The organism is Streptomyces sp. NPDC050121 (genome assembly GCF_044460385.1).
Classification (GTDB): domain Bacteria; phylum Actinomycetota; class Actinomycetes; order Streptomycetales; family Streptomycetaceae; genus Streptomyces; species Streptomyces soliscabiei.
Window position 1 is genome coordinate 57,672 of record NZ_JBITJV010000033.1, and the last position, 55,161, is coordinate 112,832.

Here is a 55,161-nt window from a genome sequence, read left to right on the forward strand (position 1 = left end):
TGCCGTTCTCGGCCTGGTAGGTGACCACGTTGCCGGTGGTGACGGGGTCAGTGGCGCTGAACGGGGTGACGGCCAGGTCGTCCAGGGCGAGGGTGCCGCTGGAGCCGGTCACCTTGACCTTGTTGATGCCGCCGTTCAGGTAGACCCGGTTGGTCGAGGTGGACCAGGCGCCGGTCGTCGCGCCGGAGAGGGTCTGGTCGTTGACGGTCCTGCCGTTGACGGTGAGGGCGGCCTGGCCGGTGTTGCGGTAGCGGGCCGTCAGGTCCGCGTACCCGTCCCGCGCCGAGTAGACCCAGAACGTCGCGGACTTGCCGGAGGTGAGGTTCACCGCGCCCGCGCCGGACTGGCCCTGGGAGGTGTAGGCGGCAGTGGCGCTGTCGGAGAGGGCGGCCTGCTCGGCCTCGTAGAGCCTGGTGCCCTGGACGGAGGCGTCCTTGTACTGGAGGTCGATCTTGTCGATGATCGCGTCGCCGACGGTCGTCGCGCCGTTGTCGCCCGTGGTGGCCAGGGTGATGGTGTGGCTGCCCGCGGTGAGGTGCACGGTGGCGTCGTCGTGTCCCCACACCACCCACTGGAAGCCGACGGGTATGTCGATCCTGGTGGAGGCACCGCCGTCGACCCGCGCGTAGATGTTCGTCGGGCCCTGGACGTCGGGGTCCTTGGCGTAGCTGTTGCCGAACACGGACAGGTTGTAGTCGCCGGTGGTGGGGACGTTGACGGGGAAGGAGATCACCGCGGTCGAGCCGGTGCGCAGGCCGCCGACGTCCTTGGTGCCGGAGGTGGCGAACTTGCTGACGTTGCCGGTGGTGCCCTCGGTGTTGATGTTGTAGCTGCTGCCGCTGAGCGTGGCGTTCTCGGCCTCGTACGTGCCCGTCCAGGTGCTGTCGGAGGCGGTGGCACTGCCGGTGCCGCCCGGGGAGACGATCACCTGGTACGCGGACATACGGTCAAGGGCGATGGGGACGGTGATGGAGCCGTCGGCGCCCACGGCGACGTCGGCGTCGGAGAGCCGGGTCGGGGTGGACGCCGCGCCGATGTAGCCGCTGTAGCGGTCCTGGAACACGCTGACGTGCACGGTGCTGCCGAAGACGGCCGGGTCGATGTTCTTGATGACCGTGTCGGAGGCGCCGCTGGTGCCGCCCCCGGCGAGGATGACCCGGGCCTGCTTCTTGGCCGTGTCCAGGATCGCCAGGCCCTGCAGGGTGTACGCGGCGTTGGCCCCGGTGCTGGTGACCTTGACGGTGTTGCCGCCCTTCATGGAGCTGTACCAGTTGTACAGCCACCACTGGGCGTTGGGCGTGTTCTGAGCGGCGGCGGAGTCGCCGAGGTTGCCGTTGATGTTCCAGTACGGCAGGTTGCCGTCGACCTTCTCGTCCTCGATGCCCGCGATCCACTGGACCATCTGGCCGGGGTCGGTCAGGTGGTAGCGGTGGGCGTACTCGTTGAGGTTGACGGTGATCGGGCTGACCCCCGCGGAGGCCTCCGCGGCCCGGTAGGCGTCGACGGTGCTGCGGACGTCCGCCGGACTGCCCAAGGTGTGCCAGGTCACGACGTCCGGCAGGCAGTTGTTGGCCTTGCAGTAGGAGACGAAGGTGCCGAGGGTGGAGGCGCTGAAGCCGGCGAGGTTGGGCCCTGCCAGCCGTGCCGCGGGCCAGATGCCCTTGATGAAGTCGTAGGTCTGCTTCCACTCGGCGTTGAACGCGGCCAGCGTCGACGAATTGCTGCGCATGCCGTTGAACCAGCCTATGTCGGGCTCGTTGTAGGGCACGAAGACGATGTGGCTCGCGTAGGGGCTGGACATCGCCTGCTCGACCTGGGTTCTCATGTACCCCTGGTACTGCGCGTAGCTGGTCCGTTCGTAGACCGCGCGGTACACGTCCGTCATGTAGATCATGACGTCCCTGCCGCCACTGTCCACGAACGGCTTCGCGATCTCCAGGGCGTCCGAGCCGGGGTGCTGCTGTCCGTCCTGGTACTTGGTGTTGGTGGTCGTCAGCCCCATCCCCTCGATGAGGTTGTTCGTCGGCACGTCCGGTCCGTACAGGCCGTACAGGGCGCCGGAGGCGCCGCCGCGGAAAGCTCCGGTGGTGTTGCCGAGGTCGACGGTGAGGGTGGGGTTGGCGGCGGAGGCCGGCGTCGCCGTCACGGCGGTGACGCCGGCGACGAGGGTCAGCGGAAGCAGCGTCGTCGCGACGCCGCGCAGAAGGCGTCTCGCGGCCGAGCGTCTTTGCCCGATTGCTGGCATGTGCTTACGTCCCTTCAGGGATAGAGCTGTTGGTGCTGTGCCGGCCCCCGTGCCGGACGTGTGGGTGGGCTGTCGCCGGCGGATCAGGCGACGGTGGCGTCGGTCCCGGTGTGCTCGCGGCGGTGTGCTCGCGGCCGAGCAGCAGGTAGCTGCTGGCGGTCCAGGTGTAGGAGCGGTCGTGCAGGCCCGTTCCGGTGCCGCCCGGCCCAGGGCGGCCCCCAGCACCGAGCCAGAGTCCGCCCGGCGCGTCAGTCCGGCCGGCCCGAGTGGGGGCTCCCTGCGGCGCTGGGAACCCCCGCCGGGGGACAGGTCAGCCCATGCCCTGGAGGCGCCAGATCTGGTTCTTCTTCCAGGTCATGTCGCTCGCCGGGTCGCAGGTCCACTGGTGGATCACCGCGCCGGGTGCGGTCGAGATCCCGCTGACGTCCACGCACTTGCCGCTGTGCACGGCGACCAGCTGGTAGTCCTTGCTGTTGCCGAGCGCGGTGACCGGGTTGAGGGTGAACATCTGGTTGGTGGTGCCGCTGCAGGTCCACTGGATGACGGCGGCACCGTCGGCCGTGGAAGCGCCCGAGACGTCCAGGCACTTACCGCTGTGCTCGTTCACGATGGTGTAGGTGTTCGCCCGGCCGGCCACCGGCTTGAAGTCCAGCATCTGCTGGTAGCCGCCCTCGCAGTGGTATTGCTGGTACTGCGTGCCGTCCGCGGTGCTGAGGTTGGTGTCGTCCAGGCACTGACCGCTGTGCTGTACCACCGCGACCGTGGAGACGGTCGTGTTCGACGGCGGCAGCAGCGTGACCGTGTAGCCGTCGGTGGCGTCCGTCCACGGCACGTTCACCGAAGCCGAGTTCCCGCTCACGGTCAGGGTCTGGTCGGAGACCGTCACCGGACCCGTCACGGCGCCGCCGCTGTTGTTCGGTACGCGCTGGACTATCGCGCGTACCCGGCCGTTCTCCACCACCGATGTGGTGTCGAGGCGGTTGAGGTTGACGGTGACGTTGCCGGTGTTGCCGTTGTTGCCCAGCAGGATCTTCGCGTTGCGTGCGGTGTTGTCCTTGGTCGCCAGCCCGTCGGTGTTGGTACCGGGCGTGAGGTTCACGATGTTCCCGGTCTGGGAGCCGTAGTACCGGTAGAGGAACCACTCACCGAGCGGCAGGTACTGGCCGGAGCTGTTCTTGGTGAGCAGGCTGGCCGCGTAGTCGTGCAGGCTGGGGCCCCCTCCCCAGTTGGAGCGCAGGCCGTCGGCGCCGGCCCGCTCCAGACGGCTGATGAACCAGCCGCCGCCACCGGGGTTCTGCTGCTCGCGCCCGGCGTACTCGTTGATCTGGTACGGCCGGGTGTTGGTCAGGCCCGCAGCGGCGAGGGTCGAGTTGGCGTTGCCGACGGCCGTGACGGGGTCGTGCGGGATGGCATGCCAGCTGTAGATGTCGGGTGCGACGTTGTTGGCCTTGACGTGGTTCAGGAAGGTGGTCCACCAGGAGTTGGAGGAGCTGGGCGGGTTGGCGGTGCTGGGGCCGACGATGAGCTGCCCGGGGAGGTTGGCCCGCACGGCGGCATGGAAGCGGGACCACATCTGCAGGTACTGGCTCTGGGACCGGCCCCAGAAGCCGCTGAGGTCCGGCTCGTTCCACAGGTCCCACTCCACCGTCATGTTGTTGGCCTTGACGTCAGAGATGAGCTGGTTGACGAAGTTGTCGAACTGCGTCCAGTTGCCGTTGTCGCCGGGAAAGCCCGTGCTGGTGGTGCCGTCGGCGCCCCACAGGTCGTGCGGAAGGATGACGAACGTGCCGCCGAGCGCCTTGGTGCGCTTGTACTGGGCAAGGGTGGCGTTCCAGCGGGTCTGGTATTCGGCGAAACTGGTGGCGTAGCCGCCGCCGTTGAGCTGGGCGCCGCCGGCCCGCTCGAAGTGCCACTTGATGTCCTTGAAGAAGTGGTCCGGCGGCAGCGACCCGTCGGGAGTCAGCCCGTAGATCATGCCCGAGGCGCGGTAGGTGGGGGCGCCCCCGGCCGTGGCGAAGTCGACGGCGACGGTGGTGTCCGCTGCCTGTGACGAGGCGGCGGGTATCAGGGTCGCGGCCAGGGTGGCCAGGAGGACGGCTGCGGACGTGACGGCTCGGCGTCTGGTGCGGGGTGCGGGTCCGGGTGGTGCGGAGAGCGCCTTCATTGTGCGGCTCCTAACACAGGCTGAGGGGGGGGAAGGACCGGGGACTGAACGGCCCCGGGGCTTGGGAGAGACGGCCGGTCAGCGGCTGCCCCGGTGTGCGTGTGCCTCGGCGAGGAGCAGGTAGCTGCTCGCGGTCCACGTGTAGGCGCGGTCGCGCAGGCCGGTGCCGGTGCGGGCGTCGAAGTTCTCGGCGAACCCGTGGGTCTCGCACAGGGCTCGGAAGCGGGCGCTGATGTCGTCCGCGAGCCGCTGGTGGCCGGCGCGGCGCAGGCCGTCCTCGACGAGGACAGTGGCGGGCGCCCAGATGGGGCCGCGCCAGTAGCCGTCGGCCAGGTAGTGCGGGGAGGTGGGCAGTTCGGTGGCGAGGCCGTACGGGGTGAGGTGGGCCTTGATGTGGTCGGCGAGCGCGCTGCCGACCTCGGCGGGCAGGTGCTCGCCCAGCGCGATGGGCATCAGGTCGAGGAGGCTGTCGCTGCTCCAGGTCTCCCCGGTGGCGGCCGAGCTGGCTATGAACCTGTCTCCGGTCCAGAGCTGGTCGAGCAGCGCCGCCTGGGTCTCCTCGGCCGTCCGTGTCCACCGGGTGGCCTCGTCGGGCTTTCCCAGCTCCTCCGCCAACTCGGCGAGTTGGTGGAGCTGGAGGACGAGGAAGGCGGCGAGGTCGGCGGTGACGACCACCCGCTCGGGGTCGAAGGTGGTGGCGTTGTCCCAGCCGCTGTCGTTGCCGTGCTGGTAGTGGGCGAGGTCGGCGTCGGGAGCCCGTCTGGCGGTGAGCCAGAAGTTCGTCCAGCGTTCCAGCCGCTCGTACGCCTCGGCCAGTTCGGCCCGAGGGGGAGGTGTCGGCAGTCTGCGGCGCAGGTGGCCGAGGGCCCAGCCGTGGATGGGCGGTTTGACGAAGTTGTAGAGGACCTCGGAGTGGGTGACCGAGTCGGGCAGGGCGCCGCTCTCGTCCTGGTGGTCGAACGGCAGCTGGTACTGGTCCCAGGCCAGTTCGGGAGCGCCGGGTGCCAGGGCGAGAGCGTTGAAGCAGTGGTCCCAGCTCCAGACCTTGTCCATCCAGTGCTTGGACATCAGCACGCCAGGCCGCGTGACCAGCCCCTTCGCCCCCACGGTCGCCGACCAGACCACATAGGCGGCGAGTTCGGCGGCGGGGGTGGCTGCGGAACGCCAGGGCGCCACGGCGTCCACGAAATCCGCGAAGGCACCCTGTGCGGCCGTCACGACGTCGTCGAAGGCCACCGGGGACGCGTACGGCGGGCGGGCGGTGTCGAGTTCCTCGATCGCGATCTCCCAGACGCCGTCCGCCTGCGCGGTGATGACAACACCACGGTCGCTGCGGCCCAGGGCCTGGGCTCCGGCCACCTCGGCGACCGTGCCGGAGAGCACGGTCACACGGTAACGGCGTCCGGTCTCGTACGACGTGAACACGTACCCGTCGGCAGCGGGGTCGTGGAAGAAGTACGTGCCGCTGAACGGGGTCAGGGTCTGCGCGGCGGCGAAGACGCCGAAGTCCAGGCCGCTGCCCCGCAGGCGTACGGTGTCCGGCGACGCGTAGGCGAGCTCGACGCGGCCGCTCTCGCCGAGCCAGGCGAGCAGGCCCGGGGTCGCCTCGACGCGGGTTCCGGCCCGCTCGCCCGTCGCCGGGTCCAGGGGGGCCAGGCGCAGGACACCGTGCATGCCGTTCTGGTGCGAGACGAGGTGGAGGTCCTCGGCGTACGTGTTCTCCGCCACCACGGGCGAGATGTCGAACCAGGATCCGTACGTGCTGAACGGGATGTCGTGGACGGAGAAGGCCGGGCCGGATCGGGCGGCGGTCATGTGGCGTGACTCGTTTCTGGAGCAGGGGGGCCGGCCGGCCGGCGCGGGAGAGTGCCGGTCGTCGTGGCGGGTTGGGGGGCTCAGTCCTTGACGGCGCCGGTGGTGACACCGGCCGCCACATAGCGCTGAGCGAGGACGAGGATGACCGCGGCGGGCAGTGACGCCACGACGGCGGTGGCCATGATGGCGTTCCACTCCTGGTTGTTGTTGCCGATGTAGTGGTAGATGCCGAGAGTGATCGGCTCGTGGGTGCCGCCGTTGACCAGGGTGTTGGCGAAGACGAAGTCGGACCAGGACCACAGGAAGGCGAACAACGAGACCGTGACGACGGCGTTGCGGCTCATCGGCAGGACGATCGACCAGAAGGTCCGCAGGGCCCTCGCTCCGTCCATCTGCGCGGCCTGGAGCAGTTCGCCGGGGATGCCGGACATGAACGCGGTGAAGATCAGCACCGCGAAGGGCACGGCCAGCGTGGAGTCCGCGACGATCAGGCCGGGGACGGACTGGAGCAGGCCCAGCTGGAGGTAGATGGCGTAGAAGCCCATCGCCATGATGATGCCGGGGATCATCTGGGCGGCCAGCAGGACGAAGCTCAGCAGGCCGCCGCCCCGAGGGCGCAGCTTGGCCAGGGCGTAGCCGGCGGGCGCGGCCAGGGCCACGGTCAGCACGACGGTGCCGAGGGCGACCACGAGGCTGGTGCCGAGGTAGGGCAGCTGCTGGTCGAGGACGGTGCGGTAGCCGGCCAGGGTGCCGTGGGTCGGGAACAGGTCCGGTGGGCTCTTGCGCATGTCCTGGTCGCGGGTCAAGGAGACGTTGACCATCCAGTAGACCGGGAAGAGCATGCCCCCGGTCAGCAGCACGCCGACGGCCGTCTTCCACCACGTACGGCTGGTGCTTCGGTTCATGACAGCGCCTGCTTTCGCTGGACTCGGACGTAGATCAGGCCGAACACCAGGGCGGCGACCACGAGCAGGTTGCCGACGGCGGCGCCCGGGCCGAAGGCGGGCAGGAGGTTGCCGAAACCGAGCTGGTAGGACCAGGTGGCGAAGGTGGTGGAGGAGTCCGCCGGGCCACCCTTGGTCATGATCCAGATGATGTCGAAGACCTTGAGGGTGTAGACGAGGCCCAGCAGCAGCGTGATGGCGGAGACCGGGCGCAGCAGGGGGAAAGTGATGCGCCAGAAGCGCTGCCAGGCGTTCGCGCCGTCGAGAGCCGCGGCCTCGTACAGCGACCCGGGGATGGACTGCAGACCGCTGTAGAGCACGACCAGGTTGAAGGGGACGCCGATCCAGATGTTCGCGATGATCACCGAGGCCAGCGACCAGGACGGCGAGGTCAGCCAGTCCACGGGCCCGATGCCGACGGCGTGCAGGACGGCGTTGACGACACCGGAGTCGCTGTTGAGCATCCACGACCAGGTGGAGGCGGACACGATCAGCGGCAGCAGCCACGGGACCAGGAACAGGGCACGGAGCGTGGCCGAGAGCCGGAAGTTCTGGTTGAAGAAGACCGCGAGGGCGAGCCCGATGGCGTACTGGAAGACCAGGCACACGGCGGTGAAGACCGCGGTGTGCAGCAGGGCCGGCGCGAAGGTCGGATCGTCGAGGACCTTGCGGTAGTTCGCCAGGCCCGTGAACGGCGCGTCGCCCTGAACGAAGGAGCGGACGGTGTAGTCGCGCAGGCTCAGGTCGAGGTTGCGGTAGAGCGGGTAGGCGTAGAAGAGGGCGAGGTAGAGGGTGACCGGGGCGAGGAAGGCCCAGGCGGACCACTGCCGAGAGGTCGGACGGCGCCGTTCTCGCACGGGGGCCCGGGTCGGGGCGGCGGTGGCCGCCCCGCTCCGGTCGTACGCGGACCGGCGGTCCGAGAACTGTTTCGTGTCGTTCATCTGCGGACCGCGACTCCCTGGTTACTTGACGGCCGACTGGGCCTTGGTCAGCGCGTCCTTCGGTGACTCGGCGCCACTGAGCGCGGACTGGACGGCCTTCCACATCTGCTCGGAGATCTTCGGGTACTTGGTGCCCAGATCGTCGCTGGTACGGCCCTTGGCCGCATTGACCGCGACGACCCACGGCTTCAGCTCGGCGTTCGCGGCCACCTGCTTGCTCTGGACCTCGCCGGTGGGAGCGACGTAGGACAGCGTGGTGTCGGTGTTGTAGAGGTTGTCGCCGCTGGTCAGGCAGGTGACCAGCTTCTGCGAGGTGGCGTAGCGGCCGGCGTCCTTCTGGACCGGGATCGTCACGAACTCACCACCGGTCGGGGCCGCCGCGCTGCCGCCCGTGGCGGCCGGGACGGGGATAACCCCGTAGTCGAAGCCGGCCTTCTTGGCGTTGGCGAGCTGCCAGGTGCCGTTCTCGGCGAAGGCGTAGTCGCCGCTGGCGAACTCCTGCCAGCTGGTGGTCTGGGTGTTGTTGATCACCGAGTTGGGCGCGTAGCCCTGCTTCAGCCAGTCCTTCCACAGGGACAGCGCGGAGACGCCCTGCTCGGAGTCGAGTGCGGTGAGCTGCGCGCCCGAGCCCCAGAACCATGGCAGGAACTGGAAGCTGCCCTCCTCCGTGCCGATCGCCGAGAAGGTGATGCCCTTCTTGCCGGCCTTCTTGACCTTCTCCAGCGCCGCCGTCAGCGACGTCCAGTCGTTGACCGAGGCGATGTCCACGCCGGCCTTCTTGAGCACCTCCTTGTTGTAGTAGAGGGCCAAGGTGTTGGCGCCGATCGGTGTGCCGTAGGTCTTGCCACCGGACCGGCCGGCCGCGAGCAGGTTGGCGTCGGCCTTCGACGTGTCCAGCTTGTTGTCGTCGGTCGTGGTGAGCACGCCCGCCTCGGCGAGGGTCGACACGACCGGGTTGTCGACGATGAGGACGTCCGGGGAGTTGCCCTGCTGGGCCGCCAGCAGCGTCTTGTTGGTCAGGTCGCTGGTGTCGAAGGCGGTCCGCTTGATCTTCACGCCCGACTTGGCGCCGCACTGGTCCAGCAGCTTCGCCCAGTCCGACCCCTTGGCGAACTGCGGGTAGGGGTCCCAGACGGTGTACGTGCCGCCGGCGGCGTCCTGCGATCCGGCGCTGTCCGAGCCGGAGGAGCAGGCGGTGGCGCTGACGGCCACGGCCAGGGCGGTCAGGGCCGCGGCGGTCAGACGGCGTTGTCTGGAGGTGCTGTGCATGGCAGGTCCTTCGCTTTTTGGCATGGGTGTGCCGTGAGAGGGGTGACGGGGGGAGAGCCGAGCACGCCGAACGGCGTCGGTGAGGGATTCGGGTGCTCGGTGCGCTGGGGCGGAGAGGCTTGTGTGTCGTGGTGGGCGGCGCGCCCGTGGGTCGTGGTGGGCGGCGCGCCCGTGGGTCGTGGTGGGGAGTGCGCCTGTGGGTCGTGGTGGTAGTGCGCCTGTGGGTCGTGGTGGGTAGTGCGGCGGAGTCAGAAGGCCGGGGCCTGCGGACTCAGGAGGTGCCGGAGACAGGCCCGGTGCTGGCACGCAGGGAGATCGGCGGGGCGAGCAGGTGGTTCCGGGCCGGCGCTTCGGGGTTGTCGAGCCGCTCGACGAGGAGGTCGACGGCTAGACGGCCCATCTCCTCCGCCGGTACGTCGGCGGCGGTGAGCTGCGGGTTCACCGTCTCCGCCCACCGGCCGGCCACGACTCCGGTGACGGAGAAGTCGCGCGGCACATGGCGGCCCGCCTGGGCGAGCCCCCGGTAGAGACCGCCGAGCGCGGCCTCGTTCAGCGTGACCAGGCCCGTGGTGGCCGGGTCGTCCCGCAGGATCCGCTCCAGGCACGCTTGTCCAGAGGCCGCGTCGTCCCCGCAGGTGTACGTCCGCACCGTCAGCCCACGCTCGGCCGCCGCCTTGGCGAAGCCGTCCAGGCCGCGGTGCGCCGACTCGTATCCGGCCCGCAGCAGCTGCTCGGGACGGTTGACGAAGGCGACCCTGCGGTGGCCGAGGTCCGCCAGGTGGTGGACGCAACGCTTCACGAGCGCGGTGTGGTCCAGGCCCACCCACCAGCCGCGCTCCGGATGGGAGGTGCGGCCGATGGCGACGGAGGGGAAGCCCAGCTCGGCCAGGTGATCGACCCGGTCGTCCTGGAGCCTGATCTCCATCAGGATCGCTCCGTCGACGCGCCGTTCCCCGAGCAGACGCTGGAACGAACGGTCGCTGTCCACACCGCTGGGAGACAGCAGCACGTCGTAGTCGTGGGCCGCCGCGGCCTCCACCACGCTGCCGATGAAATCCAGCTGCATGCCCGTGTAGTGGCTGCCGGCCGGCGGAAACACCAGGCCGATCGTGTTGGTCCGGCCGTTGGCCAGGGCTCGGGCACTGGCGTTCGGGCGGTAGCCCAGCTCGTCGATGACCTCCTGGATCTTCCGGCGGGTGTCGTCCGAGACCGGGCGCTTGCCGCTCAGCGCGTAGGACACGGTGCTCCGCGAGACACCGGCCCTGCGGGCGATCTCACCGATGTTCACGGAGAACTCCTTGCTCGAACCGGTTCGACACTCCGATGGGACAGAGCGTCCGACTCGTGTGGGTAGTGGTGATGAGGAGAGAACGCCCCCCGGGTCGTCGAACCGGTTCGCGTGAAGTGAAGGTAGGAACAAGGCGGGCGGCTGTCAACACCTGTATCGATACTTCTCGTCACACAACGGCAATCTGGACGATTCATGGACGTCGCCGACTCCCTCGTGTCAGAGGTATTGCTGCGAGATTTCCCCGGTGCTAGCTTCCTGCGAACCGGTTCGATGAAGTGATCCTTCCGGCGACCGAGGCTCGTTCCGCACCGCCCGTGGTGCGCGGGGCGCCACCACTGCCACCCGGGTCAGCCGACTCAGTTCGGGGGGCATGTGATCGCACCGATTCGACGACGTGTCTTCTCGGCCCCTCCTCACCGGCAACGGCATGCGGACGAGCAGCCGGGGGCCGAGGCGGTCCGACCGGAACCCGTTACTCAAAGGATTGAGGACGCACTCCATGTCATCCGCTGACAGATCAGCCCGGCGCCGGGCCCCGGCCGCCGTGGCCCTGGCCCTCGGCGCGGGCGTGCTGGTCGCGCCGGCCTCCTCCGCGCAGGCGGCCGACGCGCCCCGGCCCACGGCCCGCTACACCTTCGACGACGACCTCGCGTCCGGGAAGATCACCGACAGTTCCGGCAACGGCCTGACGGCGAGCCTGGTCAACGGCTCCACCGCGCAGTCCGTCGAGGGCACGGGCGGCGGCAAGGCGCTCGCTCTGCCCGGCGGGGCGCCCACCTCCGACGGCGCGTACGTCCGCCTGCCCCGCGAAGTGGTCGGCGACGCCACCGATCTGACGGTGTCCGCCCGTGTGAAGTGGGGCAGTGACACGTCGTCCTGGCAGCGGATCTTCGACCTTGGCGCCGGCACCACGAAGTACCTCTTCACCACCCCGTCCAACAACGGCGGGGTGCTGCGCACCGCCGTGACCACCGGCGGAGGAGGCGCGGAGTCCCAGGTCTCCGGGTACGCGGCGCTCCCCGCCGACACCTGGCGGACGGTCACGGTCACCCTCGACACCGCCGCCGGACAGGTCACCACCTACCTCGACGGCGTGGCGGTCTCCTCCGCCGCGACGCCCGTCAAGGCCAAGGAACTGCTGGACAGTTCGGCCACGTCCGCCGGCTACATCGGCAAGTCCCTCTACCCGGATCCGCTGCTCAAGGGCGCGATCGACGACTTCACGGTGTGGCACTCGGCACTGAGCGCCGAGCAGGTGGCGGGTGTGGTCGGCGACGTCCCCACGCTCCAGGCGCTGTCGCGGACGTCCTTCGAGGTCCGCACCACCACCGGGACGGCCCCGTCCCTGCCCCCATCGGTCCGCTCCTCCTACTCCGACGGCTACGACCGCGACACACCGATCGTCTGGGACGCCGTACCGGCGGAGAAGTACGGGCAGCCGGGCACCTTCACTGTGGCCGGAACCGCCGCCGGACGCGCGGTGAAGGCGACCGTCACCGTGGTCCGCGAGGGAGCCCTGACGGTCGACCTCGGCTCGGACACCGGCACGTTCCACGGCGGTGCCTCCGGCACCCTCTACGGCGTGTACGGGCCGGGCGTCCCCACCAACAACCTCCTCGAGGGCATGGGTCTGCGCACCGTCTCCACCAAGGCACAGGACGGCCCCCAGCACCCCGGCGCCGACGCACTGGACGTGGTCAGGCCGCTGGCCGACTCCACCGACGGCGACGTGTACATCTACATGACCGACATCCACCGAGGCTTCCCGTACGAGTGGCCCGGCAGCACCCCCGCGGAGAAGCTCAAGCTCTACGAGGAGAAGATCGCCAAGCAGGTCGACCAGGTGCTGCAGCTGCCGAAGCAGTACCAGGACAACATCGTCTTCGTGCCGTTCAACGAGCCCGAGGGCAACATGTTCGGCACCGGCGAGTGGAGCTACGACAAGGTCAGCTGGCTGAGCGACCCCAAGGACTACTTCGCCGCCTGGGATTCCGCGTACAAGCTCATCAAGGGCAAGATGCCCGACGCCCGCATAGCCGGTCCCAACACCAGTGTCCTGTACGACCAGGTGAAGGGCTTCCTCACCCACACACTGGCCGCCGGCACCCTCCCAGACGTGATCACCTGGCACGAGCTGAGCCACCCGGAGGCGGTGCGCGAGAGCGTGGCCAAGTACCGGGCGTGGGAGAAGGACCTGTTCAAGGGAACTGCCCGCGAAGGCACCCAACTCCCCGTCAACATCAACGAGTACGCCTTCAACTACCACACCTCCGTGCCCGGCCAGATGATCCAGTGGGTGTCCGCGATCGAGGAGTCCAAGGTGGACGCCGACATCGCGTACTGGAACATCGACGGCAACCTCTCCGACTCCGCGGTGCAGTCGAACCGCGGCAACGGCCAGTGGTGGCTGCTGCACTCGTACGCCTCGATGAGCGGGCACACCGTGAAGGTGACCCCGCCGTTCCCGGGCCAGAACTACACCATGCAGGGCGTGGCCACGCTCGACGAGAAGAAGAAGCAGGCCCGGCTGATCTTCGGCGGCTCGACCGGGAAGGGCCACATCACCTTCGCGGGCGTCTCCAAGAAGGTCTTCGGGGGCCAGGTCCACGCCTGGGTACGGGAGATCGACTGGAGCGGGCAGGTCGGCGACAACTCCGGCCCGAAGCTGCTGACCGAGACGAACCTCAAGGTCGGTGACGACGGGACGGCCGTCGTGGACTTCGGCGACGGCGCGCTGCCGAAGCTGAAGGAGTCCTCGGCGTACGAGATCGTCCTCAGCCCGGCCGGCAAGGCGAAGGGCACACAGTCCGCACCCGTGCGCTGGCAGAACTCGTACGAGGCGGAGGATGCCGCCCACACCGGTTCCGGCTACTCCAAGAACGGCCCCGAGGGCTCGCCGCGCGACGTGTCGAAGTTCTACACCTCCGGCGGCTACGACGTCGGCGGTCTGCGCACCGGCTCGGACGTCACCCTCGACTTCACCGTGGACGTGCCCGAGGACGGCGCCTACGACCTGAGCGTCTTCGCCAACTCCCTCAACACCTTCGACCAGGTCAAGGAGCAGGGCCCCACCAATGTCTTCCTGCGCGTGGACGGCAAGGCGGACCGTGAGCAGGAACTGCATCTGCCGCTCGGCTACAAGTGGGTGGTGTGGGACCACACCGACACCAAGGTCCAGCTCACCAAGGGCAGGCACACCCTGACCCTCGCCGCGAAGAGCCTCGACGGCAAGCGCGCCACCAAGGGCGACGCCATCGTCGACCGCCTCACCCTGTCCCTCCCCGAGGCATCGGCGAGCACCCAGGTGTACGAGGGCGAACTCGCCTGGCTGGGCGGCAGGGCCCGGCCCGTATACGACCTGCCGAAGCGGGCGGCCACGGGATCGGGCGCAGCCCGGCTCCCGAAGGAGGGGACCGCGACCTTCTGGGTCTATTCCGCCGCCGACCGTGAGGCCACCCTCAAGATCGACACCCTCGGCGGCTCAGGCGCCCGCGTCGCCGTCAACGGCCAGAGCGTCCTGCGCCTGGACAAGGGTGGGAACAGCGTCGCGGTCTCCCTGTCCGGTGGCGTCAACAAGGTGACGGTGACCGGCAGTTCAGGCACCACCCTCGTCGACCGCCTCACGGTCACCCCGACCGAGGGCACCCTCAGGACGCGGACGTACGAGGCGCAGGACGCCACCCTCGCCGGCACGGCCACGCTCAGCCCGCTTTCCCTGGCCACGGACGGCACCGCGATCACCGGCATCGGCGGCGACCCGGGCAACGGCAACACGGCCACTTTCACCGTCACCGCGGACAAGGCGGGCCTGCACGCGCTGCGCATCCGCTACTCCAACCCCGAACAGTCCCCGGCCACCCACTACAACCCGGACCCGCTGGCCCGCCACGCCGACCTCACCGTCAACGGCGGCACGACGCAGCGGGTCGCCTTCCCGCACACCTTCCACCAGAACGACTTCTGGGAGCTGACCGTCCCGGTCCAGCTCAAGAACGGACAGAACACGCTCACCTTCCGCTCCGAGGAGCTGCCCAACTTCGACGGCACCAGCTACGCCTCGGACACCTTCCCCGGCGTGCTGCTCCGCTCCCGCTACGCCCCGCTGATCGACCGGATCACGGTCGCCCCGTACGCGAAGGAGGTGCGATGAGGTGAACGGCGTCAGCGGCGAGGTGGCGCGTTCGAAGACCGGGTAGCGGGGCATCGCCTCCCACCCACCGCCCGCCGGAGCGCGCCCACCCCGCCACCGATGCCGCGAGCAGAACGCCCGGGTCCGTCAGGCCGACGGACCCGGGCGCCTCGCTGTGCGAAGCCGGCGGTCGGCGTCGTCGGCCGCCGTCGGCACCGGTTCCCTCCTCACCGACGGGGCTGCACCTCCAGGATGGTCGCCGTCCCGCCGACCGCCACGGTCTCGTCGAGCGTGATCCGGTCGCCCACACGCGGGCGGTGGCCAGGTCACGCTCTCCGTCGTCCCTCCGGTTGCCGGATGTCCCACACCACATCGGCCGCGGCACCCCGGCTCCAGGTCCGCGCGGGTCACACCCCGGATTTCGCGACTCCAGGCCGCCGAATCACGCCGACCGCAGGGTCTACTCACCGCCGGTCTGCTGGTGGGCCCGGTCCGGGGACGCCAGCTCCGCCCTGCTGGTCACCCCCAGTTTGCGGCCTGCTTGCTCGATGAGTCCGGTCACGTCGTGCGGGGTCAGGAGCAGGGCTTGGGCGATCTGACGGTCACTGTGACCCGCGCGGAGCAGCTCGACCAGCCGGTGTTCGGTCGGGGAGAGGCTCGGGGCCGCCGGTGGAGCCGGCTTCGGGCGCACTCCTGCCGCGGCGAGCGCTCCGCGTACTTGGCCGGCCAGCAGGACGCTGCCACAGGTGTCCGCGAGGTGGAGCGCCTGGGTGAGGGCCTGGCGGGCCTCGTCGGTCTCGCCGCCGCGCAGGAGGGCGGTGCCAAGGCTGTAGTCGGCGCGGGCCAGTTCCAGTCGGGCGGGGGACCGTTTCAGCAGGGCCACGGCGTCGCGCAGGAGGGCCTGCCCGCTGTGTCCGCCGCGAATGACGCCCAGACAGCGTGAGGCCACCCCGATCGCTCGCTCGGTGCCCCATCGGTGGGCCAGCTCCAGTTCCTCGGTGGCCAGTTGGAGCGCGTCCGTCCGCTGTCCGAGCGCGAGGTGCAGCAGGGCCGCCCGCGACCGCCAGGGCACCCCGGCCAGGTTCGTGACCTGTGCCCGGTTCTCCTGCGTGCCGTACTCGTGCAGGACGGCGAGGGCGGCGGTCGGGTTGCCCCGCGCCGCGTGCAGGCGGCTGCGGGCGAGGAGCGCCGGGCCCTGCCAGGTCCAGCCCACCCGGTCGAAGTCGGCGTCCGCGGTGAGCACCGCCGTCGCCGAGGTCAGATCGCACCGCTCGATCAGCGACTCGCCCACCTGGGTCGTCATCGACAGCCTGACACGAGACTCCAGGCCCTGGTCCGCCGTGGTGGCGGGGTGTCCGAAGTCGGCGGTGAGCGGGAGCTGCCGGCCGCGGCGGGCCTGGACTAGCAGTTGCCAGGTCAGCGCGGACGAGACCATCAGGAACGACCCCCACCGGCCGCCCGTGTCGCCGATGCGGTCGAAGCGCGCGACCGCGTCGTCGAGCCGGTCGGTGGCCACGAAGGCCAGCCCGGCGAGGCTCACGAACATGTGGGACGCGTCCGCCGCGACCAGTCCGCCGCGCAGGGCCCGGTCGAGGAGGTCGTTGGCGACCTGGGCGCTGGCCTCCCCGGTGGTGGCCCAGGCGGACAGCGCGGCCAGGACCACGCACTCACCAGGGGTGTCACCGGTCAGCTTGTGGTCCCGCAGCCGGCGCGCGTGCCGGCGTGCGGCGGGGAGCGTGGACAGCTGGTCGTAGCCGATCAGCAGCATCTGTGCCTGAAGGAACCACGACACCTCACGGGCGAGGCCGATGCCGTCGTCGGTCTGCTCCAGATCGTCCACCGCGCGGGCGAGGACGTCGACGGCGCGCTCGTGCTCATGGCTGAGGAACAGTGCGCTGGCGAGCAAAGAGGCCGCCTCGGCCAGCGCGTACGGGTCGGCCAACGCCGTCGATGCCTGCGTCAGGTGGTGCCTGGCCGCGCCGACGTCGATCTGCATCTCGTCCTTGCCCAGCTCCAGCAGCAGGGGACCGCGCTCTTCGACGGACAGCGGCTCGCGCAGTGCCCGGCGCATGTAGGCGGAGGTGACCTCCGGAGCCCCTCGGCCACGAGTCGCCCGTGCCGCCTCCCGCAGGACGTCCACCCACCAGCTCTCACCGCCCGGTTCGGCCAGCAGCAGATGGGCCGCCACCAGGTCGTCGGCCGCGCCGTCGCTCCGCAGCAGTCCGGCCGCCCGCGCGTGACCGGCGGCCAGTTCGACCGGCCCCAGGACGGCTTCGGCGACGGCGGTGCGGACCAGGGCGTGCCGGAACCGCACCGGCTCGCCCGGCGCCAGCACGCCGATCTGCCGCAGCCTGCCGTTGAGTTCCCGTGCCGTCGGCTCGCCCAGCCCCGCCAGCTCGGCCGCGACGTTCCAGGTGGCGTCGTCCCCCAGCACGACCAGGGCCCGGGCCAGGCGAAGGACCGGCTCCGGCTCGTCGGCCAGCCGTTTGACGACGGTTTCGGCCAGGATGCGGCCCCGGAACTCCGCCACCAGATGGGCCTGGTCGTCGGTGGCGCCGATCTGGTTGTCGGCCAGGGTCCGCAGCAGTTCGTGCAGCAGCAGCGGGTTGCTTCCGGTGGCCGAGGCGCACGCGGCGACGAACCGTGGTTCGCCGGGCCCCAGGCTCGCCCGCACCAGGCGGGTCACACTGTCGATGTCCAGCCCAAGCAGGTCGATCCGCCGGCAGTAGGGCTGTGCGGCGATCCGTTCCAGCATCGGCCCGGCCCCGGCACCGTCGTCCGGCCGCCCCGCCAGCACCAGCAGCAGGGGCAGACCCCGCAGCCGCCGCGCCAGGTATTCGAGCCACCGCGCCGACGGTCGGTCCGCCCAGTGCACGTCGTCGACCACCAGGGCGAGCGGCCCCTCGTCGGCGGCATGCACCGTCAGCCAGTACAGGCTGTGCAGGAGGCCCAGCGACGCCTCGGGCGACAGCTCACCGGTCCCCTCCACACTCAGAGCGTGCGACGCCAGCTGCGCCGGACCCGACAGCAGCCGTGCCCGCCCCTCGTCACCGGCTCGGGCCAGCAGGGGCTCGACCAGTTGCCGCAGCACCGCGAAGGCGAAGCCCTGCTCCAGCTCCGCCCCACTCGCGGACACCACCCGGATCTCCCCCGGCTGCTGGACGCCCGCCCACGCGTCAAGCAGCGCGGTCTTCCCCGTCCCCGCGCCCGCCCGCACCAGCACCACGCCGCCCCGGCCCGCCCGTGCCTCGGCGGCCGCACGTTCCAGGACCATCAGCTGGTCCTGGCGGCCGAGCAGGCCGGGCGGCGTCGCGCTGTCGTCGGCGGGAGGGATCGCCTGTCTGCCGGGGCGGCCCGCCGCGAGCAGCGCGGCGGCGTCGGCGTCGCCCAGTCCCAGCGCCGACACCAGCAACTGTGCCGTGCGGCGCTGCGGACGTGCTCGCCGGCCGCGCTCCAGGTCCCGGATGGACCGGGCCGCCATCCCGGCGGCCTCGGCCAGCTCCTCCTGGGTCAGCCCCGCGGCCCGGCGGAAGACCAGCAGCATCTCACCGAACGTCGTCAACTCCCGTGCCCCCCGCACTACTTCGTCTGCCCGAAGCATCCGGGCGAGGACCCCGACGCCTCGCCGTTCAGCGGATGGTACTCACCGGCGATCACCACATACCGGCCGCCCTCCCTTTGACCGTGTACTGGCGAGCAGGAGCACCAGGAAGAACGACCGGACGGATCACCGGAAGAACCGCGCGGGAACCTTCCGGTGCCGAAGCCGGTCCCGTCATCCGCGTCGGCCGGACCGGCAGCGGCGGCACGCCCGGGGACAGGGATCGGGCCGCTCTCGTTGTGCGAAGAGGGAACTTCACCGCGCCGGGAACGAAGACCCTGCGCGTGTTCCCGCCCAAGGCCCTGTCCAAGGTTCTCGTCCCGGCAGCGGCCTCCGGCGGGGCGGACAGCCTCATCTCCCGTGGTCGTAGCGGTCGCACAATCGTGAAGGCCGCGTCGGCCCGATTTCCCGTGGCGACCACTGCCGATCTCGATCAACTGCGCTCTTTACACGGCTGGTTGCCCACTACGGTGACGCTCGCTGAACCGGCCGGGACACTTTTCGGCCGGCAGCCGGACTCTGGGGGGAACCGTGTCGCAAGGGACAGCCGTCGTATGTCCGACCCCGACGGCGGAAGACCGGTGAGCGTCGGCGGACCGCTGGTCGTGCCGGTTCACCTCGACGCGCTGTGCCTGGCCGGCGATCTCAATGTGCGGGGACCGGACAACGACTTCAGCCGGCTCCCGTACCGCGACCCGGCCACCGGTCTGGACCAGAACGAGGATCTCCCGTACGTCAGCGAGATCATGGTGCGGACCCCCTTCCAGGACGAGGACTTCCGGCTCAGGGCCGGCATCCATCTCCACTGGGCGCTGCCCGACGGCCTGACCCGGATGGTCCAGCGCGAGGACGGCACCACCGCCGTCGTGGCGGTGCCGAACCGCTGGCTGGTGACCCGGAGCAGAGACGGGCGGGTGGAGGAGGAGTGGGTCGTCGAGAGCGACTACCTGTCCGACGGCAATCCCGCCGCGGTCCGCTATCCGGTACCCGGTCCGGGCCGGCCGTACCGGCGGCTCGGCCGGAAGCTGCCGCTCGATGTCTGGAGCCGCTCCACCGACCGCTCGCGGTATCTCCCCGAGTTGACCGCGGTCGGCTACGGGGAGCCCACCTTCGCGGCGCAGTACGCCAACTGCCACAGCGTCTTCGGCTTCCACGACCCCGACTATCCGGGCGTCCCGCCGAAGGGCCTGCGCTACGAGGTGCTCGGCTGGTACGACGACCCCGGCCAGGATCCCGCCACCGCGCTGGGTGACGGCTCGGCGGCACCGGACGTGCGCGGCTGGCAGGAGGCGGCCCGGCTCCGGTTCGGCTGGACGGCGCCCTCGGCTGGTCCCGACGCTCCGGCACCGGGCCGGGTGGTCTGCTACGCACGGCTGACCTTCACGGCCACCGGCATCGAGCCGAGTCCCCTGCTGTCCGACGCGGACGACGAGACCGGCGTCTGCGTCGGGAACACCGCCACCGAGGCGCTCGCCGCGCACCTGGGAAGCGTCCTGCCCACCGAGTCCGCCGACCGGGTGGAGGAACTCCTGGAGGCGCTGGCCTTCGCCGACGAGCTGGAGTCGAAGCCGCTGGACCTCGGCTTCGGCCTGAACGAGTCCCGGCACTCCGCCACCTTCCACGACGTGCCCTCCGGCATCCTGTGGTCCCTGCGGCGGGAGGACGACACCGACGGCGTCACCCCCGAGCACAAGCAGGCGCGCGAACGGCTCACCGTGCCCCACGCGTTGAGCGACCTGCTGAACCTGCTGAACGTCGCCCAGGCCGACCTGGACCGGGCGCGCCACCAACTGACCTCCGTCCGCGAGCAGTTGTTCGCGGACTGGTACAAGTACCAGCTCTGCGCCTACCCGTACGACGCCCTGGTGGACTCGTATCCGGACCAGGACCAGGTGGCGTTCTTCCTCCGGCGCACGATGGGTCTGCTCGACCAGGACTCCGGCAGGGCCGAACTCCTGGCCCAGCGGCTGAGCGACGCGCGCACGGCCGTCGACAGCTCGCTGAAAAATTTCAACGCCGTCGCCGTGGGCGCCCGCAGCACCTTCGTCCTGCACGAGATTCCCGCTCCGTCGTACCAGCTCCCCAATGATCCCGTGGTGCTGCTCACCGGGCAGGCGGCCACTCCTGGTGACCGCCACGGCCAGGACGGGACGCTGCATCCGCAGGGGCTGCTGGAGTGCGCCCTGTCCGCCGAGGGCCAATCGGACCTGGCCACGCCGAAAGCCGTGCGGGCCCTGCGGGCGAGTGCCGTCGCCGCCGTGGCGAAGCTGCCAGTGCCGAACTTCGCGGTCACCGAGTGGACCGGCCCGTCCTGGCATCCCACGGTGCTGGAGTGGGAGGTGGAGTTCTTCCCCGCGACTATCGGCAACAACAACGATCCGCGCGACCGCGCTTACAGCGAGGACTTCGTCACCGGCAACTATGTCCTGCCGCCCCGTGACGTGGAGCTGCAGCCGATCCGGCAGATACCGGACAAGGGCGCCAACGTCTACACCGGTACAACGATCCTGTCGCCGGGCGCCCGGCCGGTGCTGTCCTCCCGGGTGCTGCGCTACCTACAGGGCGCTGTGCTGCCGCTCCACAACGCGTCGGGGCGGCCCGAGGTGACCCGCGAGGCGTTCCTGGCGGACCCCGCCGGCGTGCTCGACTGGTTCGACTCCCACGGGAGTGACCAGCGGCTGGCTCTGCTGGTCCGGATCTACCGGCATCTCGCGGAGCACGAGGACAGCAACCTGTCCGCCGCCTTGAACGGGTTCAACGACGCCCTGCTCATGCGCAAGCTCACCCGTCAGCTCCCGATAGCCGATCCGCTGGGCTTCCCCGACCACCAGCGGTTCGCCGCCGACGTGGCGCAGGCGGTGGGCGGGCAGACCCGGCACGCGCCGCAGCCGCTCAGCGGCTTCAACCCGATCCGCGCGGGTGCGCTGCGGGTGCTGCGGCTGCGGATCCTGGACAACTTCGGCACCGCCCAGGACGTGAACGCCGACCGGATCCGGACCACGGCACAGTTGCGGATGCCCGAGCAGCCGGACTGGGTGGCGATGCCGCCCCGGCTGGCCCAGCCCGCACGGCTGTCGTTCGAGTGGCTCGACGCGGAGGACGACATCCGGCAGACCAACGGTCTGCCGGACACCTCCCCGATCTGCGGCTGGCTGATCCCCGACCACCTCGACGCCGGTCTCGCCGTGTACGCCGCCGACGGTTCGGCGATCGGCGCACTGCACGCCCTGCCGGACGCCGCCCAGTGGCGGGAGCTGCCCGGGGGCGCTTTCGGCCCGATCGGGGCGATCGCCAACCCTCATCTGCGGGCGGTCGTGCAGCGTCTGCACGACACCGGGCCGGCTGCTCTGGGCACGTTCCTGGAGGATCTGGACGCCACCCTTCAGTACATCGAGCCGGAGGACTACGCCCAGCACCGGGGCCGGGCCGTGCTGATGGGCCGGCCGCTGGCGGTGGTCCGCGCGCGGGTGTCGCTGGAGCTGATGGGCCGGCCGGCCAATCACCAGGACTGGAACGTCTTCCGGCAGGACATGGGCCGCGCCTGCCGGGAGACCGACGACTTCCCGTCGGTCCGCTTCCCGGTCAGGATCGGCGAGCACCAAGTCCTCGACGACGGGGTCCTCGGGTTCTGGCTGGAGGACTCGGCGCAGCGCCTCGGCCCCCTCTGGCACGACGTCCGCTCCCCCGAGGACCCGCTGGTCCAGGCGCTCGACGCGCCGCCGCAGTACCTGACCATGCTGATCGACCCACGGGGCACGGTGCACGCGACGGCGGGGATCCTGCCGACCCGTTCGCTGCGGATCCCGGCCGGGATGTTCCGGGACGCCCTGGAGGGCATGGCCGTCAGTTTCCGCACCGCGCCGGTCCTCACCGACGCGGACCATCTCGCCGTACCCCTGCCGGACGAGCCCGGTTACGCCTGGTCGTGGCAGGAACAGCGGCGGACCGGCCGGTTCGAGCAGGCCGATCCGCCACGGCCCGACGCCCGGTTCCCCGCTCGGGCGACCCTGCGCGAGGGCTGGCTGACGCTGCGTCCGGTGCGCGAACCGCAGAACGACCAAGGAGCACGATGATCACCCTGGAGCTGACGCTCGCCGAGACCAACCTCCTGCTGGAGGCCCTCGGTACCCAGCCGTACGCGCAGGTGTACGAACTGATAGGCAAGATCCATCAGCAGGCGGAGAAGTCCGCCGCGGCCCAGGACGGAGCCGCGGAATGACGGCCAACCTGGTGCTGCACTGGCACCTGGACGCCCTGACCTCGAACAACCAGGTCACGGACAGCTCCGACAACCATCTGGCCGGCACCGTCGCCGGGAAGCCGGGGACGCGCCCCGACGACCGGTTCGGCAGCGTGCTGGCGTTCGACGGCACCACCGTCCAGGTGACCGGTGCCGAGACACCACTGCTGAAACTCGGCGCGTACACGGTCGAGGCATGGGTCAACCCGTCGGCCAAGAGGGCCGCAAGGGTGGGCCTCGTGGCGAAGGCGCAGGGCGACTTCGCCGTCGTACTCGACGCGGACGGCACGCTCAGGCACCGGTTCGCCACCACAGGGAAGCCCGGCGACGGGCACGCCACCGCGCCCGGGGCCGTAGCGACGGACTCATGGCACCACGTGGCGTGCGTCAACGACGGGCACACCGCCCGTATCTATGTCGACGGGGTCAAGGCGAGCGAGTACGCGTTCACCGGAGACCGGGCCACCGCCCAGAGCCCGCTGCTGGCCGGCACGGACGGGACGGGCCGGTACACCGGGCTGCTGTCCCACGTACGGATCTACGACAACGCGCTCAGCCAGGCCGAGATCCAGCGGGACATGGCCGACGACGAGGCGTCGCTGGCCGCGTTCGTACGGGCGCATCCGCTGGACTTCGCCCTGCTCGACGTGGACCAGCAGCCGGTGCTGTTCATCGACGACAACCCCGCAGGGCAGCCGATGATCCTGCGGCTGACCAACACCTCCCGGCAGGACATCGAGCTGCGGACCCTGGCGGGCCCGGTGTCGGCCACCGAGCACCACGTCGCTCTGCGGCTGCGCCCCGGCACCATCACGGCCCCGCCCGAACCGGCCGTCGCCGCGTCCGAGTGGACGCTGCTGCGGGCCCCGGACCCGGCGACCGGCGGAACGGTGCTGTATCTGGGGGCGCCCAAGTCCATGGTCATCGGACGGGGCACGTCCTTCGACGTGGCGCTGAAGGGGCTGGCGGCCGACGGGGGCCGCGGGACCCGTGGCACCCGGGTGGAGCTGACGCACCAGCGGATGCGGTACGCGGGTGAGCAGAGCGAACTGACCGGGCAGCGCACCGCGTTCCTCGACATCGTCAACCGGCGGGGCCGCCGAGACATCCCGCTCGCGATCGGGTTCGTCGGCGGAAACCGGGTGCTCAGCGACGGCGTCACAGCGAACACCCTGAACTTCCGGATCGCCAACCGGTCGAGGGACACCTCGCTCTCCCTGGCCGGCGCCTCGTTCACCCTCTCGTACGACCTTCAGCTGGCCAACGAGACCCACGAGTGGGCGCTGGCGACAGCGGATGCGACGAACGGCGCGTCGCTGGACGGTCTGACTGCTAAAGGTGTGGGTTCCGACTGGGCGATCACCTCGGAGAGACTCGGCCAGCGGGTCCAGTGGACGCTGACCCCCCAGACGAACACGGCGTTCGGACCGGACGGGACGCTGGTGGTCACCCTGTCCAAGGTGGTCGCGCTGCAGTCACTCGGCCAGGCACAGGTCGTCATCGGCTACCGCAACGTACCGGGATACCAGGACGGCTCGGTGACCCTCTTCGCCGAGAAGTCGCCGCTGCTGTACGGCCCGCAGAACACCGGTGTCGGCACGGTCGCGCCCGAGGCGAGGCTGCACATCGTCAACACCAACCAGGACGCGAACGGAAACACCCTCGTCCTCGGTCCCACCACGCAGTCGAACCTGCGGCTCGGTTACCACCAGGACTACAGCTGGGTGCAGTCGCACGGCTCGAAACCGCTGGCCCTCAACCCGCTCGGCAACAACGTCGGCATCGGCACCACGACACCGGGCTCCAGGCTCACGATCGGTTCCGACTTCGAGCACCTGCAACTGCGCCGGGATCAGAACATGGCCGGCGGCAAGCGGCTCTACCTCGAACTGTTCCAGGACAACACCCCGAACGAGGTCTACCCCTCACTGCGCTTCCATCAGGCCGGCGTCTTCTGGCACCGCATCGAGGGCAGGTTCGCAGGGCTCATGTTCAAGACCGGCAACCTCGAAAGCGACAGCTTCTCCGACATATTCGCCAACACCGCCGTGCTGAACGGCCTGCGGATCGGAAGCGTCACGATCGGCGCCGCCGAACTCACGCTTCTGAAGCGACTGGCCTCAGGGGCGCTGCAAGTCCAACTGGTGAACATGGACACGACCGAAGCCCTCCGCTGCGACCGCCAGATCTCCGACGGCAACCGGCACCGCGTTTTCACCCAGCCGCTCGGAGACGACGGGTTCGGGCTCAACTGGCAGCTCTTCTTCTAGCGACAACTGGAACAGGAATGAGGTGACCCATGCCCCCGAGCAAAAAGAAGCGCAAGAGATCCGAGGAACCTGATGAGGAGGAGATACAACAGAGAGAGCCTCGCACGAGGCGCGAGACGAAGCCCAAACGGGACGCGGCCCTGGCATTGGAGGCGGATCGGAAAAGAGCGGCAGCCGCCGAGCTGGAAGCAAAGCGTCTGAAAGACCTGCGTGATCGTCCTCCCGCCAAGCCCGGAAACCGGGGCGACGGCAGTCTGCACGTCGCCTTCATCAGGGTCGGCCAGGGTGACTGTGCCGTGATGTCGACGCCCAAAGGCACGGTCATCATGTTCGACTGCGGCTCGGACAGCATGGAGGACGAAGAGAAATTCAAGTTCCGGAGCAGGGTGAGAAAGGTCCTGACCGGCCCGAAGTTCCTCGGCACGTCGAACAAGGTCGACATCCTGATCCTCACCCATCCCGACACCGACCACTACAACAAGCTCCAGTCGGTGCTGCCGCCGAGTTGTGAAATCGTGAAGTGCTATCACAGCGCTCCTCGGAGCATGTACAGCGCGGATCAGACCAGCGCCTTCCTGGCCGGGACAACGGCCGACAGCGCGGTCCTGGAGGTCGTGGTCAACGACGACCGGAACCCGAAGCGTCCTGTGCCCGGTGAGATCAGCCTCAACGGGATCCCTGTCGAGGCCGCGGACACAGAGAAGGAAATCACAGTCGACCGGCTGGACGGGAAGGGCGGCATCCTCATCGTGGACGAGGAGAACTGCAAGGTGTCGATCGTGGCCGCCGGTGTCCAGCACAACTACCACAACGACTCCAGCAACGAGACCAACCGGGGCAGCATCGTGACGCTCGTCGAAGCCAACGGCGAGAAGCTGCTGATGTGCGGCGACGCGACGATCAACACCGAACAGTTCCTCATCAACACGGCCAAGGAACGGCTGACGGACCTGGCCCTCGTCCAGGCCGGTCACCACGGCAGCATCAACACATCGTCCTCCCAGGCATTCATCGACATGGTGAACCCGATCGCTGTCGTCGCGAGCGCCGGAAAGAAGATTCCCATGCACCATCTGCCGAGCAAGGAAGTGATCACGCGCTACAACAACAAGCTCACGGCCAAAGAGCGCGCCACGACCAGCAACCATGAGACGTTCTGCTGGGCACCCGCGGCACTCAAGAGCTACGTCGACGACAGCGTCTGGACCGAGCAACAGGTGTACACCACCGGCTCCTACGACACCGTCTACCAGACCTTCCCGGCCGCCACATGACCCCCGACGAGATCAGGAACGCGGTGCGGGAGACCGACACCGGGATCGATGTCGCGGTTGCCGCGCTCGCCCGCGTCGGCGACCTCTTCACGTCGTTCTTCCCCGAGGGACACCTCACCCTGTCCCCGGTGACGGCCCGCACGGAAACCGCCGACGGGGTGAGGGTGACGGGCACCGGTGCCTCCGGGCCCTTCACCGGCATGGCCCTGGACGTGACCTTCACCGCCGCGCCGGACTCCGTGCGCGTCGTGGTGCGCGCCACCGGTGCCCCCGACTGGACGTTCTCGCAGGCGTTCCCGCCTCTTCGCCACTCGATCTTCGACACCCTGCGGTTCAAGTCGCCGGTACTGGTCCTGGACTCGGCTGCCACCGCCATGACCTTCGGCGGCCTCCTGCTCATCACCACACCGATGGCGCCGCTGGACCTGTTGATGCCGGGAGTCACCCACACCCTCACCGGGGAGATCACCATGGTGGGCGGGCCGGCGGAGCTGCCCTTCCCGACGACCGCCGTGCCGGACATCCTGCTGTACGGGCCGGAGGGACGGACGCTCGACCTGGGCCTGTTCACCCTCTCCCAACTGCGCTACGAGATCACCTCGGACCCCGTCTTCGACTACGACGGCATCGACTGGTCGACACTGGCTTCGATCACCGTGACCGCGGCCGTACCGGTCACCGTGGCCGGAAAGCGGCGCGACGTGCTCATCTTCACGGAGATCGTCGGCTGGGGCGACAGCATGCTGTTCTCCGGGAATTTCCGCGAACTCGGCGGCCTCACCCTCACGGACGTCGCCGGATTCGCCGGCCAGTCCGCCCTGCCGGTCCCCTTCGGCCTCTCCGTCACCAAGCCGGTACTGCTCACCGACGTCCGGGTGCGGGTCACCCCGGCCGCCCTGTCGGTCGACTACATCAGCCTGAAGCTGGAGATCGAGGAGGAGTGGACGGTCGTCCCGGACCTGATGGATCTCCAGGCGATCGACCTGACCTTCCGGGTCGACAGGCCGTTCTCGTCCCCGAGGGTGTCCGGAGTCCTCTCCGGGCTGTTCGGCATCGGCGAGAAGGGCACGCTGGAGATCAGCGCCGATTTCGGCGCCGGCACCCTGGGCGGCGCGCTGCGCGCGGGCGACGGCCCGCTGAGCATGCGTGAGGTCTACACCGACCTCACCGGCGTCGATCCGGCCCCGGTGCCGGACCTGTCCGTGGTCAAGTTCGACCTGGGTCTGACCCTGCCGGACAAGAGCCCCACGGCGCCCCGCAAAGCCGCCTACCACGCCTTCCTGGAACTGGCCGGTGAGTGGCGGCTGGCGGACTCGCTCGCGCTGACCGACGTGATGTTCGCCGTCCAGCACGCGGAGGACGACACCACCTTCAAAGCGCTGGCGATATTCAGGATCGGCGGGGTCCTTCTCAAGACCTCCGCGGCCTACGACCCCGTCCGCCAATGGCAGTTCACCGGCGAGACCGACCCCGACCAGCAGATCCCGATCGGCAGGCTGTTCCAGGATCTCGCCGACCGGTTCGGCGCGATCGCCCTGCCCGAGCCGATCGCCCAGCTCGTCATCGAGAACCTCGGCATGAAGGTGTCCACCGGTACCCCAAGCCTCTTCCTCACCGGCGAGGCGCTGTTCCCCCTCGACACCGCCGAGGTGGACGTGACGCTCGCGATCGACACCGGGCAGCGGAGCCTCACCGCCGCCCTCGCCGCGACGGTACCGACGGCTCGCGGGCCCTTCAGGCCAAGGTTCGACCTGAGGTTCGCGCAACAGCCGACGGCGAGCTTGTTCACCGCCGCCTACAGCCATGCGGCCGGTGACCCGGTTCCCGCGCTGAAGGACCTGGTCGCAGCCCTGCTGCCGTCCGCCGCCGCCTTCGTCCCGGACGGGCTGACCGTGGACCTGAAGGACGCCTTCCTCGCCGTGGACGGGCCGAAGTACCTGTTCGGCGCCGATCTGGCCCTCACGGTCGACCTGTCGCACCTGCCGGTCGTCGGCGACCATCTCGGGGCGGGCGAGATGGGCTTCGATCCGCTCCGGCTGGTCGCGGCCTCCGCCGCCCTGGCCGCGGCCGAGGTCACCGCCGTCAACGGAATGCTGCCGGACCAGGTGGCCAAGCTTCCGGACGGGGACCTGTCCGCCGGTTTCCTGGTCAGCGGCCTGCTGAAGCTCGGCGCGCTGGAGAAGCCCCTGGTCCTGCCGGTGGCGGGCACCCAGCCCGCGGCACCCCCCGCACCGGTACCCGACAAGTCGACGCAGAGCGCCGACAGCGCCCTCTGGTACAAGGTGCAGCGCTCCTTCGGACCGATCCACATCCAGCGGGTGGGCGTGCGGTACGACCATCCGCCCGGCCAGGGCGCCGAACTCGCCGTACTGCTGGACGCCGCGATCTCGGCGGCCGGGCTGACCCTCACCCTGACCGGCCTGGAGGCGGGCGTCGCGCTGTCCGACCCGGCCGCGATGCCGTCCTTCGGGCTGGCGGGACTCGATCTCGCGTACGCCTCGGGGCCGGTGGAGATCGGCGGCTCGTTCCTGAAGAACACCGTCGAGTTCGAGGGCGCGACCTACCCGGCGTACGGCGGGGCGGCGACCATCCGCACCGCCGACTTCTCCATCGGCGCGATCGGGTCCTACCTCCAACTCCCGCAGGGCCCTTCCCTGTTCGTGTACGCGTTCCTCGACAAGCCGATCGGCGGGCCGGCGTTCTTCTTCGTCCGCGGGCTGGCCGCGGGCTTCGGCTACAACCGCAGGCTGATCCCGCCCGCTGTGGACCGGCTCGCCGAGTTCCCGCTGATCGCCGACGTGGTCGGGGGCGGTTCGCCCACCACCGACGTGGGCGGTCAACTGCAGCGGCTGAACGACTCGCTGCCGCCGTCCCCCGGTGACGTCTTCCTGATGTTCGGGATCCGGTTCACCTCGTTCGAGATGGTCGACTCCTTCCTGCTCCTGTCGGCCGGCTTCGGTCACCGGTTCGAGCTGAACATGATGGGGTTGTCGACGCTGGTCCTGCCGGCGTCGGACGCGGGCGCGGCGGGCGTCACACCGGTCGCCGAGGTGCAACTGGCGCTGCGCGGCACCTTCGTACCCGACGACGGGTTCTTCTCGATCGCCGCCCAGCTCACCCCGAACTCCTATCTGCTGTCCCGGGACTGCAAGCTGACCGGCGGCTTCGCGTTCAGCACCTGGTTCGCGGGTCCGAACAGCGGTGACTTCGTCCTGAGCGTCGGCGGCTACCACCCGCACTTCACCGTGCCCGCGCACTACCCGGTGGTACCGCGGCTCGGCTTCAACTGGCAGGTGAACTCGCACCTGCAGCTCACCGGCAGCGCCTACTTCGCGCTGACCCCCGCGGCACTGATGGCGGGCGGCAGCCTCAGCGCGACCTGGCACGACGGCTCACTGCAGGCATGGTTCGACGCGTCGATGGACTTCCTCATCGCGTGGCAGCCGTACCACTACGAGGCATCCGCGCACATCTCGGTCGGCGCCTCGTACACGTTCTCGTTCTTCGGCAGCCACACCATCAGCGCCCACGTGGGCGCGGACGTGGAGTTCTGGGGCCCGGACTTCGGCGGTCGCGCCCATATCGACCTGAGCATCATCTCGTTCACCATCTCCTTCGGCGCCTCGGGCTCCGCCGCGCCCGCCCCCATGCCGTGGGACAGGTTCCGGGCGACTCTGCTCCCGCCCGCCGAGGAGATCACCACCGTCGCGCTGGGCGGCGGAGCGCTGGCCCCGGGCGGCGGCACCGACCTCGGTGTGGTCGACCCGCACGGCCTGGTGCTGGTCACCGACTCGGTCGTCCCCAGCACGCGCGCGGTGCACGGCCCGGACGGTCAGGACCGGACGCTGCCGACAGGCACCGCCGGTACGGCCTTCGGGGTCAGCCCGATGGGCGTGGCGTCCACGACCGCGACACACCGGATCGAGATCACCAAAGACGGCAAGCCGATGGACGACCTGTTCGCCTTCGAACCCGTCGCCAAACAACTCCCGTCGGCGCTCTGGGGAAGCGAGTTCGGTGCCTCCCTCAACCGGCCGCAGCTCGTGGGAGAGCTGCTCACCGGCTATACGGTACGACCGCTGCCACCGACGGAGCCGTCCGTCTCGCCCACCCTCCCCAGCGCCGCGCTGCAGAGCGCGACCCCCCTGTTCACCGAACCGGACGCGATCCGCTGGGCGTCCGCGGAACCGGACCGCGTCCTCGTGCAGGACGCCGCCGCGATCACCGGCGCGCTGCACGACCCCGCCGTGGCGACGGCCCGCGCGTCCCTGATCGACGCGGTGCTCGGCGGCGCTTCGATCGACCTCGCCGGATTCGGCGCCGACCTGTTCCTGGAGGTCCCGCAGGTGGTCACCCATGGCTGACACCATCACGTTCGTCGATCACTCCAAGCCGGTCCTGCCGCCCGGACAGTACGAGATCACCACCACCCAGACGATCACCGAGAGCCCGCAGCCGTTCGCGGCGACCCGCCAGTTCACCGTCAGCGCGGACAGGTTCTCGCTTCCGGCGGCCCGGGTGACGGCGCTCTTCCCGCCGGACGGCAGCCTCGGCGACCATCACAACGTCCTGCCGCACGTCATGCTGGACCGCCCGACACTGCCCTGGGAACGTTCGTCCGGCGTCGAGGGCCCCTGGCTCGCGCTGCTCCTGTTCAGCCAGTCCCAGCGGCCCGAACCGAAGTCCGTCCGGCTCGCCGACCTCGCCGCCGGGCCGGCGTACTTCCCCTCCGGCCCGCTGGAGGCACACCAGTCACCCGAGGACCAGGCAACCGTCATCGACGTCCCCAGAGCCGTGCTGGAGGAGATCCTCCCCTCGGCCGCGGAACTGCCTTACCTGGCACACCTCCGGCGGACCGAGGGGGCCCCGGACGTCGCGGTGGTCCTGGGGAACAGGCTGCCCCCGGCGAACGAGTCGAGCACCGTACACCTGGTGTCGTTGGAAGGCCGGTACACCGCCGACGGGTTCGACCTGGGCCCCGCCGAACCCGGCTCGCCCGTACGCCTGGTCAGCCTCGCGTCCTGGCGGTTCGCCTGCGTGGCCGAGAGCCAGAACTTCGCCACCCTCGTCCGCGACCTGGCCCAGCACGGCAGCCCCCTGCGGCTGCCCGACAGCGGTGACGCCGCCGCGGACGACCTGCTGCGCCAAGGCCAGATCCCCGTACTGCACACCCTGCGGCAGGGCGGGACGACGGTGTCGTGGTACCGAGGCCCCCTGACGACCGGCCCGGTGGCGGCGGCTCCCCTCCAGGCGACCCGCACCGCGGACCGTCTGCTGCGCTTCCACCCGGACATCGGCATGTTCGAGACCGGTTACGCCGCCGCCTGGGAGCTGGGCAGGCTGCTGGCACTGCAGAGCACCGACTACGCCACCGCTCTGTACGACTGGAAACGCCGCCGCAGCCAGAAACGGCTCCGGGCAACCCTGGAACCCGCCACGGGCTACCCGCTCGACGTCCCCGACATCGACGACGCACTCCCCGACACCGTACGTACCTGGCTGACGGGCCTGGCGGGCCTGTCCGGTGTCCCTCTGATGTACCTCGTCCCCGACGAGCGGCTGCTGCCGGTGGAGAGCATCCGTTTCGTCAGCCTCGACCATCAGTGGGTACGCCATCTCCTGGACGGCGCCTTCAGCATCGGCCGCCTCACCTCGGCGGACGCCGAACTGGACCGGTCGGGCCCGCCGATAGGCATGGCGAAGACGGTGACCGGAGCCCTGATCAGATCCGGCGTCGTGTCGGGCTATCCCGGCCTGGTCGTGGAGGCGTTCAGCGAGGGTGACGAGCTTCCGCTGGAGCAGATCAGCGCCACCCGCCTGACCCCCGACATCATGCTCTGCCTCTTCGCCGGCACGCTGACCCGCCTCGACGTCCGGCAACGGCCCGAGGCAGTGCACTTCGCGGTGGAACTTCCCGGCGAAGGCCGGTTCGGCAAATCGCTGCGCGGCCCGGACGGCAACAGTGGGCCGGCCCTGGCGCCCCTCCCGCTGGGCCCGGGCGGCCGGCTGCCCATCGGTGACCTCGCCGACAGCATCGCCTTGACGATGAAACGCGGCAGCATCGGCTCCGGCGATTTCGCCCGGCAGATGATCGAGACGGCCGAGCGGGTGAGCTTTCTGAGCTCCTGACCGATTCCGTCGCCGCTCGCCCTTCACTGCCCCTTGCCTTTCCCGTGGCCCCGTGGCCCCGTGGCCCGAACCGTTCTGACCTGCGCCCGGAGCGGGCAATGCGTGTGCCTCACGTCCCCCGCCCGAGCCCCCCTCATCCCGCCCCGCACAAGCGGGAAACCCTCGCCGGCCCCGAGAACGGAGCTCCGACATGACCACCTTCCACGTCGCGGTCGACCACCCGGACCCCGACGCCCACGACATCACCACCGCCTATCTGGGCACCGTCGACCAGGCCCACATCGACCGGGTACGCGCCATCGCCGCCCTTCCGGGCTCCGAGCGCCACGTCAGGGAAGACCCCCGGCACGAGGGCGCCTTCATGGTCCTGCGTGACGACGGCGACCTGGACGTGTACGTTCCCACCGGCGCGGCCGATCCTCTCGCGCACGAGCCCGGCCCGCTGCCGGAGACCCGCGACGAAATCGACGAACCGGGCCCGGTCCACGCCCGGCTCGTGCAGCCCCTGAACGGCGACAGCCACGCCGAGGCCGCTCTGCTGCTCGACGCCTCGGGCCCGGCGTACATCGACGGCGTGACCCGGTTCGGCGCGCAGCGCATCGGAGGAGCGATGGACACCCCGCTCGAGCCGCCGCGTGCCGTCTGGCACACCACCGAGTCCCCGGCCGGCGGCGACTACTTCACGTCCGTGGCCGCCTTCCTGATGCGTGCCGGGGTGGAACCGCAGGTGATCTACTGCCCTGTCACCGACCGGCTGGGCCAGTTCGGGCCCCTGAACCTGTCCTCGAGAGCGCTGAAGAACGACGGCACGCACCGCACGAACCGAACCGGCAAGGTCTGCATCCAGATCGAGGTGCTGGGACGTGCCAGCGCTCCGTGGACGAAGGGTTTCGACCCGAAGGCGAAGCCGAACTTCCAGCGGCTGCTCACCGCGATACGCGCGCACGGCATCCCGGACGTGTGGCCCGTCGGGGCCCCGCCGGCCACCGCGGCCGCCGCGACGGAGCGTCCCAGAGGCACCTGGGAGAACAAGGGCGGCCACTACGGGCACTCCCAGATCCCCGGCCAGGACCACTGGGACCCCGGGGCCATCGACACCGAGATCGTGCCCGGCAGGCCCCGCTCCGCCGGCGGGGAAACCACTCCGGACGCCGGTTCCGGCACCTACATCGTGAAGGCCGGCGACACCCTGACCTCCATCGCGGCCGCGCACCGCACCACCGTGAGTGTTCTGCTGTCCCTCAACGCCATCAAGGACGCCGACGAGATCTCCGTGGGGCAGAAACTGCGACTGCCGACGACCGGCCCCGCGAAGCCGCCGGCACCGCGGTACGAGCCGTTTCCCGGGACGGCGTTCTTCCGTGCCGGCCACCGCAGCCCCCTCGTCACCGCCCTCGGAAGGCGCCTGGTGGAGCTCGGCTTCGGCAAGCACTACACCTCCGGTCCCGGACCCGAGTGGACGGAGGCGGACAGGCTCAACGTCGCTGACTTCCAGCGCTCCCGGCCCGAACTGGCAGGCGACGCGGACGGGATCCCGGGCCCCAGGACGTGGGCCGCGCTGAACATCCCGAAGCTCTGAAACGTGCTCAGCCCGAGACCCCTACGATGCGTACGGGGACGGCCGTGCCGGGGGGCGCCTGCCGGGGCGTTTCCCGTTCCACGGGCGGTGCAGCCGTGCTCACGGTCAGCCACCGTCGCTCGGTTCACCGTGCCAGGTGATGGCTCATCGACCACGCCGAACGGGTAAGGAAGGGGCCCGACTCCGAAGAGTCGGACCCTCGGCCTCGAAACCGCCAAGGCCGGCGCCTCCGACATCGTCGACGCCACCGTCGTGACCATGGCAGCCGGCCTCGGCGACATCGAACTCGTTCACTCCTCAACGAGCATGGTGCCCGCGTTCAGGCTGCTGAAGATCTCGCGGCGTCGACGTGCTCCTGGCGGTGGCGGCCGAGCAGTCGACGGCAGAACCGGACGGCTGAGGCCGGCCCGTCCCACGGGGACGGGCCGGCCTCGAGTGTCCACGGTGTCTACGGGGTCATGGTCACCCCGGGTGCCATTTCGGCGGTCCCGTTGTTGAGCTTCACGGAGCCGGTGGCGCCTTCGGAGCTGACGAAGCGCAGCTCGTGGTTGTTTGCCCCCGCGTTGCAGACGGCGAGCAGGACCGTGGGCTGACCTGCCGCGTAGGCGTTCTGGACGAAGGAGGTGATGTCGACAGTGATGTCGCGGCCGTCGACGGCGTTGTCCTGGTGGTTCCCGCTGCCCTCGGCGACGACGGTCGAACCGAGGGCGAAGGTGGCCGACCTCGCGACGGAGGAGTCCGTGGCGGTGAAGCTCGGCCGGCTCTGCCAGGTCATCGTGTTGACCGGACAGGACGTGCCGCCGCCGGTGCAGGTGGTGTCGGTGACGGGTTGCACGAGGAGTTGATCGGTGTCAGTCGACGGAACCGTCGAATAGCGGTGGCCGACGTAGGTGAGATGGAGCGTCGCCTGGCTCGGTGCCCTGGTGAAGCTGCTGATGGGGAACTGGATGTAGGAGATCTTTCCGTCTCCGGATCCTGTGGTGTACTGCTCGCCCATCAGGCCGACCCCGGTGTTGCGGGTGATGAGGGTCAGGTCCGCGGAGTTGTTCTTGGTCTGGTCGCCGGTCCACGCACCCACCCAGGTATCGCCGTTGGTGAGGGCGCCGGCCTTGACGTTCTTGGTCTGGCCGTTCGAGCCCGTGAAGGTGGACGTCAGCGTGCCGATCCCGCTCGGCGCCAGCGGGAACTGGCTGGAGTACTGGACGATCTGGGCCCCGACGCGGAGGTTGTTCAGCGTCACGTTCGTGGTGCCGTTCAACGGGCTGCTGTTCGGCTGCTGCCGCGAGAACCACACGTTGTCGAGATTGAAGGTGCTGATCGGGGTCTTGGTGTACGTGTACGTGGCGCCCGACCCGTCAGGGTTGGGGGCGAACCCGTAGGTCGCCTGGTCGTCGGCGGTGATGGTCTGGGTGGATCCGTCGCCGCCGTTGAGCCTGATCGGTCCCGACGTGTACCGGGAGGTGTCGAACGAGCTGTTCTTGATCACGATGCTCGAGATACGCGGGTACGGCTTGGGGCTGTTCTGCGTGAAGATGCCGCCGGCCCCCTGCGAGATGGAGTTGAAGTTGTCGAACGTGTAGTTGTTGAGCTTGTATCCCCACGAACTCCATCCGATGCGGATCGAGTTGCCGGCACCGGAGGACCAGCTCAGCGTGTCGCGGACCGAGATGTTCTTCGAGTCCGCCTTGTCCCAGTGGTAGCTGTCGAACCCGAGCTCATCGGCGACGGCGTCGTGGGCGCCCACCGCGTTGGCATAGCCCTGGACGTCGGGAGTGGAGGTGCCGAGCGCGAAGTTGTTCCACACGCCGGAGGCCATCGGGGTGAATCCGTCGCTGGGGTTGTAGTGGCCGGAGGCGAACGCGTCGTCGTTGCCGAGGGTGAAGACGCCGTTGGCGGTGATGTCCTGGCCGCTCGCGAAGTCCGTCCCGTCGATCCATGGCTGGGGGTACGGGGTGAGGCCCTTGATGTTGTTGAACGTCACCCTGTTGGCGGTGTGGGTCTCCCAGTTCCACTGCTTCGAGTCGCGCAGGTAGGTTTCGTTGAACGTGATGTCCGACGAGTGCATGACCATGACGCCGCCCTGGTGCTGGCTGCGGTAGGCGTCGTGCGAGTCCATGCGGTAGTTCGCCACGCCGTTGGCGTCGAAGACGCCGCGGCCGTCGATTTCGATGTTGTTCGAGTTGATGATCCCGACCGCCGGCTCGAACGCCTCCATGTACCCCTGGATGCGGTTCTTCAGCAGGGCCCCTTCATCGGTGTAGATCTTCAGCTTGCCGCCCTTGAGCTTGCTGCCGTCCACACCGTTGACCATGAGACCGGACCACGTGTACGTGCCGTTCGGGAAGTAGAGCGTGTTGAGCGCCGTGGGGTTGGCCTTGATGGTGTCGATGGCGGCCTTCAGGGCGTACGTGACGTCGTCGGCGGCCATCGTCCGCACATTCGGGTACCGCACGTTGGTGCTGCTCGCGCTCACCAGGGTCCCGGCCGAGGTCTTCTGACCGGCGGGGATGGCGGTGCCGTTGACGGTCTTGCCGGCCATGGAGCTCGTCGTCGCGGCGGGAGCCTGCTGAGCCGTGCTGTTCGGGTGCGCCGCGAGGTACTTCGCGGCGAACTCCTGGAAGTTGACGACACCGGTCTGCAGGTTGACGCCGGAACCGTCCGATGCGCTCGTGGTGTTCGGACGCTGCGCCGGGTCTTCCAGAGGGTCGTTGATGACCGCCAGGTAGGGCTGTCCCGTCACGCTGGTCGAGTCGCCGTTGACCATCACGATCGCTTGGTTCAACCCGGCGTCGGCTGACATCTGGAACGTCAGGGTGTGCTTGTCCGTGCTCACCGAGACGCTGCCTGGCGGGTAGTAGCGCGCCGGGTAGACGTTCACCGTGTCGATCGTGGTGCTGGGCAGCGTGACCGTGATCGTCGGTGTCCGGGAGTCCGACGCGAAGCGCGCGATGTCGAAGTTGTTGCGGTTCGCGGTGTACCGCACGGCCTGGACCGGCGTGCCGGCGACTTGTACCTGGTACTTGGTGGACGCCGCGTCCGGGGACGTCGTCGTACCGCCTCCCACTCCCGTCGGGGCGTACGTGCGGACGGTGGTGGCGGCCTGTGCGGGGACGGTGCCGGCGAGCATGAGGCTCGCCGCCGCGATGGTGGCGCCGGCAGCGGCCGCGATGATACGTCTCACGCGCGAGCTGCGTCGCGCCGGGGCGCGGTTCGGGTCGGCGTCGTCGCCGGCCGGTCGGATCATGCCTGTCTCTCCTCAGGACGAGACCTTTCCAGGTCTGTTCAGGGCTCGCCGCCTGCTGGAGACGGCGCGGAGCATTCGCGATGCTGCGGCCGGACCACGGCCGGACCGCAGCCCTTGGGGGCCGTCGCGGCCGAGAGGACCACCCCGACGCACCCAGCGCGGGAGCGCGAGGTGACATCGAGTGTTGTGGCGCGCGGTGGGCCAGGGTGACACCCACCACATTGACCGATCCATGAGATCGGCGTGGCCGGGACGTTACTGCCGCATTTCCGGAACCGTCAATGCTCCACGCACCTCAAGTTGCGGAAACAGTCATGGCCTGCTGACGACGCCCTCACCGTGCTGTGTAACGGCTGAATCACGGCCATGGTGCGAGGTCTTGCCCTGCTGCGACACTCGCCCTACGCTGACGCCACTTTCGTGGATCGATAAAAGTTTCGGGGAGCCGACGTGGTGACAATGGCGGATGTGGCCGCGAGGGCGGGAGTCACCAAGCAGACCGTCTCCAACGTGGTCTCGGGCAAGAAGGTACGGCCGGAGACCCTGGTGAAGGTGAACAAGGCGATCGCCGACCTCGGCTACAAGCCGAACCTGGTGGCGCGCTCGCTGCGCACCGGCAGCACGTCAACCGTGGGGCTGTTCGTGCCGTCGGTGGCCAACCCCTTCTATTCGGAGGTGGTCGAGGAGGTGGAGAACCTCCTGGTCGGCCACGGATACAACCTGCTGCTCGCCACGACGCGCGACGATCCCGACTACACCCGGGCCCACCTGGAGAACCTCGCCGCGCGCTCGGTGGACGCACTGCTGGTCGCCTGTGACAACGGCGTCGCACAGCAGATCCCGATGCTCGTCGAGGCCGCCTTCCCGGTCGCGCTGTTCGCCTGGGAGGGGGACCCGCCGACCACGCTGCCGGTGGTGTCCATCGACTACGAGCACGCCGGGTTCCTGGCCGGGCGCTACCTGAGGGATCTCGGCCACCGGAACGTCGCGGTGATCGCCGATCTCCCCGCGCACTCACCGCGCGTGGCCGGGTTGCGCCGGGCGTTCACCGACGACGGGCTGGCCATCGACGACAGCAAGGTGTTCGCCTGCACCAGGGACGACGCCGTCGGCGGGTTCGACATGGGCCGTGCGGCACTGGAGGCGGATCCGGAATTGACGGCGATCTTCGCCACCCACGACATCCTGGCCCTCGGGGCCATCGAGGCGGTGGTCGAGTCCGGGCGGGGGGTCCCCAGTGACGTCAGCGTCGTCGGCTTCGACGACATCGCCCAGGTCGGACGGATCCAACCAGCGCTGACCACGATCACCGTCCCGAAGCGGGAGATGGCCCAGCAGGCCGTCGAGCTGCTGCTGCGCGCCGTCGACTCCGGCCGGCCGCCGACCAACGTCTTAACGCTACTGCGCCCGACCCTGACCATCCGGGACAGCAGCGCCCCGCCCCGGGCGACCGAATAGCGCCGGGCACCACTCGACCTGCACGTCACCCCCGTGAGTGGCCGGGACGGTCCTGCCGGACCGGCTTCCCGCCACCGCTACGAGTTGCGACAGAAAGCACCTCCACTGATGAGAGACCTCGACCCCAACGCGTACGTCGAAGACCGGTCGCCGGGCACCGGACGGCTGCGGCCGCGCGCCGCGTTCGCTTCCGACCTGCCCACGATCGCGCTCGACGGCGACTGGAGATTCCGGCTGGCGTCGGGGCTGGACGACCTCACCGGGGACTTCGCCGCGCCGGACTTCGACGACACCGCCTGGGACCTGCTCGCCGTGCCGTCCTGCTGGCAGATGACCGGCCTGCCCGGCGAGCCGCGCTACGGCGCCCCGGCCTACACCAACATCCTGTACCCGTTCCCGGTCGACCCGCCGCGGGTGCCCCGGCAGAACCCGACCGGCGAGTACCGCCGCGAGTTCGACGTTCCGGAAGGGTTCCCGGCATCGGCCGCGGTGCTCCGGTTCGAGGGCGTCGACTCCGCGTTCGCGGTGTGGCTCAACGGGATCCGGCTCGGCGACGGCAAGGGCAGCCGGCTGACCACCGAGTTCGACGTCCGTGCCGGTCTGCGGCCCGGTCGGAACGTACTCGCGGTCCGCGTGCACCAGTGGTCGTCCGGCAGCTACCTGGAAGACCAGGACATGTGGTGGCTGTCCGGGATCTTCCGGTCGGTGTCCGTGGCCGCCCGCGGTGTCGAGGACTTCTTCGTCCACACCGCCTACGACCACACGACGGGGCAGGGCACCCTGGCCGTCGACGTCACCGCCCCTACCCGGGTGTTTCTGTCGGTGCCCGAGCTCGGCATATCCGCCGCCGATCCGGCCGGCCCGCACGTGATCGACGGCATCGAGCCCTGGTCGGACGAGCAGCCGCGCCTGTACACGGGGGAACTGGTCTCCGAAGCCGGGGAGCGGATACCGCTGCGCATCGGCTTCCGCACCGTGGCCGTCGCGGACGGCGTCCTGACCGTGAACGGCAGGCCGATATCCCTGCGGGGCGTCAACCGCCACGAATGGCATCCGCTGACGGGACGGACCCTGACCGAGGACACCATGGTGGCCGACGTGCTGCTCATGAAGCAGCACAACATCAACGCGGTGCGCACCGCCCACTACCCACCCGACCACCGTTTCCTGGACCTGTGCGACAAGCACGGCCTGTGGGTGTTCTGCGAGGGCGACCTCGAGACGCACGGCTTCGAACCCGGCGGCTGGCGGCGCAACCCCAGCGACGACCCCGCGTGGCGCGAGGCCTACCTGGACCGGGCCGCGCGGCTGGTGGAACGCGACAAGAACCACCCCTCCGTCATCGTCTGGTCGCTGGGGAACGAGTCCGGCACCGGAGCCAACCTGGCCGCCGCGGCCGCGTGGATCCGGCAGCGCGACGACAGCCGCCTGATCCACTACGAGGGCGACTTCGCGAGCTGCGCGTACGTCGACCTGTACTCCCGCATGTACATCGGTGTGGACGAGCTGGCCGCCGTGGGACGCGGCCAGGAGGCGCCGACGGCGGATCCGGCCGACGACGCACACCGCCGCGCCCTGCCGGCCGTCCTGTGCGAGTACGGACACGCCATGGGCACCGGCCCCGGCGGGCTGTCCGAGTACCAGCAGGTCATCGAGGCACATCCGCGCCTGGCCGGTGGATTCATCTGGGAGTGGATCGACCACGGGATCGCCCGGCTCACCGGGCAGGAGGACCCCCACACGTTCTACGCCTACGGCGGCGACTTCGGCGAGGAGGTCCACGACGGCAATTTCGTCGCCGACGGACTGCTCTTCCCCGACCGCACGCCGTCGCCGGGCCTGGTCGAGTACAAGAAGGTCATCGAACCGGTCCGGATCCACATCGACCCGGCGACCAGGCAGATCGGCGTGCACAATCTGCACCACGTCCGCGACAGCGGCTACCTGGACTTCCGGTGGACCGTCGAGGACGGCGGCGAGCCGGTGGGCTCCGGCGGCCTGACCGTGCCCGCGACCGCTCCGGGCGCGACGACGACCGTCGCATGGCCCGCCGACGTCACCGCCGCGCTCGATGCGGCGCGCAAGAACGACTCCGGCCACGAGGTGTGGCTGACCGTGACCGCGGTGCTCGCCGCCGACGAGACCTGGGCCGGGGCCGGTCACGAGATCGCCTGGGCCCAGGGGCTGGTCGTGGCTCCGGCCGCCTCGCCCGTCCCCTTCACGCCGGCGCCGGCGATCGCCCACGACGGGTACATCGCACTGGGTCCCGCGCGGTTCGACGCCCGCACGGGGGTGCTGATACGGCTCGGCGACCTGGAGCTCGACGGTCCGAGGCTGGACGTCTGGCGGGCCCCGATCGACAACGACCTGCTCAGCGCCTTCGGCGAGCAGCAGATCGGCGCTTGGCTCGCCGCCGGACTGCACCGGATGCGCCACGATGTCCTGGTTGTCGAGCCCGACGCGTCGGGACTGACGGTCATCGCCCGGCTGGCCGCCGCCGGATCCTCCTCCGCGCTCGGCGTGGTCTACCGGTGGACGGCCTGCGACACACCGCATACGGCGGGCCAGGCCCGGCTCCGGCTGGAAGCCGTCGTCACCCCCGACGGCCCATGGCCGGTGCCGCTGCCCCGACTGGGCGTCGCGATGTCGCTGCCCGGCACCGACGCCGAAGTCGAGTGGTTCGGTCCCGGCCCCGGTGAGGCGTACCGCGACTCCCGCGCCGCGGCCCGCGTCGGCCGCCACCTGTCGACCGTCTCGGCGATGCAGATCCCTCAGGTCCGCCCGCAGGAGAACGGCAACCGCCACCAAGTCCGCCGCGCCAGGATCACGACCCCGGACGGCACCCTGCTCATCACCGGCGACCCGGTCATCGACCTGACCGTTCGCCCCTGGAGCACCGAAGCCCTTGCCGCCGCGGCCCACCAGCACGACCTGGTCCGCGACGGCAGACTCCATCTGCACCTCGACCACGCCCACCACGGCCTGGGCAGCACGGCCTGCGGCCCGGGCCCGTCGGCGCCGCACGTCCTGGCCGCGGTCACCACCGCGTTCGGCGTGGAGTTCGGCACCAGCCGGTAGACGGGCCTTGCCCGCCCGCCCACCGGCCATCCAGCAAGTCCGCCCCTGTCACAGAAGGTTCCTCACATGAACAGCACCACCATACGCACCCGCAGACTCCTGACGATCACCACCGCGGCGCTCCTCGTGGCCGGCCTCGGCGCGTGCAGCAGCACCGAGAGCAGCTCCGACAACTCGGAGAAGAGCCAGGCCGGGCCGGTGAAGATGGAGTTCTGGGGCTGGGCCGGCTACGAGAAGATCGTCGACCAGTGGAACGCCGCCCACCCGGACGCCAAGGTCACCTTCAAGAAGATCCCGTCGGGCCCCAAGGGCGGCTACGCCCAGATCAACAACGCGATCACCGCCGGCAAGGGCCCGTGCCTGGCCCAGATCGAGTACCAGACCATCCCGTCGATGCTCGTGAAGAACTCGGTCATGGACATCACGAAGTACGCGAGCGACGGCATGGACAAGTACGTCCCGTCGGCCGTCTCCTCCTCCAGCGTCGGCGGCAAGATCTACGGGGTTCCGGTGGACGTCGGCCCGATGGTCCTCTTCTACCGCAAGGACCTGTTCGCCAAGTACGGCATCAGCAAGCCGCCGGCCACCTGGGCCGAGTACAAGGCCGACGCCGAGAAGGTCACCGCCGCCGACCCCGGTGTGAAGATCGGCCCCATGCTCGGCGACGGCGGCAGTTTGGCGTCCTTCACCCTGCAGACCGGCCAGTCCTGGTACTCGGCCAAGGGAGACAGCTGGACCGTCAGCATCGACAACCCCGGCACCCGCAAGGTCGCCTCCTACTGGCAGGACCTGAAGGACAAGGGTCTGGTGTCGAAGACCGGCAGCGCCTGGGACCCGCAGTTCAACAAGGCCTCCGAAGCCGGCAAGGTGCTGACGTTCGTCAGCCCGGCCTGGGCCGCCGGCGGTCTGAAGTCGGACCTGAAGGACCTGGCCGGCAAGTGGAGCGTCGCCCCGATGCCGACCTGGGAGGCCGGCGACGGCAAGAGCGCCAGCGGCGGCGGCTCGGCCACCTCGGTGATGACCGGGTGCAAGACGCCCCGCGAAGCAGTGCAGTTCGCCGATTTCCTGTCCAGTGACCCGCAGGCCGTGAAGACGGGCATCGAAGGCGGGCTGTACCCGGCGTCGAAGGCCGGACAGGAAGACCCGGCACTCACGGGGGGCGACCCGTACTTCGGCGGCCAGAAGGTCGGTGACGTGTACAAGGCCTCCGCCGCGCAGGTGCCCAGCACGTGGACCAACGGCCCGACCTTCCAGCAGGTCGAGTCGGACTTCACCGGTGCCATCGGTCAGGGCACCCTGCCGGACGCGGTCACCAAGGTCCAGGCCTCGACGGTCGCCGCGATCAAGAAGCTCGGACTGTCGGTGACCAACGGCTGAGGCAGCGGAACTCCAGCCGCCCCGAAGGATTCCCGCGGCCGCCCGTATCCGGCGCCGCGGGAACCCGCTTCCTGACGACGAACCGCCCAGCGAGGTTTCCATGAGCAGTCCCAGCAGCACCCGGACCGCGTCACCACCGCGGCCGGCGCCCGCGGCCACCCGCCGCGACTCCCCCGCCGGCCGGGCTCGGCGCACCGGCCGCCGTACCGCGTTGACCGCGTCGGGTTTCCTGGCGCCGTTCGCGGTGCTCTTCCTGACCATGATGGTCGCGCCGATCTGTTACGCGATCTACCAGAGCTTCTTCACCGTCCATCGCGCGGGGCTGTTCGGCGGTGCGCGGACCACGGAGTTCGCGGGACTGTCCAACTACGCCGACGCCTTCAGCGACCACGACTTCATCGCGTCGATCGTCCGGGTCGTGCTGCTGGGCTGCGTCCAGGTCCCGGTCATGCTCGGCCTCGCCCTCCTGCTCGCGCTCCTGCTGGACTCCCGCTCGGCCCGGCTGCGGAAGGCCTACCGGCTCACGTTCTTCCTGCCCTACGCGCTGCCGGGTGCGATCGCCGCGGTGATGTGGTCCTTCCTCCTGGTGAAAGACCTCTCGCCGTTCACCGGACCGCTGTCCCACATCGGGATCCACACCGACTTCCTGTCGCCGTCGTGGGTTCCGGCCTCGATCGGGAACATGCTCACGTGGGGCTGGACCGGCTACAACATGCTGATCATCTACTCCGCGCTGCAGACGATCCCCGCCGAGGTGATGGAGGCCGCCGCGCTCGACGGCTGCACCGGATGGCGTCTGGCGTGGGCGGTGAAGATCCCGCTGGTGCGTCCCGCGCTGGTGCTGACCACGGTCTTCTCCATCATCGGGACGGCGCAGATGTACACCGAGCCGGCGGTGCTGGTCAGCGCACGCATCCCGGGCGTCGACCCGAAGTTCTCCCCGATCATGAACACGACCCTGGGCATGGACGTGGGCGGCCAGAACCTGGCCGCCGCCGAGTCCGTCGTGCTCGCGCTGATCACCCTCGTGCTCTCGTTCGGATTCCTCAAGTACAACCAGCGCAAGGGAGCGATGGCATGAGCGTGATTCCGGCCGGCCGACCGACCCGACCGCCCCGCCGCGGCAGCGACATCGCGAGCAAGGCCGTCGTCAACGGCGTGCTGGGCCTGATGGCCCTGTACACGCTGATCCCGCTGTGGTGGCTGTTCGTCTCCTCGACCAAGGAATCGGGCTACCTCTACACCGGTACGCCGCTGTGGTTCTCCCACTTCGACCTGGTCACCAACATCAGGAACGTGTTCAGCTTCGAGGACGGCATCTTCCCCACCTGGCTCGCCAACAGCGCGCTGTACAGCCTCGTCGGCGCCACCGTCGGCACCCTGCTGTCCGCGATGGCCGGCTACGCGCTGTCCAAGTTCACCTTCCGCGGCCGCGAAAGCGTGTTCAACGTCATCCTCGCCTCGGTTCTCATCCCGGCGCCGATGTTCGCCCTGCCGTTGTTCCTGCTCATGGCCAAGCTGGACATCACCAACTCCTACTGGTCGGTGCTGCTGCCGAGCTGTGTCAGCCCGTTCGGCGTCTACCTGTGCCGGATCTTCGCCGCGTCGTCCGTCCCGGACGAACTGCTTGAGGCCGCACGGCTCGACGGAGCAGGCGAACAGCGCACCTTCTTCCGGATCGCCCTGCCGCTGATGTCCCCGGCACTGGTGACCGTCTTCCTGTTCCAGTTCGTCGCCATCTGGAACAACTACCTGCTGCCCTCGCTCATGCTCAACACCCCCTCACTGCAGCCCGTCACGGTGGGCCTGGTGCAGTGGCGCGCGGAGTACGCCAGCGGAGTGCCGATACTGCTGCCGATCACCGGTGCGTTCCTGTCGCTGATCCCTCTGCTCGTCGCCTTCATCAGCATGCAGCGGTTCTGGCGCAAGGGCCTGACCGCAGGCGCCGTCAAGTAGCGCCTCCCCTGCCCCACACCCCCGTCCTGAACTGCAAAGGAACACTGAATTGCCCCGCGCCCACGTCATTCTCGACAAGCAGGCCGTCATCGCTCCTGTCCGACGCCGCACCTTCGGCTCGTTCGTCGAGCACCTGGGCCGCTGCGTGTACACCGGGCTCTACGAGCCGGAACACCCGAGCGCGAACGACGACGGGTTCCGTATGGACGTCGTCGAACTGGTCAGGGAGCTGGGTACCAGGACCGTCCGCTACCCGGGCGGCAACTTCGTCTCCGGCTTCCGCTGGGAGGACTCGGTCGGCCCACGCGACAAGCGCCCGGTGCGCCGCGACCTCGCCTGGCATTCGCTGGAGTCGAACCAGGTCGGCCTGGACGAGTTCGCCCGCTGGCTCAAGCTCACCGACTCCGAGATGATGCTCGCGTTGAACCTCGGCACGCGGGGCATCCTGCCCGCCCTGGACCTGCTCGAGTACGCCAACCACCCCTCCGGTACGGCGCTGTCGGACCTGCGTGTCGCCAACGGCACACCGGAGCCGCACGACGTGCGCATGTGGTGCCTCGGCAACGAGATGGACGGACCCTGGCAGACCGGCTTCCTGACGGCCGACGACTACGGCAAGCTCGCCGCCCGTACCGCCGGCGCGATGAAGATGGCCGACAAGGACCTCGAACTCGTGGTCTGCGGCTCCTCCAACTCCGGGATGCCGACCTTCGGCGACTGGGAGCGCACGGTGCTCGAGCACACCTACGACCACGTCGACTACGTCTCCTGCCACGCCTACTACCAGGAGCACGACGGCGACCTCGGCTCCTTCCTCGCCTCGGCGACCGACATGGACTACTTCATCGACACCGTCGTCGCGACCGCCGACCACGTGGGCTACAAGAAACGCTCCAACAAGAAGATCAACATCTCGTTCGACGAGTGGAACGTCTGGTACCAGAAGGAGCACGCGGAGTCCGACGAGGTCAACGACGAGTGGCGGCACGCCCCCCGGCAGCTGGAGGACGTCTACTCGGTGGCGGACGCCGTCGTCGTCGGCAACCTGCTGATGACGCTGCTCAAGCACAGCGACCGCGTCACCTCGGCCTCGCTCGCGCAACTGGTCAACGTGATCGCGCCGATCATGACCGAGCCCGGCGGCCCGGCCTGGCGGCAGACGACCTTCTACCCCTTCTCGATCACCAGCCGGCTCGCCTCTGGTGCAGTGATCCGGCCCGTGATCGAGGCGCCGGTGTACGAGACGGCGCGCCACGGCGAGGCATCCGTCATCGACGCCGTCGCGACCGTCGACGAGGACCGGGCCGCGGTCTTCCTCGTCAACCGCGACCTGGAGGAGGCCGCGCAGGTCACGATCGACGTGCGTGGCCTCGGCTCGTCGCGCGTCGTCGAGGCGGTCACGCTCGCCGACTCCGACGTGTACGCGAAGAACACACTCACGGAGCAGAACCGCGTGACCCCGACGGCGAACACGACCGCGAAACTCGCCGACGGCGTGCTCACCGTCGAACTGCCACCGGTGTCGTGGACCGCCATCGCGCTTGGCTGAGTACCGCAACCGCCTGACGGCGGGCGTGGAAAAGGGCTCTGATCGACATTTCGGGATCGCCGAGTGTGACGGCTCACGGCGTCGAGGTCCCTGCGCAGCCTGGACCTGGCGCCGGACCCGTGAGCCGTCAGACGGCCTTCGCCAGATCAACTAGACATTGAAGCGGAACTCCACGACGTCCCCGTCCTGCATGACGTACTCCTTGCCCTCCATGCGGGCCTTGCCCTTCGCGCGGGCCTCGGCGACCGAGCCGGTCTCGACCAGGTCGGCGAAGGAGATGACCTCCGCCTTGATGAAGCCCTTCTGGAAGTCGGTGTGGATGACACCGGCGGCCTCGGGGGCGGTGGCGCCCTTCTTGATGGTCCAGGCGCGGGATTCCTTGGGGCCGGCCGTGAGGTACGTCTGCAGGCCGAGGGTCTTGAAGCCCACGCGCGCGAGGGTCGCGAGGCCGGGCTCCTCGGCGCCGACGGACTCCAGGAGCTCCATCGCGTCCTCCTCGTCCAGCTCGGCGAGGTCCGCCTCCAGCTTGGCGTTGAGGAAGATCGCCTCGGCGGGGGCGACCAGGGCGCTCTGCTCGGCCTTGAACGCCTCGTCGGTCAGCTCGTCCTCGTCGACGTTGAAGACGTAGAGGAAGGGCTTCGTGGTCAGCAGGTGCAGGTCGTGCAGGAGCTCCTCGTTGCCGGAGCCCTGGACGATGCCCTGTGAGAAGAGCGTGTCGCCCTTCTCCAGGATCTCCTTCGCCGCCTCGACGGCCGCGACCTTCGCCACGACGTCCTTCTTGATCCGCGACTCCTTCTGCAGGCGCGGCAGGACCTTCTCGATCGTCTGGAGGTCCGCGAGGATCAGCTCGGTGTTGATCGTCTCGATGTCGTCCTTGGGCGAGACCTTGCCGTCGACATGGACGACGTTCTCGTCCTTGAAGGCGCGGATGACCTGGCAGATCGCGTCGGACTCACGGATGTTCGCGAGGAATTTGTTGCCGAGGCCCTCGCCCTCCGAGGCGCCCTTCACGATGCCCGCGATGTCGACGAAGTCGACGGTCGCCGGGAGGATCCGCTGCGAGGAGAAGATCTCGGCCAGCTTGGTGAGGCGCGCGTCGGGGACGCCGACGACGCCCACGTTGGGCTCGATCGTGGCGAACGGGTAGTTGGCCGCCAGCACGTCGTTCTTGGTCAGGGCGTTGAACAGGGTCGACTTGCCGACATTCGGCAGACCGACGATTCCGATCGTGAGCGACACGTTGCGACTTCCCGTAGTCAGAAGGGCCAGTGGGCCGGTTCCCGTAGTGAGCGGGCCGGGGGCGGGCCGGGGGCCGGCCGATGCCCCAGTTTACGGCGTGCGCGAGGCCGCCCCCACGGGCCTGTCGAACGCGTGGCCAAGCTCCGCCCCACGGCGTGTCCGACACCTGATTCGGCACATAAACCGACCTAAGTTGGTCCGGTGGAGCAACACAGGACACGCCCCCCGAACCGAGCCGTGCGACACGAACCGCCGCCGCCCCTTCCACCCCAGGCGGGCCGGGAAGGACGCCGCAGAGCCCCACGCCCCACGGCGGACCCCACACGCACCGCCCGAGCCGCACAAACCAACCGAACCAACCGGACCGGCCGGACCGGGCTGGCCGGCTGCGGGGAACGGGGCTCGGGGCGGCGGATGCCGAATCCCCGGCTCACCGGGCTGGGCGCGGGGCTGTTCGGCGGGGCGTCGATGTTGGTGGCGGGGTTCCTGGACCAGCTGCTCTTCGGGGCCTCGCTGACGGTGTACGGCGTGCTGTTCCTGCCCGTATGTCTGCTGACCGCCCTCTGGGTGCGCGCGGCCGACCTGCTGTCCGCGCCCGTGATCGCGCCGATCGCCTTCGCCCTGGGGCTCCTGCCCGTGGCCGGGGGCGGGAACGGGACCGAGGAGCGGCTGATGGGGCTGGTGACGGCCCTCGCCACCCAGGTCGGCTGGCTCTACGGCGGGACTCTCCTGGCCGCCCTGACCATCCTGACCCGCGGACTGCGCCGAGCGGCCGCCCGCCGCCACCTCGCGAACCGCCGCTAGCCGGCCGATCGCAGGGCCTCCGGCCCGGTCGCGGGGCCTCCGGCCCGGTCGCGGGGGTCCGGGGCTCGGCCGCGGGGGGTCCGGGGCTCGGCCCCAGCGCCTCCGGGGCGGAGTCAGTCGCCCTTCGCCGCCCGCATCGCCGCTCCGACGATTCCCGCGTTGTTCTGCAGCTGCGCCGGGACGATCTCCGCCTTGATGCCCTCGATGAGGTGCAGGAACTTCTCCGACTTGCGGCTGACGCCGCCGCCGATGATGAACAGCTCGGGCGAGAAGAGCATCTCGACGTGGGCGAGGTACTTCGTGACGCGGCGGGCCCAGTGCTCCCAGGTCAGCTCGCCGTCCTCCTTGGCCTTGCTGGAGGCGCGCTTCTCGGCGTCGTGCCCGTGCAGCTCCAGGTGGCCGAGCTCGGTGTTGGGGACGAGGACGCCGTCGGCGAAGAGGGCACTGCCGATACCCGTGCCGAACGTCAGCAGGATCACCGTGCCGCTGCGCTCACGGCCCGCGCCGAACGCGATTTCGGCGACCCCCGCCGCGTCCGCGTCGTTGACCACCGTCACCGGCAGCCCGCCCAGCCGCTCGCTGAACAACGCGCGCGCGTCCGTGTCGATCCAGCTCTTGTCGACGTTGGCCGCCGTACGGATCGTGGAGCCGCCGGTGACCACCCCGGGGAAGGTCAGCCCGACGGGGCCGGTCCAGCCGAAGTGCTCCACGACCTCCTTGACCCCGTCGGCCACGCTCTCGGGCGTCGCCGGATGCGGGGTGAGCACTTTCAGGCGCTCCTGAGCCAGGTCGCCCATGTCCAGGTCCACAGGGGCGCCCTTGATCCCGGATCCGCCGATGTCCACGCCGAAGATCTGCATGGCCCTACGTTACGACGACCGACTGACGGTCACTCGGCCACGGGTCCCGAGGAGCCCTCGGCACCGCTGCCGCCGCGCTCCGCGACCAGCGCCGCCGCCTCCTCGCGCAGGTCCCTGCGGAGCTCCTTGGGCAGCGAGAACGTGATGTGCTCCTCGGCCGCCTTGACGAGCTCGACGTCCCCGTACCCGCGCTCGGCGAGCCAGCCCAGGACCTCCTCGACGAGGACCTCCGGGACGGAGGCGCCGGAGGTGACGCCCACCGTCGTCACACCGTCCAGCCAGGCCTCGTCGATCTCGCTCGCGAAGTCCACGAGGTAGGCCTCGCGGGAGCCGGCGAGCTTGGCGACCTCGACGAGCCGCTTGGAGTTGGAGGAGTTGCGCGAGCCGACCACGATGACCAGCTCGGCCTCCGCGCCCATCTGCTTCACCGCGAGCTGACGGTTCTGCGTGGCGTAGCAGATGTCGTCGCTGGGCGGCGAGACGAGCTGCGGGAACTTCTCCTTCAGGGCGTCGACGGTCTCCATGGTCTCGTCGACGGAGAGGGTGGTCTGGGAGAGCCACACGATCTTCGACGGGTCGCGGACCTCTACCTTGGCGACGTCCTCGGGGCCGTCGACGAGCTGGATGTGGTCGGGGGCCTCGCCGGAGGTGCCGATGACCTCCTCGTGGCCCTCGTGCCCGATCAGGAGGATGTCGTAGTCCTCACTGGCGAAGCGGACGGCTTCCTTGTGGACCTTGGTGACGAGCGGGCAGGTCGCGTCGATGGTGGCGAGGCGCCCGCGCGCCGCCTCTTCGTGGACGACGGGGGCGACGCCGTGCGCGGAGAACATGACGATGTTGCCCGGCGGGACCTCCTCGGTCCGCTCGACGAAGATGGCGCCCTTGTTCTCCAGGGTCTGCACGACGTACTTGTTGTGGACGATCTCGTGGCGGACGTAGACCGGGGCCCCGTACTGCTCCAGGGCCTTCTCGACGGCGATCACGGCACGGTCGACGCCCGCGCAGTAGCCCCGGGGAGCGGCGAGCAGGACACGGCGGCGGCCAGGCGAAGCAGTCATGCGTCCCATCGTAAGGCCGCCTCCAGGGGGTCGAAGATCCCCGAGGGGTGAAGGGTTGGCGTCCACTGCGTTGTCAGTCGTGGCCGTTACTCTCGGGCGCATGGCTGTGAACACGTCCGCGGACGCCCCGCTGCCCGTCGGCGAGGTGTCGCGGCTCATCGGGAGCTGGATCGAGCGGCTCGGCGCGGTGTGGGTCGAGGGGCAGATCACCCAGTTGTCGCGGCGCCCGGGTGCGGGCGTCGTGTTCTTGACGCTGCGGGATCCGTCGCACGACATCTCCGTGAGCGTGACCTGCTACCGGCAGGTCTTCGACGCGGTCGCGGGCGTCGTCGGCGAGGGCGCGCGGGTCGTCGTCCACGCGAAGCCGGAGTGGTACGCGCCGCGGGGGCAGTTGTCGCTGCGCGCCGTGGAGATACGGCCGGTGGGGGTCGGGGAGCTGCTGGCGCGGCTGGAGCAGTTGAAGAAGTCGCTGGCCGCGGAGGGCCTCTTCGCCCCGGCGCGGAAGAAGCCGCTGCCCTTCCTGCCGCAGCTCGTCGGGCTGGTGTGCGGGCGGGCCTCCGCCGCCGAGCGGGACGTGCTGGAGAACGCACGGCACCGCTGGCCCGCCGTCCGCTTCGAGGTGCGCAATGTCGCCGTCCAGGGTGTGCACGCGGTGACACAGGTCGTCCAGGCCGTCAAGGAGCTCGACGCGCTCGACGACGTGGACGTGATCATCGTGGCGCGCGGGGGTGGCAGCGTCGAGGACCTGCTGCCCTTCTCGGACGAGCAGCTGGTGCGGGCGGTCGCGGCTTGCCGCACGCCGGTCGTCTCGGCGATCGGGCACGAGCCGGACAACCCGCTCCTCGACCATGTGGCCGACCTGCGCGCCTCGACGCCGACCGACGCCGCGAAGAAGGTCGTACCCGACGTCGGCGAGGAGCTGGAGCGGGTGCGGATGCTGCGCGGGCGGGCACGGCGGTGCGCGGAGGCGTTGGTGGAGCGGGAGGAGCGCGGGTTGGCGCAGGCGCTCGCGCGGCCCGTCATACAGGATCCGCACCGGATGGTCGACGAGCGGGCCGACCAGGTCGCCTCGCTCGTGGACCGCACCCGGCGCACGCTCGGTCACCTCCTGGACCGCGCCGACTCCGAGCTGACGCACACCCACGCGCGCGTGGTGGCCCTGTCGCCGGCCGCGACGCTGCGGCGGGGGTACGCGGTGCTGCAGAAGGCGGACGGGCACGTGGTCCGGGATCCGGGCGAGGTGGCGGCTGCCGAGGTGCTGCGCGCGCGGGTCGCCGAGGGCGAGTTCACCGTGAGCCGGGTCGACGGCCAGTAACCGAAGGCCGGCAACCGACGGCCGGACAGCGGCAGCCGGGGAAACGACGACTGGGAAACGACGACTGGGAATGGGTGCATGACGAGCAGGACGGACGAGGCGCTCGGGTACGAGCAGGCCCGCGACGAGCTGATCGATGTCGTACGGCGTCTGGAGGCGGGGGGTACGACGCTGGAGGAGTCCCTCGCCCTCTGGGAGCGCGGCGAGGAGCTGGCCAAGGTGTGCCGGCGCTGGCTGGAGGGTGCGCGGGCGCGGCTCGACGCGGCGCTGGCCGAGGAGGAGGAGTCCTCGGACGAGAAGTGACCCGGCCTCGACCGGTCCCGCTGACCGGCTGACGTACGGGCCGGCTGACGTACGGGCCAGCTGACGTACGGGCCGGCTGACGTACGGGCCGGCTGGCCTACGGGGCGGTGGATGTGAAGCAGATCACCTCGGCCCGCCTTTTGTTGAACCTTGAACATCCCTGCCGTACCGTCGGTGTCGTCAGCCGATCCGGACCACGGTCCGGTACTGGATCCGGACCGGATCCGGACGCCTCCCCAAGGAAGTTCACGCATGTCTCTCGTTCTTGACGCCGCCGCCCAGGACCTGCTGTTCCGCGAGGCCCGCACCGCGAACACCTTCACCGACGAGCCGGTGACCGACGAGCAGGTCCAGGCGATCTACGACCTCGTCAAGTACGGCCCGACGGCGTTCAACCAGAGCCCGCTGCGCATCACCCTGGTCCGCTCCGCCGAGGCCCGCGAGCGCCTGGTGAAGCACATGGCCGAGGGCAACCAGCCCAAGACCGCCGCCGCCCCGCTGGTCGCGATCCTCTCCGCGGACAACGAGTTCCACGAGGAGCTGCCGGCCCTGCTCCCGCACTTCCCGCAGGCCAAGGACCTCTTCTTCAGCGAGCGCCCGGCCCGTGAGGGCGCCGCCTCGCTGAACGCCGCGCTGCAGGCCGCCTACTTCATCATCGGCGTCCGCGCCGCCGGTCTCGCCGCCGGCCCGATGACCGGCCTGGACTTCGCGGGCGTCCAGAAGGAGTTCCTGGACGACGACCACACCCCGCTGGTCGTCGTCAACATCGGCAAGCCGGGCGAGGACGCCTGGTTCCCGCGTTCCCCGCGCCTGGCGTACGACGAGGTCGTCACCACCGTCTGAGACCAGTGACACAAGGTCCAGCGACATACGAAGAGGCCCCCGGCGCCCCCGCGCGCCGGGGGCCTCTTCGTGCGTCAGGGGCGCTCACGCCAGCTTCAGCGCCGCGGCCATCGTCGACAGCTGCTCGAAGGACCCCGTGCCCGCGACGACCGTGGTCGAGCCACTGGCGTCCTGCAGGACGAGCGCGTCGTAGCGGCCGCCGGTGTAGCGGGTCCAGGCGCGGCCGCCGATCTGCTCGGTGACCTTGGTCGCGGTCGAGCCCTGGCTGGCCTCGTCGATGAACTGCGCGCGCTTCTGAGTGGACTGCTCGATCGTCACGTACTCCCCGTCGGGGGCGTGGAAACCGAGGTGCCAGGCGTCGAAGTCGGCACCCTGGAAGCGCACCGAGGTCGCCTTCCAGGTGTCGGGCAGGCCCTCGGGCGCGGCCACCGGGTACGACGCCGCGCGACGCGCCGTGAGGAGTTCGACGCGGTAGTCGACCCGCTTGACGTCGGGAGCACGGTCGTCGTGGGGAATGAAGAGGTATATGACCCACGCCGCGATCATGATCAGCCCCAGGGAAAGGATCATGTCCCGGGCCGTCTTCTGCTTGCCGTTCGAACCTGCCACGCCCTCTATCGTCGCAGGTGCCCGGCGCGCTCATCCGTGGGGTCCCCTGCTCATTTTGTCGGACTGACGATAGAGTCGAGGATCGAACCCTCATCCGGCCGTCGTCGTATCAGTCAGAAAGGTGCGCTCCGATGACCGAGCATCATCACTTGCCGTCCGAACTGGACGTCCCCTCCGAGGCCCCCGACCGCAACCTCGCCCTGGAGCTCGTCCGGGTGACCGAAGCCGCCGCCATGGCCGCGGGCCGCTGGGTGGGACGCGGCGACAAGAACGGTGCCGACGGCGCCGCGGTGCGCGCCATGCGGACCCTCGTCTCCACCGTGTCGATGAACGGCGTGGTCGTCATCGGCGAGGGCGAGAAGGACGAGGCCCCGATGCTCTTCAACGGCGAGCGCGTCGGTGACGGGACCGGGCCCGAGGTCGACATCGCGGTCGACCCGATCGACGGCACCACGCTGACGGCGAAGGGCATGCCGAACGCGATCGCCGTCCTCGCGGCCACCGAGCGCGGCGCGATGTTCGACCCGTCCGCCGTGTTCTACATGGACAAGCTCGTCACCGGCCCGGAGGCCGCCGAGTTCGTCGACATCAACGCGCCCGTCGAGGTCAACATCCGCCGGGTCGCCAAGGCCAAGCGGGCCACCCCGGAGGACGTCACCGTCGTCATCCTGGACCGGCCGCGGCACGAGGGCATCATCAAGGAGATCCGGGAGACCGGCGCGCGCATCAAGCTGATCTCCGACGGTGACGTCGCCGGCTCGATCCTGGCCCTGCGCGAGGGCACCGGCATCGACCTGCTGCTCGGCATCGGCGGCACCCCCGAGGGCATCATCTCGGCCTGCGCCGTCAAGTGCCTGGGCGGTGTCATCCAGGGCAAGCTGTGGCCCAAGGACGACGAGGAGCGTGCGCGGGCGATCGACGCCGGGCACGACCTCGACCGCGTGCTGACCACCGAGGACCTGGTGACCGGGGAGAACGTGTTCTTCGTCGCCACCGGGATCACCGACGGGGAGCTGCTGCGCGGGGTTCGGTACCGGTCGGAGACCGCGACCACGGACTCGATCGTGATGCGGTCGAAGTCCGGGACGGTGCGGCGGATCGACTCCGAGCACCGGCTGAGCAAGCTGCGCGCCTACAGCGCGGTGGACTTCGATCGGGCCAAGTGACCCCGCGCCACTGAAAAACCGAAAGCCGACAGCAAAGAAGCAGGGCGCCCCCGGTGCGGAGGGGGCGCCCCTCGCTTCTCCAGGGGACCCTGGGGCCTGTCCGGCGGATCATGCCGCAGACGCGGGGAATGGCACGGCCTCCCCCACTCTCGGCTTCGCTCGAGCGGGAGGTGCCCCCACCGGCGTTGTCGTCGGTTGCCGACGTCCGCGTCGACGCCCTCCTCCGCCTTGCGGCTGCACGCACCATTCCCCGCTCACCTGCGTCGATCAGGCGCCGCTGCTCTCCTGCGACTTGATCCGCCGGACAGGCCCTAGCTGTTCTGTCCCGGGAGGTTGTGGATGCGTGAGGCAGGTCTCGGCTGAGGGATCTTGAACAGGTGAGGGCCTTCCGGTTCGGTGTGGATTGCGACG

General features: G+C 69.8%; 32 protein-coding genes (1 of these 32 cut by a window edge). 19 read left to right on the forward strand and 13 right to left on the reverse strand.

The features are described from left to right. The 7 genes from ACIBTS_RS36615 to ACIBTS_RS36645 form a co-directional block, all read right to left on the reverse strand. On the reverse strand, positions 1 to 2,245 hold the 5' portion of the coding sequence (locus tag ACIBTS_RS36615) for an RICIN domain-containing protein (RefSeq protein ID WP_399325000.1). It extends 947 nt beyond the left edge of the window; 2,245 of the gene's 3,192 nt are visible here — the first part of the coding sequence; its start codon is at positions 2,243 to 2,245; its stop codon lies beyond the left edge, outside the window. 310 nt (positions 2,246 to 2,555) lie between these two features. Beyond that, a complete protein-coding gene (locus tag ACIBTS_RS36620) occupies positions 2,556 to 4,409 on the reverse strand; it encodes an RICIN domain-containing protein (RefSeq protein WP_399325001.1) in 1,854 nt (617 codons plus the stop codon). A 78-nt stretch (positions 4,410 to 4,487) separates the two neighbouring features. Further along, positions 4,488 to 6,224, reverse strand: coding sequence for an amylo-alpha-1,6-glucosidase (locus tag ACIBTS_RS36625; RefSeq protein WP_399325002.1), 1,737 nt, complete (start codon positions 6,222 to 6,224; stop codon positions 4,488 to 4,490). Between the two features lie 80 nt (positions 6,225 to 6,304). Further along, entirely contained in the window at positions 6,305 to 7,129 is an 825-nt protein-coding gene (locus tag ACIBTS_RS36630) for a carbohydrate ABC transporter permease (protein ID WP_319672779.1), read from the reverse strand. Next, positions 7,126 to 8,109, reverse strand: coding sequence for a carbohydrate ABC transporter permease (locus tag ACIBTS_RS36635; protein ID WP_399325003.1), 984 nt, complete (start codon positions 8,107 to 8,109; stop codon positions 7,126 to 7,128). The genes ACIBTS_RS36630 and ACIBTS_RS36635 overlap by 4 nt, the downstream gene beginning before the upstream one ends. Before the next feature lie 21 nt (positions 8,110 to 8,130). Next, positions 8,131 to 9,378 (reverse strand): extracellular solute-binding protein, encoded by a 1,248-nt coding sequence (locus ACIBTS_RS36640; protein WP_399325004.1) that lies wholly within the window; start codon positions 9,376 to 9,378, stop codon positions 8,131 to 8,133. A gap of 271 nt (positions 9,379 to 9,649) precedes the next feature. Continuing rightward, on the reverse strand, positions 9,650 to 10,666 hold the full coding sequence (locus ACIBTS_RS36645; protein WP_399325005.1) for a LacI family DNA-binding transcriptional regulator: 1,017 nt from the start codon (positions 10,664 to 10,666) through the stop codon (positions 9,650 to 9,652). 502 nt (positions 10,667 to 11,168) lie between these two features. Here ACIBTS_RS36645 and ACIBTS_RS36650 point away from each other — a divergent pair. Continuing rightward, a complete protein-coding gene (locus ACIBTS_RS36650) occupies positions 11,169 to 14,819 on the forward strand; it encodes a LamG-like jellyroll fold domain-containing protein (protein ID WP_399325006.1) in 3,651 nt (1,216 codons plus the stop codon). A gap of 439 nt (positions 14,820 to 15,258) precedes the next feature. On the opposite strand, the gene ACIBTS_RS36655 is transcribed toward ACIBTS_RS36650, so the two are convergent. Then, entirely contained in the window at positions 15,259 to 18,360 is a 3,102-nt protein-coding gene (locus tag ACIBTS_RS36655; RefSeq protein WP_399325007.1) for an AAA family ATPase, read from the reverse strand. A 593-nt stretch (positions 18,361 to 18,953) separates the two neighbouring features. On the opposite strand from ACIBTS_RS36655, the gene ACIBTS_RS36660 reads away from it, so the two are divergent. From ACIBTS_RS36660 to ACIBTS_RS36690, 7 genes are all read left to right on the forward strand, one after another. Further along, positions 18,954 to 22,472, forward strand: coding sequence for a hypothetical protein (locus tag ACIBTS_RS36660; protein WP_399325008.1), 3,519 nt, complete (start codon positions 18,954 to 18,956; stop codon positions 22,470 to 22,472). Then, positions 22,469 to 22,618 carry a hypothetical protein gene (locus ACIBTS_RS36665; protein WP_328477694.1) on the forward strand — a complete coding sequence of 50 codons (150 nt, stop codon included), beginning with the start codon at positions 22,469 to 22,471 and terminating at the stop codon, positions 22,616 to 22,618. Before ACIBTS_RS36660 ends, ACIBTS_RS36665 begins: the two co-directional genes overlap by 4 nt. After that, complete coding sequence (locus ACIBTS_RS36670; protein WP_399325009.1) at positions 22,615 to 24,909, forward strand: LamG domain-containing protein; 2,295 nt, start codon at positions 22,615 to 22,617, stop codon at positions 24,907 to 24,909. The genes ACIBTS_RS36665 and ACIBTS_RS36670 overlap by 4 nt, the downstream gene beginning before the upstream one ends. A 299-nt stretch (positions 24,910 to 25,208) precedes the next feature. Then, complete coding sequence (locus ACIBTS_RS36675) at positions 25,209 to 26,183, forward strand: ComEC/Rec2 family competence protein (protein WP_399325010.1); 975 nt, start codon at positions 25,209 to 25,211, stop codon at positions 26,181 to 26,183. Continuing rightward, positions 26,180 to 30,547: a DUF6603 domain-containing protein gene (locus tag ACIBTS_RS36680; protein WP_399325011.1), complete on the forward strand. Its 4,368-nt coding sequence runs from the start codon at positions 26,180 to 26,182 to the stop codon at positions 30,545 to 30,547. Before ACIBTS_RS36675 ends, ACIBTS_RS36680 begins: the two co-directional genes overlap by 4 nt. After that, positions 30,540 to 32,312 (forward strand): hypothetical protein, encoded by a 1,773-nt coding sequence (locus ACIBTS_RS36685; protein ID WP_399325012.1) that lies wholly within the window; start codon positions 30,540 to 30,542, stop codon positions 32,310 to 32,312. The genes ACIBTS_RS36680 and ACIBTS_RS36685 overlap by 8 nt, the downstream gene beginning before the upstream one ends. 190 nt (positions 32,313 to 32,502) lie before the next feature. Next, complete coding sequence (locus tag ACIBTS_RS36690) at positions 32,503 to 33,891, forward strand: peptidoglycan-binding protein (protein WP_399325013.1); 1,389 nt, start codon at positions 32,503 to 32,505, stop codon at positions 33,889 to 33,891. Between the two features lie 448 nt (positions 33,892 to 34,339). Here the strand turns inward: ACIBTS_RS36690 and ACIBTS_RS36695 are convergent, their stop codons facing one another. Continuing rightward, complete coding sequence (locus ACIBTS_RS36695) at positions 34,340 to 37,135, reverse strand: DNRLRE domain-containing protein (RefSeq protein WP_399325014.1); 2,796 nt, start codon at positions 37,133 to 37,135, stop codon at positions 34,340 to 34,342. Between the two features lie 459 nt (positions 37,136 to 37,594). Between ACIBTS_RS36695 and ACIBTS_RS36700 the strand changes: the two genes are divergently transcribed. The 6 genes from ACIBTS_RS36700 to ACIBTS_RS36725 all read left to right on the forward strand — a co-directional run bounded on the left by ACIBTS_RS36700 (position 37,595) and on the right by ACIBTS_RS36725 (position 46,553). Further along, a complete protein-coding gene (locus ACIBTS_RS36700) occupies positions 37,595 to 38,593 on the forward strand; it encodes a LacI family DNA-binding transcriptional regulator (protein WP_399325029.1) in 999 nt (332 codons plus the stop codon). A gap of 108 nt (positions 38,594 to 38,701) precedes the next feature. Next, positions 38,702 to 41,671, forward strand: a complete 2,970-nt coding sequence (locus tag ACIBTS_RS36705; RefSeq protein WP_399325015.1) for a glycoside hydrolase family 2 TIM barrel-domain containing protein — start codon at positions 38,702 to 38,704, stop codon at positions 41,669 to 41,671. 66 nt (positions 41,672 to 41,737) lie between these two features. Continuing rightward, on the forward strand, positions 41,738 to 43,048 hold the full coding sequence (locus ACIBTS_RS36710) for an ABC transporter substrate-binding protein (protein ID WP_399325016.1): 1,311 nt from the start codon (positions 41,738 to 41,740) through the stop codon (positions 43,046 to 43,048). A 100-nt stretch (positions 43,049 to 43,148) separates the two neighbouring features. Next, positions 43,149 to 44,129: a carbohydrate ABC transporter permease gene (locus ACIBTS_RS36715; protein ID WP_399325017.1), complete on the forward strand. Its 981-nt coding sequence runs from the start codon at positions 43,149 to 43,151 to the stop codon at positions 44,127 to 44,129. Then, on the forward strand, positions 44,126 to 45,004 hold the full coding sequence (locus tag ACIBTS_RS36720; RefSeq protein WP_399325018.1) for a carbohydrate ABC transporter permease: 879 nt from the start codon (positions 44,126 to 44,128) through the stop codon (positions 45,002 to 45,004). Before ACIBTS_RS36715 ends, ACIBTS_RS36720 begins: the two co-directional genes overlap by 4 nt. A 49-nt stretch (positions 45,005 to 45,053) precedes the next feature. Further along, complete coding sequence (locus tag ACIBTS_RS36725) at positions 45,054 to 46,553, forward strand: alpha-N-arabinofuranosidase (protein ID WP_399325019.1); 1,500 nt, start codon at positions 45,054 to 45,056, stop codon at positions 46,551 to 46,553. 150 nt (positions 46,554 to 46,703) lie between these two features. On the opposite strand, the gene ychF is transcribed toward ACIBTS_RS36725, so the two are convergent. Then, complete coding sequence (ychF, locus tag ACIBTS_RS36730; RefSeq protein ID WP_399325020.1) at positions 46,704 to 47,792, reverse strand: redox-regulated ATPase YchF; 1,089 nt, start codon at positions 47,790 to 47,792, stop codon at positions 46,704 to 46,706. A 414-nt stretch (positions 47,793 to 48,206) separates the two neighbouring features. Here ychF and ACIBTS_RS36735 point away from each other — a divergent pair, with 414 nt between their 5' ends. Beyond that, entirely contained in the window at positions 48,207 to 48,596 is a 390-nt protein-coding gene (locus tag ACIBTS_RS36735) for a DUF6542 domain-containing protein (RefSeq protein ID WP_399325021.1), read from the forward strand. 113 nt (positions 48,597 to 48,709) lie between these two features. Here ACIBTS_RS36735 and ppgK read toward each other — a convergent pair whose 3' ends face one another. Together ppgK and ACIBTS_RS36745 are read right to left on the reverse strand one after the other, a co-directional pair. Next, positions 48,710 to 49,456, reverse strand: a complete 747-nt coding sequence (ppgK, locus tag ACIBTS_RS36740; RefSeq protein ID WP_399325022.1) for a polyphosphate--glucose phosphotransferase — start codon at positions 49,454 to 49,456, stop codon at positions 48,710 to 48,712. A 29-nt stretch (positions 49,457 to 49,485) separates the two neighbouring features. Next, the gene (locus ACIBTS_RS36745; RefSeq protein ID WP_319671577.1) at positions 49,486 to 50,523 is read right to left on the reverse strand and encodes a 4-hydroxy-3-methylbut-2-enyl diphosphate reductase; all 1,038 of its coding nucleotides are present in this window, start codon (positions 50,521 to 50,523) and stop codon (positions 49,486 to 49,488) included. A 91-nt stretch (positions 50,524 to 50,614) separates the two neighbouring features. On the opposite strand from ACIBTS_RS36745, the gene xseA reads away from it, so the two are divergent. The 3 genes from xseA (at position 50,615) to ACIBTS_RS36760 (ending at position 52,975) form a co-directional block, all read left to right on the forward strand. Continuing rightward, a complete protein-coding gene (gene xseA / locus ACIBTS_RS36750; protein WP_399325023.1) occupies positions 50,615 to 51,829 on the forward strand; it encodes an exodeoxyribonuclease VII large subunit in 1,215 nt (404 codons plus the stop codon). Between the two features lie 78 nt (positions 51,830 to 51,907). Continuing rightward, the gene (locus ACIBTS_RS36755; RefSeq protein ID WP_399325024.1) at positions 51,908 to 52,132 is read left to right on the forward strand and encodes an exodeoxyribonuclease VII small subunit; all 225 of its coding nucleotides are present in this window, start codon (positions 51,908 to 51,910) and stop codon (positions 52,130 to 52,132) included. A 252-nt stretch (positions 52,133 to 52,384) separates the two neighbouring features. Further along, positions 52,385 to 52,975: a malonic semialdehyde reductase gene (locus ACIBTS_RS36760; RefSeq protein WP_399325025.1), complete on the forward strand. Its 591-nt coding sequence runs from the start codon at positions 52,385 to 52,387 to the stop codon at positions 52,973 to 52,975. Positions 52,976 to 53,059: 84 nt separating this feature from the next. Here the strand turns inward: ACIBTS_RS36760 and ACIBTS_RS36765 are convergent, their stop codons facing one another. Then, the gene (locus tag ACIBTS_RS36765) at positions 53,060 to 53,584 is read right to left on the reverse strand and encodes a DUF4245 domain-containing protein (protein ID WP_399325026.1); all 525 of its coding nucleotides are present in this window, start codon (positions 53,582 to 53,584) and stop codon (positions 53,060 to 53,062) included. A gap of 131 nt (positions 53,585 to 53,715) precedes the next feature. On the opposite strand from ACIBTS_RS36765, the gene glpX reads away from it, so the two are divergent. Next, the gene (gene glpX / locus ACIBTS_RS36770; RefSeq protein WP_079659991.1) at positions 53,716 to 54,750 is read left to right on the forward strand and encodes a class II fructose-bisphosphatase; all 1,035 of its coding nucleotides are present in this window, start codon (positions 53,716 to 53,718) and stop codon (positions 54,748 to 54,750) included. Positions 54,751 to 55,161: the final 411 nt, after the last annotated feature.

Excerpts from the sequence above, each read along its gene's own strand:
- ACIBTS_RS36620 (WP_399325001.1), bottom strand. The coding sequence starts at position 4,409 with ATGAAGGCGCTCTCCGCACCACCCGGACCCGCACCCCGCACCAGACGC.
- ACIBTS_RS36625 (WP_399325002.1), bottom strand. The coding sequence starts at position 6,224 with ATGACCGCCGCCCGATCCGGCCCGGCCTTCTCCGTCCACGACATCCCG.
- ACIBTS_RS36630 (WP_319672779.1), bottom strand. The coding sequence starts at position 7,129 with ATGAACCGAAGCACCAGCCGTACGTGGTGGAAGACGGCCGTCGGCGTG.
- ACIBTS_RS36635 (WP_399325003.1), bottom strand. The coding sequence starts at position 8,109 with ATGAACGACACGAAACAGTTCTCGGACCGCCGGTCCGCGTACGACCGG.
- ACIBTS_RS36640 (WP_399325004.1), bottom strand. The coding sequence starts at position 9,378 with ATGCACAGCACCTCCAGACAACGCCGTCTGACCGCCGCGGCCCTGACC.
- ACIBTS_RS36650 (WP_399325006.1), top strand. The coding sequence starts at position 11,169 with ATGTCATCCGCTGACAGATCAGCCCGGCGCCGGGCCCCGGCCGCCGTG.
- ACIBTS_RS36660 (WP_399325008.1), top strand. The coding sequence starts at position 18,954 with ATGTCCGACCCCGACGGCGGAAGACCGGTGAGCGTCGGCGGACCGCTG.
- ACIBTS_RS36665 (WP_328477694.1), top strand. The coding sequence starts at position 22,469 with ATGATCACCCTGGAGCTGACGCTCGCCGAGACCAACCTCCTGCTGGAG.
- ACIBTS_RS36670 (WP_399325009.1), top strand. The coding sequence starts at position 22,615 with ATGACGGCCAACCTGGTGCTGCACTGGCACCTGGACGCCCTGACCTCG.
- ACIBTS_RS36675 (WP_399325010.1), top strand. The coding sequence starts at position 25,209 with ATGTCGACGCCCAAAGGCACGGTCATCATGTTCGACTGCGGCTCGGAC.
- ACIBTS_RS36680 (WP_399325011.1), top strand. The coding sequence starts at position 26,180 with ATGACCCCCGACGAGATCAGGAACGCGGTGCGGGAGACCGACACCGGG.
- ACIBTS_RS36685 (WP_399325012.1), top strand. The coding sequence starts at position 30,540 with ATGGCTGACACCATCACGTTCGTCGATCACTCCAAGCCGGTCCTGCCG.
- ACIBTS_RS36690 (WP_399325013.1), top strand. The coding sequence starts at position 32,503 with ATGACCACCTTCCACGTCGCGGTCGACCACCCGGACCCCGACGCCCAC.
- ACIBTS_RS36695 (WP_399325014.1), bottom strand. The coding sequence starts at position 37,135 with ATGATCCGACCGGCCGGCGACGACGCCGACCCGAACCGCGCCCCGGCG.
- ACIBTS_RS36700 (WP_399325029.1), top strand. The coding sequence starts at position 37,595 with ATGGCGGATGTGGCCGCGAGGGCGGGAGTCACCAAGCAGACCGTCTCC.
- ACIBTS_RS36705 (WP_399325015.1), top strand. The coding sequence starts at position 38,702 with ATGAGAGACCTCGACCCCAACGCGTACGTCGAAGACCGGTCGCCGGGC.
- ACIBTS_RS36710 (WP_399325016.1), top strand. The coding sequence starts at position 41,738 with ATGAACAGCACCACCATACGCACCCGCAGACTCCTGACGATCACCACC.
- ACIBTS_RS36715 (WP_399325017.1), top strand. The coding sequence starts at position 43,149 with ATGAGCAGTCCCAGCAGCACCCGGACCGCGTCACCACCGCGGCCGGCG.
- ACIBTS_RS36720 (WP_399325018.1), top strand. The coding sequence starts at position 44,126 with ATGAGCGTGATTCCGGCCGGCCGACCGACCCGACCGCCCCGCCGCGGC.
- ACIBTS_RS36735 (WP_399325021.1), top strand. The coding sequence starts at position 48,207 with ATGCCGAATCCCCGGCTCACCGGGCTGGGCGCGGGGCTGTTCGGCGGG.
- ppgK (WP_399325022.1), bottom strand. The coding sequence starts at position 49,456 with ATGCAGATCTTCGGCGTGGACATCGGCGGATCCGGGATCAAGGGCGCC.
- ACIBTS_RS36745 (WP_319671577.1), bottom strand. The coding sequence starts at position 50,523 with ATGGGACGCATGACTGCTTCGCCTGGCCGCCGCCGTGTCCTGCTCGCC.
- xseA (WP_399325023.1), top strand. The coding sequence starts at position 50,615 with ATGGCTGTGAACACGTCCGCGGACGCCCCGCTGCCCGTCGGCGAGGTG.
- ACIBTS_RS36755 (WP_399325024.1), top strand. The coding sequence starts at position 51,908 with ATGACGAGCAGGACGGACGAGGCGCTCGGGTACGAGCAGGCCCGCGAC.
- ACIBTS_RS36760 (WP_399325025.1), top strand. The coding sequence starts at position 52,385 with ATGTCTCTCGTTCTTGACGCCGCCGCCCAGGACCTGCTGTTCCGCGAG.
- glpX (WP_079659991.1), top strand. The coding sequence starts at position 53,716 with ATGACCGAGCATCATCACTTGCCGTCCGAACTGGACGTCCCCTCCGAG.